A 56,545-nucleotide genomic window follows, 5' to 3' on the forward strand; every position below is an offset into this window, starting at 1 on the left:
GCGGGCCATCCGCAGTCGTTCCTGGTCGATGCGGCGCCGGGTCTCGTCCTCCTTCGCGCGGGCCGAGGCCAGCCGGCGCACGCGTAGCAGGGTGCCGAGGACTGTCGGGACGACCACCACGCACAGGACGCTGACAACGGCGGAGGCCAGGCCCCAGCCGCCGGAGACGTAGCCGCGGGCATACGCGACCACGGTGGCCAGGACCAGCAGGACAGCGCCCGCTTTGGCGGCGCCCGCCGCCCTGCACTCCGGGGCGCGCAGGCCGACCGTGAAGGCCACCACGATCAGCGCGGCCCCCGGCGGGCCGTGGGGGTAGCCGGTTGCGATGTAGGCGCCGAGGAGCAGGGCCTCGACGGCGAACAGCAGCAGGGAGAAGTGCCTGCGCAGCGGGAACAGGAACGTGGCGAGGCCGAGCAGCACGTAGGCCGTGCCGTCCAGCGGCCGGCTGGGTGGGACCTGCTCCCGCGCGGCGTGGCCTGACGCGCCGAGCATGATCGCGCCGACCGCCGCCGTCGGCACGATGTCGGCCACGACCACCACCGCCACCCGGCGCGCCCGCGCTGACGGGATGCGGTCGATCAGCATGGTCACCGCGGACCGCCGTGGCGCGGCGACCGCCGCGACCCCGTCGACGCCGCTCCACCGGCCGTGCGCACCGACGAGCCGGCCCAGCAGACCACTGATCCTGGCGCCGAAGCTGGCCGGCCAGGTCCCCTTCACCGCCTTCACGGTAGACGTCGGGAACGGCGAAACCATCCGTCGAGGCGCGTATCCGTTACTACTCGCTCTGACGTATCGCTCTGACCGGTCGCTGTGAGGTGGTCCCGTTGGCGCGTGGCCGGCGCGCCGGGCGGGCTAACGGCCTGCCGGGGCGCACCGTTCGAACCGCAGTCGCAGCCCCTCGGGGGTTGCGACCGCGTCGGCGAGGCGGGTCCCGCGGGGGAAGGCCGGCAGGATGACCACCGGCTCGGCGAAGACCGCGGTGTCCGCGGGCGTCATCAGCTCCCCGGGCAGGCGCTGGTTCCCCAGGACGATCTCGTCGGGCAGCAGGGCGAGCCGGCCGTCCCGCACCAGGGGGATGCCGATGATCCGGATCGGCAACGACCGGTTCCCCAGACCGATCTCCGTCCCGACGGACAGCCGCTCACCTCCGCCGTAGGTGATCTCCGTCCACCGGGTCCGGGGCGAGGGCGCGGTGTCCGAACCGGTTCCGAAGACCGGGCCGCAGGAGTCTCCGAACACCCCGGCATAGCCTCCGAACAGCGACATCAGCGCGTAGGCGGGGTCGTCCCAGGTGTTGCCCAGTGCGTCGCAGCCGCGCCGGAGCCGGCACAGCTCGCCGTAGGACGCGGTGGCACTGACGTCCAGCGGTGCCTGCCGCCCGGTCGCCGCGTGCAGCAGCGAGGGGAAGCCCGGCGGACGGACCCGCAGGGTTGTGCGCAGGGTTCCGAGCGGTCCGCTCACCGGGCGGCTCGTGCGGGCGGCGGTGAGGTTGGCGGTGAGGTTGGCGGCAAGCCGGTCCACCGCGGTGCCGGCGAGTGCGCCGCCGATCACGGCGAGCGCCGCGGCCGGTGACCTGCGGCCAGCCGGCCGTTCCGCCGTCCACCGACGGGTGGCCGCCCTGAGCCGGCCGACCGGTCCGAGCGGGCCGACCGGTCCGCGGGGGGTGTCCGGGTCACGGCCGATCTCTGGTGCGGGAAGGACAGTGGACGGGCGCGGTGGCCTGCTGGCTGGCGGCGGCATGGCAGCTCCTCGAGGTTCCGTGGCGGCAGCCAGGCGCTCGCGTCCGTCTGATCGTGCCCATCCCGGCGGTACCGGCGGCGGCCACCACTGCTGACCGCATGCCATCCGCCTGTGAGCTGGATACGAGACGACGATGAGCTACCTGTGTACCCCTGGTACGTCGCGGAACCGTGCGAAACCTCACGCCGACAGGTGCTCCCCCGGGCATCCTCCGCCTGGCATCCCCCGAAGGGACACCGCCGCGTGGTGGGGCGCTCCAGCGCCCGGAGGTCAGCGGCAGCCGACGATGCAGGTGGGCACCGGCACGTGCGGCAGCCGCAGGTCCAGAACGGGCTCCTGGCTGCCGCGCGGGCGGGTGGGCCGGGTCTGCGGGTGCGTCCCGCCCGGCCGCCCGTCCCTCGATCCGGTTGTGCCGGGTCCGCTGCCACCCGAGCCGCTGCCGGCCGTCCCGGTGACGCCGAGGGCGGCGGTGCCGGTCTCGCCGGCAGTGGACGGCCGCGGGGTGGTGCGCTTGCCGCTGGGCTCGGTGCTGGCGGTCGGCGTGGCGCCCCCGCCGGTCGCCGGGGTGGACGATGTCGCGGACGGGCGGCAGTCCGCCTCGGCTCCGCTGCCGCCTGGCCCGCAGACCTCGGCGACCGGTGATGCCCCGCCGGAGCCCTTCTGCCCGAGCAGAACCGCTACCAGTAGCACGATCACGGCCAGAGCGCCGAGTGCGAGCTGAACTCTGGGGACTGGTCGCGCGGAGCCGCGATGTGTGCTCAATCCGCTCCGTCCGTTCCGTGCGTGGCGGGCCTGGGTGCCGGCTGTTCCCGGTGCTCACACCGGGAACCCGACCGACGTACCACGGACACTACGGACATCGCGCAACAGTTACGACACCAGCCCTGGCGGCCCTCGGTCTCCGTCGCGCCTGCCGCCGCGCATCTCCGGCGAAACGCCGGGCGGGGCGTGGGGTCGGGAGTGGCTCCGCGCGGGGTGTGTCAGCCGACGGGCACGGTGGCGGCCTGCTCCGGCCGGTTCGCTTCCCTGCGGGCCGCCCGGCGGGCCTCGGCAGCCTGCTGCTTCTCCTCCTGGCGGGTGGCGAGCGCGTCGAGCCCCGCCACGAACGAGATGATCTCCCCCTGGGCCTTGGCGGCCTCGCCGGTCAGGCCTTCCAGTTCGGCGATCTTCCAGTGCCGGAGGATCGGGGCTACGACGTCGTCATGGTGGGTCCGCAGGTTGTAGATGCCGGCCTGCGCGATGTAGCGGGCCTTGCGGCCGAAGTCGCGGATGCCGGTACCGGGCATCTCGAACGTGACCAGCTCGTCCCGGATGACCGGGACCAGGCGGTCCGGAGCCAGTTCCAGCGCCGCCGCGACCAGGTTCCGGTAGAAGATCATGTGCAGGTTCTCGTCGGCAGCCACCCGGGCGAGCAGCTTCTCGGCGAACGGCTCGCCGGTGAAGCGGCCGGTGTTGCGGTGGCTGATCCGGGTCGCCAGTTCCTGGAACGACACATAGGTCATCGCCTCGAGCGGTGTCTTCGCCCCGGAGTCGTAGCCGCGCTGCATCTGGAGCATCCGGTCACGCTCGAGTGTCACCGGGTCGACCGCGCGGGTGACCAGGAGGTAGTCGCGCATCGCCATCGCGTGGCGGCCCTCCTCGGCGGTCCACCGGCCGACCCAGGTGCCCCATGCGCCGTCACGGCCGAAGGCGACGGCGATCTCTCGGTGGTAGCTGGGCAGGTTGTCCTCGGTGAGCAGGTTGACCTCGAAAGCCATCTGGGCCACTTCGGACAGCGCTGACTGCTCCGGTTCCCAGGGAGTCGCGTCGAAGTCGCGTCCCTGGCTCCATGGGACGTACTCGTGCGGCATCCACTCCGCGGCAATGCTGAGGTGCCGGTTCACGTTCGCCTCGGCGACGGGTTCAAGCTCGCGCAACAGGTCGATGTCCGTAGGTGATCCCATGGGTGAACTCTTGCATCGCACCCTGATGGGTGGCCATGGCCGTGCGGTGTGGAATCCTAGGACAATACTGTTCCGAGGGAACAGTTCTGCTCCGGATCCAGTGCTCGGCCAGGGAGCATCCCAGCGCTACGGGACAACTCCCGCGGCCGGGGTGCGTCTCAGCCGGCCACCGCGGGCCAGGCGGCGGCGTGAGGAACGCACAGCCCCAGTGGCGCCTCCGCCGGGCCGGGTGCATCCGGAGCGCCCGGTGTCTCCGGAGCGCCCGGCGCCTCCGGCGGGAGCCCGGCGCGCAGGTCACGCAGCGCTCCCAGGACCGCCGCCGGGCCGGCCGTACGGTCGACGACCAGCCACGGGGCCACCCAGCCTGACCGCGCGAGCGTCCGGTACACCTCGGCGCAGCGTTCCTGCAGGCCGTCGTCGCTTTCGAAGGTGTCCAGCGCGCGGGACGTGTCGGCCGCGGCCCGGGTACGCGCGCCGGCCCGCGCCGTCTCCACCGGGACGTCCAGGAGAACCTGCAGGTCCGGTCGGGGCAGCCGCAGGTCGGCGAGTTCCAGCTCGGCGATCCAGGACAGGAACCCGGCCCGCTCGTCGGGGGGGAGCCGGGCCGCTCCGTACGCGGCGTTCGAGGCCAGGTACCGGTCGACGATGAGGATGTCGTGCCCGGCGGCGCGGGCGGCCAGCTCGGGCAGCGCGTTCGCCCGGTCGAGTGCGAACAGCAGCGCGGTGGCGCGGGCCGAGCCGGCCAGCCCGGCGAGCCGCTCGTCGCCGTCGAGCATCGCGCGGACGGCGGTGCCCAGCGGCCCGGACGCATAGCGCGGGAACGAGAACGTGCCCACCGACCGGCCCTGGGCGGTGAGGTCCTGGACGAGGCGCGACGTCAGGGTGTGCTTTCCGGCGCCGTCGACGCCTTCGATGGCCACGAGCATCGCGCTGTGCTGCTGTTGGTTGTTTCTGGCGGCGGCTGGCACGGCAGCAGCCTAGTGCCGGGCACCGCGCTCAGTGGAGGGAATCCCGGGCGCGCGAGGTGGTGACGGCTGTCGTCTCGCGGCCCGGCTCGCTCAGGCGGTAGATCCGCCGGGCATTGCCGGCGCCGATGAGGTCGGCGACCCGGGCGGCGTCGGTCTCCGTCCAGTCGCCGTCCGCGATGCCCTCGCCGAGCACGGCGGACAGCGCGCGCCGGAACAGCAGCGCGCCGAGCAGGTACAGCTCGCCGAGCCCGAACGCGTCGGACGAGAAGAGGAACCTGCTGAACGGGACCAGTTCCAGCGCCTCGCCGAGCACCGCCGTGGCCCGCCGGCCGACGTTCTGCACCGCCAGCCCGACATCCATGTGCACGGTGGGGAGGAGCTGCGCGAGGTAGCCGGCCTCCCGGTGGTAGGGGTAGCAGTGCAGAAGCAGGATGGGCACGCCGGTCGGCGCCAGGGTGCGCAGCAGGCCGGTGAGCAGCAGTGGATTGCACCGCTGGAGGTCGAGGTCCGCGTCGCCGTAGCCGACGTGGATCTGGATGGGCAGGCCGGCGTCTGCGCCGGTCCAGATGAGGAAGGCGTGCAGCAGCGGGCTCGCCAGCCGGATGGGCGCGCCGCGGCGGATCATGGCGAGCCATTCGCGGGCCGCGGCGGTGACCTCGCGGTCGGTCGGCCGGGTGGCGGGCAGCGCGAGGCCGACGCGATAGGCGGCGACGGACTTGAGGCCCACGGTCGTCGGGCCCGCTCCGGCCAGCCGCTCGCGGATGGTGTCCGCGAAGTGGGTGACCCCGAGCTGGCCGGTCACGATGTCGACGGCGAGGGACTCGGCGAGCCGTTCGAGGCGCAGGATGTCGTGACCCGTCCCGCCGCCGGTGGTGCCGAGTTCGCTCGCGGACATGAGCGGTTCGGGCAGGTAGCCGGCGTCGACGCAGAACGCGCTGATGCCGGCGGCGCGCAGGAACCGTCGGTTGACCTCGTCGACGCCGAGCTCGCGGCGACGGGCGAGGTACTCCTCGGGTCCGCTCAGCGGTGGCAGGTCGAGGACGGGAGCGCACCAGCGCCGCACCGCGAACCCGATGTTGCTGTCGAACAGGGTCGTCCCCGCCGGTGTCGGCGCGTCGGACTCGGTGAGCATCCGCTCGAAGCCCGCCCGGTCGAGGTCGCGGGTGAGCAGCCCGTGGCAGTGATGGTCCACGAGGCGGAGGCTCTCCACACAGGGCAGCACCACATGATCGTGCCCGCTCCACGGCGTCGGCATGCCTGTCGTCGCACCTCCATCACTTTCCGTGACCAGGGTTGGGCGTCCGCCGCGCGCCGCGCCGCACGCCCAACCTGTGGATAACTTGTGGATGGTGGGGGCATTCCTGGGGACAACGGTCGCCGGGATCCCGATATGACCCTGCTCATAGCGGCTTTGCGGCACATCCCCCTGTGGATGAACGTGCCGTGTTTTTGGACGGCTCGCGCGAAAGGGCGGCGCTCGGAGTCTCGGCGTCGGCAGCGGGGAATCCCGCCGGCCTCGGCTTTCTGTGACAGACAGGTGACGGAAGGTGCTGTCATGATCGAAGGCATGCTGACCGAGGACGCCGGGGCCGAGCACGCCGGGGCCGGGGATGCCGGGGCCGGACTGGCGGCGCGCGGAGTCGTCGCGGTCGCCCTCACCTGGGTCGACAACGCCGGGCTGACCCGGGTGAAAGGCGTGCCACCGGGACGTCTGTCTCGCGCGGCGACCCACGGGGTCGGCGCCTCGCCCTCGTTCGACACGTTCCTGGTCGACGACAGCTCGATCATGGCCCGGTACGCGGGTGGACCCGTCGGGGACCTGCGCCTGCGGCCCGACCTGACCCGCCTCACCCGGCTGCACGCCCAGCCGGGCTGGGCCTGGGCCCCGGCCGACCGCTACGCGCTCACCGGCCGCCCGCATCCCCAGGACGCCCGCGCCTTCGCCCGTGCCCAGGTCGAGCGGCTGGGGCGCCGTGGCCTGCACGCCCTCGCCGGGTTCGAGATCGAGTGGACGGTGTCGTCGGCCGGGAGTGACGACTTCACCGCGGCCTGCTCGGGGCCCGCATACGGGATGGTCAGGGTCGTCGAACTGTCCGACTACCTGCGTGACCTGGTGGAGGCGCTGACCGCCCAGGGAGTCGAGCTGCTGCAGATCCATCCCGAGTACGCGGCCGGGCAGTTCGAGGTGTCGGTCGCGCCGGAGGACCCGGTCGGTGCGGCGGACACGTCCGTCCTGGTCCGGCAGACGGTGCGCGGTGTCGCGGCGCGGCACGGGCTGCGGGTCTCGTTCGCGCCCCAGGTCCTCGCCGGCAGTGTGGGCAACGGCGGCCACCTGCACCTCAGCCTGCACGGCGGCGTGCCCGGCGGTGGGTCTGGCAGTGCGCCCGGCGGCGGGCCGCTGATGGCGGGCGGGTCGGGGCCGTGCGGCCTGACGGCCGAGGGGGAGGCCTTCGTCGGCGGGGTGCTGCGGCACCTCCCGGCGCTGATGGCGCTCGGCGCGCCGAGTGTCACCTCCTACCTGCGGCTCGTGCCCTCGAACTGGGCCGGGGCATACGCCTGCTGGGGGCTCGAGAACCGGGAGGCGGCGATCCGGATGATCACAGGTGCGGCGGGTGAGTCCGGTGCGGCGAACGTCGAGGTGAAGTGCTTCGATCTCGCCGCCAATCCGTACCTGCTGGTCGGCGGGGTGCTTGCCGCCGGTATCGACGGCCTCACCGCGGCGGCGACACTGCCGGAGCCGTTCGACGGTGATCCGGCCTCCTGCACCGAAGCGGAGCTGGCTCGCCTGGGCGTCCGCCGTCTTCCGGTCGACCTCGGGGAGGCCGTGGCCGCCTTCGAGGCTGACGAGGTCCTGCGCGCCGCCCTCGGCGCCGAACTGCACGACACGATCGGCGCGGTACGCCGGGGCGAGATCGAGCTGTTCGCCGGCCTGGACCCGGGTGTGGTCGTCGACCGGGTCAGGTGGCTCTACTGACCGGTGTTACTGGACTGACCGGTGTTACTGGCCGGGTACGGAGCGTGTTACAGGTCGGGTACGGAGCGCCGTGCGGACGCGGCACCGTCGTTGTTGTTGGGTTGTGGCGTCTTCGTGCTTGCGCGGGGTAACACACCGGGACCGGGAGTGGGGGCATCCCGGGCACCGCAACGCAATATGTGTCACCAATCTTGGCGCACGGCGACGAAACCGTCGAAACTTGGCGGACTCCCTGGTCCGTGCGGGACGTTCCGGGGCCACTGGCGTGAGGAGCTGCGCGTGCGCAAGGTGCTTGTGGCAAACCGCAGTGAGATAGCGGTCCGGGTGTTCCGGGCCGCCCAGGAGCTGGGACTGCGCACGGTCGCCGTCTACACCCCCGAGGACGTGTCCGCGCTGCACCGGACGAAGGCATCCGAGGCCTACGAACTGTGCGAGCCGGGCCATCCGGTGCGCGGCTATCTCGACATCGAGGCGCTGCTGCGGGTCGCGAAGATCGCGGATGCGGACACGCTGCACCCCGGGTACGGCTTCCTGTCGGAGTCGGCGGTGCTGGCGGAGTCATGCGCGGCGGCTGGCGTGACGTTCGTCGGCCCGCCGCCTGCTGTTCTCCGTCTCACCGGGGACAAGGTCGCGGCACGCAACGCGGCGATCGCGGCGGGGCTGCCGGTGCTGCGGGCGTCCGACCCGCTGCCGGACGGCGAGGGATTCATCGAGGCGGCCGCGGAGGTCGGGTTCCCCCTGTTTGTCAAGGCGTCTGGCGGCGGCGGCGGGCGCGGGCTGCGTCGCGTGCTACGCCCGGAGGACCTGGCGGACGCCGTCGCGAGCGCGTCGCGCGAGGCGGCGGCGGCGTTCGGCGACGGCACGGTGTTCCTGGAGCAGGCGGTGGACCGGCCGCGGCACGTCGAGGTGCAGGTCCTCGCCGATGCCTACGGCAACGTGATCCACCTGTACGAGCGGGACTGCTCGGTGCAGCGTCGCCACCAGAAGGTCGTCGAGATCGCGCCCGCCCCCGCCCTGGCGGAGAGCGTCCGCGACGCGCTGTGCGCCGCGGCGGTGCGGTTCGCCCGCCATGTCGGGTACGTCAACGCCGGCACCGTCGAGTTCCTCGTCGGCCCGGACGGGGCGTTCACCTTCATGGAGATGAACCCGCGCATCCAGGTGGAGCACACGGTGACCGAGGAGGTCACCGGCGTCGACATCGTCGGCGCGCAGCTGCGGATCGCCGCCGGCGAGAGCCTTGACGACCTGAACCTCACCCAGGACGCCGTCTCCCTGCGGGGCACCGCGATCCAGTGCCGGGTGACGACCGAGGACCCGTCGGACGGTTTCCGCCCCGACACCGGGACGATCACCTTCTACCAGTCGCCCGGCGGGCCGGGCGTGCGGCTGGACGGCGCGACGTACCCGGGCGCGGAGGTCAGCCCCTACTTCGACTCGCTGCTGGTGAAGCTGACCGCGCGCGGCGCCACCCTGGAGAAGGCGTCGCGGCGGGCCCGCCGCGCGCTCAGGGAGTTCCGGGTGCGCGGGGTGCGCACCAACATCGAGTTCCTGACGAAACTGCTGGCCGATCCGGCCTTCCTCGCCGGCGGGGTGACGACGTCCTTCATCGACGAGCGCCCCGGCCTGCTGAGCGCCGTCGATGACGGGGACGCGACCAGCCGCATGCTGGCCCGCCTCGCCGAGAGCACCGTCAACGGGCACGCCCGTCCCACCGGGGTCGCCCTGACCGAGCCGCGCACCATGCTCCCGCCGCTGAACCTGACGGCCGGGGAGCCGGCCGCCGGATCACGGCAGCGCCTGCTCGAACTCGGTCCGGCCGGCTGGGCCGCCGACCTGCGGGGACGCACCGCGCTGGCGGTCACCGACACCACCCTGCGCGACGCGCACCAGTCGCTGCTGGCGACCCGGCTGCGCAGCTTCGACATCCTCGCCGCGGCGCCGGCGTTCGCCGCGCTCACCCCGAACCTGCTGAGCCTCGAGTGCTGGGGCGGCGCGACCTACGACGTGGCGCTGCGGTTCCTCGCCGAGGACCCGTGGGAGCGCCTCGCCGCGGTCCGCGCGGCCGTGCCGAACATCTGCCTGCAGATGCTGCTGCGCGGCCGCAACGCCGTCGGCTACACCCCCTACCCGGACGACGTCGTGCGCGCGTTCGTCTCCGAGGCGGCGGCGAACGGCCTGGACATCTTCCGGATCTTCGACGCGCTCAACGACATGGAGCAGATGCGCCCGGCGATTGACGCCGTCCTGGAGACCGGGACGGCGATCGCCGAGGGCACCCTGTGCTACACCGGCGACCTCACCGATCCCGGCGAGCAGATCTACACCCTCGACTACTACCTGCGCCTCGCCGACCAGCTCGTCGACGCCGGCGTCCACGTGCTGGCCATCAAGGACATGGCCGGCCTGCTGCGCCCGGCCGCCGCGAGCCGGCTGGTCACCGCGCTGCGGGAGCGCTTCGACCTGCCCGTCCACCTGCACACCCATGACACCGCCGGGGGCCAGCTCGCCACCCTCATCGCGGCGAACGAGGCCGGGGTCGACGCCGTCGACGCCGCCGCCGCGCCGATGTCCGGCGGAACCAGCCAGCCAAACCTGTCCGCTCTCGTCGCCGCCACCGACCACACCGAGCGCGCCACCGGCATCCCGCTGGCCGCCCTGTCGTCGATGGAGGCGTACTGGGAGGCAGTCCGCGACCTCTACTCGCCGTTCGAGGCCGGGCTGCGCGCCCCCACCGGGGCCGTCTACCGGCACGAGATCCCCGGCGGTCAGCTCACCAACCTGCGCCAGCAGGCCATCTCCCTCGGCCTCGGTGACCGCTGGACCCAGGTCACCGAGTGCTACGCCGTCGCCAACGACCTGCTCGGCAAGCCGATCAAGGTCACGCCGACCAGCAAGGTCGTCGGCGACCTCGCGCTGTTCATCGCCGGCGGCTCGGTGGACGTCGACCGGCTGCGCGACCATCCCGAGGAGTACGACCTGCCCGCCAGCGTGCTGGGCTACCTCGCCGGGGAACTCGGCACGCCGCCCGCCGGCTTCGCCGAGCCGTTCCGGGAGCGGGCCCTCGCCGGGCGCCGCCCCGAGCCCCCGGCGGCCACCCTCGCCCCTGACGACGCCGCCGCACTCGCCGCACCGGGCGCCGACCGTCGCGCGGCCCTGTCGCGGCTGCTGTTCCCCGGCCCCTGGAAGGACTACCAGCAGGCTGTCGCCACCTACGGCAACTCGTCGGTGATCCCCACCGAGGCGTTCCTGTTCGGTCTGCAGCCAGGACGTCCCGTCAGCGTCTTCCTCGAACCGGGCGTCGAGATCATCGTCACCCTGGAGACCATCGGCGAGGCCGACGACGCCGGCATGCGCACCCTCTACCTCCGCGTCAACGGCCAGCCGCGGCCGGTGCGGGTCCGCGACACCTCCATCAAGGCGACGACCACCGCCGCCCGCCGGGCCGACCCCACCGACCCGGCGCAGGTCGGTGCCGGCCTGCCCGGCATCGTCACCCTCACCGTCGCCGTCGGCGACACCGTCGAGAAGGGCCAGAAGCTGGCCGTGATCGAGGCGATGAAGATGGAGGCGGCGGTCACCAGCCCCGCCGCCGGGACGGTCGCCGAGATCGTGCGCGCGAACGGCGAGTCGGTGGAGGTCGGCGACCTGCTCCTCATCCTGCGCCCCTGACCGCGGCCGCGCCCCTGACCGCGGCCGCACTCCTGACCGTGGCCGCACTCCTGACCGTGGACGGCGGCTGCCGGCCAGGCTGACCAGCTGGTCAGCCTGGCCGGCAGCCGCCCTCGGGCTCAGCGGCCGGCGGTGTGCCTGACACCGGCGTCCCGCCCGTACCGGCCCAGCCGGGACGGGTGGAACACCCAGGCGCGCAGCAGCAGGAAGCGGACGACGGTCGAGGCGAGGTTCGCCAGGACGAGCACGCTGACCTCCGGCAGGCGACCAGGGTGCTGGCTCGCCGCGTGCAGGGCGGCCAGCGAGCCGCTGGTCAGCGCCAGGCCGATCGCGAAGACGAACAGGCCCTGCAGGTGGTGCCGGCCGGCGTCGTCACGGCCGCTGACCCCGAACGTGAGCCGCCGGTTCGCGGCGGTGTTCGCCACCGCGGTCACCAGCAGCGCGACGAGGTTCGCCGCCTGCGCACCGGCCACCCCGCGGAGCAGGACGAACAGCACCAGGTACGCCAGCGTGCTGGCGACACCCACCCCGGCGAAGCGCAGCAGCTGCCTGGTCAGCCCCGCGGGCACCCCGAGGACCCCTGCCGCCGCCGCCCCGTTCCCTTTCCCGTTCACAGTCCTGTCCCCACGGTCCGTCCCCTCGCTCATGCTGGTCCCGGGCAGGGGAGCGCGGCCGAACTCGCGGCGCAGCTGGTTGAGGGGCAGCGCGCCCGTGCCGAGCGCGCGGGCGAGGCGCGCGACACCTTGGAGATCGGCCATCGCGGTCGCGAGGACGTCCACCCTGCTGTCGGGGTCGTCGATCCAGTCCACCGGCACCTCGTGGATGCGCAGACCGCTGCGCTGGGCGATGACCAGCATCTCGGTGTCGAAGAACCATGCGCCGTCCTGGACGAGTGGCAGCAGGCTGGCGGCGACATCGGCCCGGATGGCCTTGAAGCCGCACTGCGCGTCGGTGAACCGGACGGCCAGCGTGCCGCGCAGCAGCAGGTTGTAGCAGCGGGAGATCACCTCGCGCCGGGGGCCCCGCACGACCCGGGAGGAGCGGGACAGCCGGGTTCCGATCGCCAGATCCGAATGCCCGGAGATCAGCGGCGCGACCAGGGGAAGCAACGCGGCCAGGTCGGTCGAGAGGTCGACGTCCATATAGGCCAGGACGGGTGCGGTCGAGACGCCCCAGGCCGCGCGCAGCGCCCGGCCGCGGCCCTTGGCCTCGAGATGGATGACCGAGACCTCGGCGATCTCCCGCACCAGCTCCTGCGCGACCGCCAGCGTCGTGTCGGTGCTGGCATTGTCCGCGACGGTGATCTGGAAAGGGTAGGGAAACGTGGCCCGCAGATGGGCGTGCAGTCCGCGGATGCACGGTGCCAGGTCTTTTTCCTCGTTGTACACCGGAATGACGACGTCGAGCACCGGGTGATCCATGCAGGTCTGTTCGTTTCGGGGCCTGGAAAGCGGGTCGGTGGTGGTCGTCGACACGATTCTCCTCGCCGGGTCCGTGGTGCGTGTGGGAGTCTCGCCGTTCCCGCCGTTCCCGCCGTTCCCGCTGCTCCGGCTGCTCCGGCCGGGTGGTGCTGTCGGGGTGGTCGTGGCGGTCAGGCCGGTCGTTCCGGCGCCGCTGGTCCAGGCGTCCGTGGTCATGTACTTCACCATTCGGCCGCGGACTGTGCCGGCAGTGTGCCGGCGCTGTGCCTTTGCTGTGAGCTTCACGTCGCCGCCTCGCGCAGGAAGAAACGAAAAGGGGAGGGCAGGAGCACGTGCGGTGCGCGCCGAATCAGGTGCTCGAGGTGCCTGCCGATGTCCCTGTCGAGGTCGTGGACGTCGCCGCGGTCAGGTCGTAGAGGGTGACGTTGTCGACGGTGGTCGCGGTGAAGTTCTCCTGAACCCAGGCAGCGATCTCTCCGGACGCGGAGCTTCCGCCGTTCTGCCCGCCGAAACCGCCGCCACCGATGAAGTAGTGGATGCGGCCGTCCACCACGTACTGCTGGAACTGCTCCAGGGCCGGGGACGGGTCGCTGCCGTTGAAGCCACCGATCGCCATCACCGGATCGCCGGTGGCGAGCTGGTAGCCGGCCGCGTTGTTCGACCCGACCGAGGCAGCCACCCAGGTGTACGACGAGGCGTTCTCCTCGAGCATGGCGACGACCTCGTCGCTGGGATCGCCGGCCCCGAGCAGACCGCCCATCCCACCACCACCACCGCCACCGCCCGGCCCGGTGCCACCCGGAGCCGCCGTGCCGCCCGGAACCGCCGTGCCGCCCGGCTGGCCCGGGACCTGCTGGCCTCCTGCGCCGACCCCGCCGCCCTGACCCGTGGTGCCAGGGCTGGTGGTGCCGCCCGGGCCGCCGAAGATCATCAGTCGGCCGCCGGGCCCGCCTCCGCCCGGCCCACCGAGACCGCCGCCGTCCGGTCCTGCCGACGGGATGGAGCCGGTGTGCGGGACGGCAGCCGTCGCCACCGAGTAGCCCAGCGGTCCGAGCAGGGCCGCGACCAGCGCCGCGGCCGTGACCACCAGCCGCGCCGGCCGGGGGAGCCAGGCGAGGACGATGAACAGCAGCGCCGCGGCGAAGCCGGCGATCAGAACCGTCCACCGGATCCAGGGGTGCCAGTCGGACGTCCGGTTCAGCAGGATGAAGGACCAGATCGTGGTCAGGGCCAGGGCACCGGCCAGGGTGGCCGCGGCGGCGGGGTGTGCCCGTCGGCGCCACAGCGCGGCGCTGCCCATTCCGACGAGCGCGCCGATGGCCGGCGCGAGGGCCACCGTGTAGTAGGGGTGGAAGATCCCCTTCATCTGGCTGAAGACGATGCCGGTGACCAGAAGCCAGCCACCCCAGAGCGCGAACGCGGCCCGACCCGGATCGGTGCGCGGCACCCGCCTCGTCACCCACAGGCCGGCGACCAGCAGCACCAGCGCGGTCGGAATCAGCCAGGAGACCTGCGTGCCCACCTCGGATCCGAACATCCGGCCCCAGCCGGTGGAGCCCCACATGCCGCCGCCACCGCCCGGTCCGCCGGCACCGCCACCACCGCCGACACTCCCGGTCTCGTTGCCGGTCAGCCTCCCCAGCCCGTTGTAGCCCAGGGTGAGCTCGAGGAGGCTGTTGTGCTGCGACCCGCCGATGTACGGGCGGGACGACTCCGGAACGAGCTCGACGATCGCGATGAAGATCCCGGCCGGGACGACCAGGCCGAGCGTGCCGGCGCCGACCTGCCACAGCCGCCGGGTGAAACGGGTGGGCGCGACGGCCAGGTAGACCAGCGCCAGCACCGGAACGATCAGCAGAGCCTGCAGCATCTTGGTCAGGAAGCCGAAGCTGATGAACACACCGGCCCACAGCAGCCAGCGGGTGCTCGCGGTCTCGAGAGCCCGCAGCGCCGCGTAGGCGGCGGAGACCATCAGCAGGACGAGCAGCGCATCCGGATTGTTGAACCGGAACATCAGGGTGGCGACCGGGGTCAGTGCGAGGACCGCGCCAGCGAGCAGCGCCGCGCCCGCGGGGAACGCCCGGCGCACGGTCAGATAGAGCATCCCGACCGAGGCGACGCCCATCAGCGCCTCCGGGACGAGGATGCTCCATGAGTTCACCCCGAAGATGCGCGCCGACAGCGCCATCACCCACATCGCGGCCGGGGGCTTGTCGACGGTGATGGAGTTCCCCGCGTCCGACGACGCGTAGAACATCGCCTTCCAGCTCACCGAGCCGGCCTGTGCCGATGCCGAGTAGAAGGCGTTCGCCCAGCCCGAGGCACCGAGATCCCACAGGTAGAGCACGGCCGTCGCGACAAGCAGCCCGACCAGCGCTGGCCGTACCCAGCGAGGGTCCTCCGGCCGCCCCCGGACCAGCCGGGCCGGCCGGGCCAGCGGCCCCCCGCGCTCCGCCCGCCGATCACCGCGGGACGGCGTATCCGCCACGCCGTGCCGCCGCCCCGGCCCCGGCACCGGCCCGTCGAGGCCCCTGGTAGCTGAGGGAGGCCGCCGGTCGGGCTGACGGACATCCGGCATGGTGGCCTGGCTCGCCCACAGGTAGGGGGGGCGGCCGGTCGGAGGCGGCTGCGTCGGTGAGGTCGGCATACGGATCAGCCTTGGATCCGGAGCTGTCCCGGTCGTGTGCCCGGCCTGTGCCTCAGCTGTGAGAGTGCGGGCCCCCGCGCGGAACGGGGATGTCGCCGGCGGCATCTCCCACCGCTCCGGCCCTTCCGGCGTGGCAGGCCGTCGTGGAGCCGTCGCCGAGGGCGATCACCGGCTCCGGCTCCGCCCGGTGGCGCGGGCCGTCCGCCGCGGCCATCGGGAGGATCACCGTGAACACCGTCTGACCAGGCCTGCTGGCGACGTCCACCCGACCGCCGTGCGCCTCCACCACCGCCGCCACGATGGACAGGCCCAGTCCGGTGCTGCCAGCGGCCCGGGAACGGGAGCTGTCGCCCCGGGCGAACCGTTCGAACACCCGGGGGAGCAGGTCAGGGGGGATGCCGGGGCCGTCGTCGATCACCTGCAGCACGGCGCGGCAGCCGAGCGGGGCGAGCATGCCCGGGGAGCCGGCCACCACCCGGGCGGCGGGGAGTACCTGAGTCGTCAGCCGGGCCGTGACCGCGGTACCCGACGGGGTGTGGGCGCGGGCGTTGGCCAGCAGGTTCGCGAGCACCTGGTGCAGGCGTGCCGGATCTCCGACGGTCGTCACCGGCTCGTCGGGCAGGTCGAGCTGGAACCGGTGGGTGGGCGCGGCGACATGGGCGTCGCTGACGGCGTCCACCACGAGCCGTGACAGGTCGACGGCCTCGCGGTCCAGCGGCCGGCCGGAGTCGAGGCGGGCGAGCAGCAGCAGGTCGGAGACGAGTGTCGTCATTCGTGCGCTCTCGGACTCGACGCGTGCCATGGCGTACACGACGTCGGGTGGGACGGCGTCGCGGGTGCGGCGGGTGAGCTGTGCGTACCCGCTGATCGCGGCGAGCGGCGTCCGCAGCTCGTGGCTGGCGTCCGCGAGGAACTGGCGCATCCTCGTCTCGGTGGCGTGCCGCGCGGCGAAGGCCGCTCCGATATGGCCGAGCATCTGGTCGAGGGCCGCGCCAACCTGCCCGACCTCGGTGCGCGGGTCGGTGTCGACGTCCGGTTCGAGCGCGGGGAGGTCGACGGCCCCACGGTGGAGCGGGAGTTTCGCCACCCGCGCCGCGGCGGCCGCCACCCGGCTGAGGGGACGCAGCGTCACTCGGATGATCGCCGCGCCGGCGACTGCCGCGGCGAGCACACCCAGCGCCGCGACACCGGCGCCGATCCCGGCCGTCCTGGTCAGGGTCGAGCTGAGCTCGTTCATCGGCAGGCCGGTGACGAGGATGGCCCGCCCGTCCGGCTCGGGCCGGGCGATCAGGCGGTAGTCGCCGTGACCGTCGATCGCGTAGGTGTGCGGCTGACCGTCGAGCGGGACCCGCGCCACCGTGGCGAGAACCTCGCCGGAGAGCGTGGTCAGCGACGATCCGTCACCGATGATCGCGGCGGTGACCCCGCTGATCAGGACGGCGACGTCCTGATCGACGGCGGCGGGTGGGGCCTCGGGCCCGGTGGCCGGCACGGGTATGGGATGCCGCAGCTCCAGGATCGCGCCGAGGGTCCCGGGCGACTGGCCGCGGCCGAGGGCCAGGTCGAGGCGCTGGCTCGCCGTCAGCGTGGACGGATCGAGTTCCGGCCTGAGCACGTCGGCGCTGCTCCCGGGGCCGCCGACGTAGCCCGGCCGCATTCCCGCCGGGGGCAGCAGCAGCACCCCGACCTGGCGCCCACTCGCGCCCCTCAACCGGTCGTCGAGCTGCTCGACGAGCACACCGCGCAGCGCGACCACCGTCACGAGGACGATCACCGCGGACATGACGGCGAGCAGCGCGAGGAGCAGCGCGAGGAGCCTGGTCCGCAGCGACCACCCGGCCGGGCCGCGCCACCGCTCCGCCATGGTGGGGCGACTCAGACCGCCGGGCGCAGCACGTAGCCGGCCCCGCGCATGGTGTGGATCATGGGAGGGTGGCCGGTGTCGATCTTCCGGCGCAGGTAGGAGACATACAGCTCGACGACGTTCACCTGGCCGCCGAAGTCGTAGTTCCAGACGCGGTCGAGGATCTGCGCCTTGCTCAGTACCCTCCGCGGGTTGCGCATGAAGAAACGCAGCAGCTCGAACTCGGTCGCCGTCAGCCGCACCTCGTGCCCGCCCCGGGTGACCTCCCGGCTGTCCTCGTTCATGACGAGGTCGCCGACGACGAGGACCGCCTCCTCCGGCGCCGTGGCGCGATGCAGCCTGCGGAGGAGGCCACGCAGCCGGGCGACCAGCTCCTCCAGGCTGAACGGCTTGGTGACGTAGTCGTCGCCGCCGGCGGTCAGGCCGGCCACCCTGTCCTCGACGGCGTCACGGGCGGTGAGGAACAGCACCGGGACGTCGGGGCGCTCCGCGCGCAGCCTGCGCAGGACGTCCAGGCCGTCCATGTCCGGCAGCATCATGTCGAGGACGACCGCGTCCGGGCGGAACCCACGGGCGACCTGCAGTGCTTCGCGCCCGTCCGGTGCCGTGCGGACCTCCCAGCCCTCGTAGCGCAGGGCCATCGACAGCAGCTCCGACAGCGTGTTCTCGTCATCGACGACAAGGATGCGGGGGCTCGTCGGCTGCATGGAGTCAGGATGAGACCGTTTCCTGTGGGTTCTCTGAAGATCTCCTGTGTGCTCGCTGTGTCCTGGACGCCGCCGGGCGGCATCACGGACATTTCTGTCACCAGCGGTGATCACACATGGGATACCCAGCGCCGGCACAGGTTGCGCACAGCTTCGCGGTGAACGCTCCTCCCCGACGGCGCGGCGACCGACCAGCCGGGACGAGGAGAACGGACATGAGTCACGTCGGGCCCACCGACCCGCCCACGTCCCCGCCATCGAGCGGCGCAGCCCCCGGCGGCCCGCCGCCGCCGTCGCCAGCCTGGCCCGGCCTGGCAGCCCCTCCCGGCCTGACACCCCCGCCCGGCCCGGAGCCAACCCCGACCCTGGTCCCGCCCGCGGCCGCTCCGGCGGCCGCTGCCGGCGGGGCCCGGCACTGGGGTCTGGGCCGGACGGCCGTGGTCGGTACCGCCGCGCTCGCCCTGGCTGTCGGCGCGGCAGCCGCGGTCAACGCGAGCAGCCTCGGTGACGGGCAGGGCGGCGGCGGTCCGGGTGGCCTGCGCGGCATAGGAGGGCCGCTCCAGGCCGGCTCCCCCCTGAGTACCGGGACGGGCGCCGGCGTCTCCGGCGCGCTGCACGGGGAGTTCGTCACCAGTGACGGTTCCGGCGGCTATCAGACCGTCCGCACCCAGTCCGGCGAGGTCTCGGCGGTGAACGCCGCGTCCGTGACGGTGCGCAGCCCGGACGACTTCACCGCCACCTACACCGTCACCGGTGACACCGTCGTCGGCGCTGGCTCCAGCTTGGCGGCCGGGGGGATCGACGACATCGATGTCGGCGACACCGTCAGCGTGACCGCGAACGTGGCAGACGGAGCATCCGCCAGCTCGACCGCGACCGCCACCGTGATCATCGAGGGTGCCGCCGACGGCCAGGCGGCGGCCGGCGGCGGCACCGGCCAGGGCCGGTTCGGCGGCCAGGGTCAGCCGGGTGGCGCCCCGACCGGTGGCTTCCCGGGGCGGTTCAGCCGGCGTTCCGAGAGGGACGTCGACTTCACAGTGCGTGCCGTCCGGTCGGGCTCCGCCACGATCGGCGCCCGAGTCCGCTCGGCCGCGTCGCCGTCATCGCATTGACTCGGCCCACCGCACCCTCGTTTGCCGGACCCCGGCGGCTGGGGTCGTCCCTCATTCCTCTACTCGTCGTTCCCGCCCGCGGGGTCGTGGCGAGGACGGTGCGGCCGGTGGCCCGGAGACGAAGTCGAACGCTTTGGCGAGCAGGCTGGTCCAGTCGTCGAGCATTCCGGCTGGCACGGCCGCCCATTCTCGGAAGGTCCGCCCGGCGGGGGCGAAGGGTTCGGCGGTGCCGTCGGCGAAGAGTTCCTGGACCTTGCTGGCGGGCAGTTTGACGAGCAGCCGGCCGGTCCGGGTGTCGTAGGAGGCGAAGAAGGCTCCGTCGGTCCGTAGCAGGGCAGGCCCGTCATCGTCGACCTGCTGACCCCGGGGCGTGCCAGCAGCGGTTCGGTGAGGCGCTGGTAGTTGTCGCTACCTAGTGTCGTGTCTGGGGGGCCGGATTGGATTCACCGTCCGGCCAGTTCGGCTGGGGTGGGTACGCGCTGGTCGATGTATGGGTCGGGTCCGGGGTCGCTACCGATGGCGGTGGTGGCGAGCCGAGCGAGGTAGTGGGTCCAACCGCCACTGTGGGCGTCGGCCATGGGACCTGCGAGGCCGTGGTGGACCAGGCGCAGCCGGGTCCCGCCGGGGGCGGCGGCGAGGTCTATCTCGACGGTCGTCGACCGAGGCGGGACGTGGACCTCGGCGCGTTCCCAGCCGTAGGTGAACACCAGCCGCCGGGGTGGGACGGCTTCGATGACCTGTCCGGTGCACACGTCGCCGTTGGCGTGCCGCCAGCGCACGACCCCGCCGGGCCGGGGGTCGATCTCGGCTTCGTCGGCGAGCCAGCGGACCAGTAGCGCCGGGTCGGTGAGCAGCTCGTAGACGAGGGCGACGGGCGCGTCGATCGTGATCTCCTTGACGACGAGTTTCACGCCGTGTCCCGCTGCGGGGTCCGCTCGGCGGCCATGGTCTCGGCGGTGGCTTTCAGCGCGGCGAGGCGGCCGTCCCAGAACTCGTCGAGGACGGCGCGGACCTCGCGCAAACGGGCGTGGTCGAGTTGGTAGAGGCGGGTGGTTTTCTCGGCTCGGACTGTGAGCAGGCCGGCTTCGCGTAGGACCTTGAGGTGGCGGCTGGCGTCGGGTCCGGATGTCCCGGCGGCCTCTGCAAGTTCGGTGGCCGTGCGTTCGCCGTCGAGCACGAGCCGGAGCATCGCCCGGCGGCGGGTGTGAGCCAGGGCGCGTAGCGCGGCGTCGACGTGGCCCGCCTCGGTCACCGGGTCGGCCGGGCTGGTTGCGGTCACGGCTGGCGGCCCATCGCGCCGAGCAGCTGGTCCTGCAACGGGGCCTCGCTCGGCACCGCGACCGGCGGGCCGATCAGACCGGCCCGCCGGCCGCGTTCGGGCATCTCGGGGATGAACATGTCCCAGCAGGCTCGGACCAGGTCGGGGTCGAGGTGGGTATCCTGCCCCGTGGCGGTGGCGAGGTCCCAGCTGTGGACCAGGACGTCCATGAACGTGCCGGCCAGCGCCTCGCCGACGCTCCACTCGAACCCCAGCGGCGACATGCAGCGGCGCTCCGTCACGCCCGGCTGCGCCACCGCGTCGAGCACTGCGGCGACACCCGTGGCGAACCGGTCCGTGCCGGCCCGGACGGGCGGCTCGCCAGGCTGGCTGCCGGTGGCAGCGGCCAGTAGGTAGCCGGTGCCGCCGACGAGGTGGTCGACCACGTCCTGCACGGTCCACTTTGCGCACGGCGTCGGCCCGGTCAGGTGTTCCGGCCGCACTCCCGTCATGATCTTCGCGGCGTGGATGCCGGCCTGGCGGTACAGGTCTACAGCGGCGGTCGTCGTCACACCCATCTCCTTCACATAATTGTTATATAACAAATATCGCAATCATGGCGGGTGTGCAAGCGTCATCCCGCAACTGGCACGGTGAGGTTCGGCGCGACCACCGGGCGGTGCGGTCGCGCCGCCTGCGGCGGCCCCGCGCAGCGCCTGTCCGGTCAGTCCGCGGCGTCGGTGGGTGAGCTCGGCTGGCCAAGGCAAGCGGCCCGCAGTGCGAGATAGCGCTGCTCGGGCAGGCTCGCGGTCTTCCGCGCCGCCCGCAGGTAGTACTCGCGCGCCGCAGCCCGGTCGCCGGCACGTTCGAGCAGGTGCGCCCGTACCGCGTCCACGCGGTGGGTGTTCGCCGTCCGCTGGTCGCTGTCGAGGGTGCCGAGCAGCGCGAGCCCGGCCCTCGGGCCGTGCGCCATGGCCAGCGCGACCGCGCGACTGAGGGTGACCAGCGGTCCGGGTGCCACCTGGGTGAGTACGTCGTAGAGCGCGAGGATCTGCGGCCAGTCGGTCTCCTCGGCGGTCAGGGCCTCGTCGTGGACCGCTGCGACCGCGGCCTGGAGCTGATAGGGCCCGACCGGGCCCCTGCCCAGGGTCCGGGTGAGCAACGCCTGGCCTTCGGCGATCGCGGCGGTGTCCCACAGCTCTCGGCGCTGGTCGGCGAGTGGCACGATCGAGCCGTCCGCGTCGGTCCTGGCCGCCCGCCGAGCGTCGGTGAGCAGCATGAGCGCGAGCAGCCCGGCTACCTCGCCCTCCCCGGGCAGCAGCCGGTGCAGCAGGCGCGTCAGCCGAACGGCCTCGGCGGTCAGATCAGCCCGGTTCAGCTCCGGTCCCGAGCTGGCGGTGTACCCCTCGTTGAACACCAAGTACAGCACGTGCAGCACCACGCCGAGCCGCTCAGACCAGGCCGGCTGCGGCGGCAGCTCGAACCGGGCCCCAGCGCTCCTGATCCGCTGCTTAGCCCGCGTGACACGCTTGGCCATCGCCGCCTCGGGGACCAGGAACGCCGAAGCGACCTGCGCGGTCGTCAGGCCGCCGACCGCCCGCAAGGTGAGCGCGAGCTGCGACGGCGGCGACAGCGCGGGATGGCAGCACAGGAACAGCAGCACCAGCGTGTCGTCATGCTCAGCGGCTTCAGCGTGGGCGGGCTGACGCCCCGCCGGGTCCAGCGCCACCGCGCTCGCCTCGCGGCGGCGACGGGCGCTCTCACCCCGCCACCCGTCGACCAGCGACCGGACCGCCACGGTCAGCAACCAGGCGCGGGGCCGGTCGGGCACTCCCTCGGCCGGCCACCGCACCGCCGCCGCGAGCAGTGCCTCCTGCACGGCGTCCTCGCACGCGTCGAACTGGCCGTGCCGGCGCACCAGCGTGCCGAGGACCCGCGGCGCGAGGTCGCGCAGCAGGTCCTCGATCCGCCGGTCCGCACTCACCGCGCCGACGACCACCCCAGTCCGACCGGATTCCTCACAACTCTGACGACATGTCCATAACCCGCCGGACCTCCATCGGGTACTCGGTGTACGCAACCACCTGGGACGCGATCTCCAACGCCCGCTCCTCGCTCACCTCGGCAAGCCAGTAGCCCGCCAGCGACTCCTTCACCTCGGCGAACGGCCCGTCCGTCGGCAGCGGCGCACCGTCACGAAAGCGCACCGTCGTGGCCAGGCTCGGGTCCAACAGCCTTTCACTGGCCACCAGCTCACCAGCCTCCCGCAACTCGCCGTCGAGCTTCATCAACAGCTCGTGCATGCCCGCGATCCACTCCGGAGTCCGCGTCTCGGTCGCAGCGCCCAGACCCGCAAACATCATGATCATGTATTTCATCTTTCGGTCCTTTCGTCCGGCGCCCGGCCGGGCGCCTACCCCTTTGGTCGGAGCAGGACACCGGATCTGGACGTGCCCGGGTGCTTCCCCTGTTCGGCCACCCCCCGGGCCTGGCCGCCGTCTACGCCTGGGGGCCGGCGGCCGGACTCGACGTCGGCGTGGACGCCCATGTTGACGTGCTCGCCGCCGCCGCCGCCGCCACCACCGCCGCGCTGGCGCTGCTCGCCCGAGCACGGACCAGGCCGACCGACCGACAGGGCGGGAGCCCCCGCCGTGGCCGGTCCCCCGGCGGGCGGCGTCGGCGCGGGCGACCGGGAACGAGACGACGCGCGGACGTTCCGGTCACATCCGCCGCGGCGGGCCGCGGTCGCGGTCGGGACACTGCTGGGAGCCGCCTGGCGGTCAAGCTCTACCCCGCGCCCCTGCTGCCCGCCGCCGCGCGGCGCCGCCCCGTCGTCCTCGACGTGGCAGCCGCGGTCATCGGCCTGTCCTACCTGCCGCATGTCGCCGTGGTCGGCACCGACGTGCTGGGATTCCTGCCCCAGTACCTGTCGGTCGAGGGCTACGGGGAAGGACACCGTTTCCTGCCGCTCGGCCTGGTGGGCCTGACCGGGACGGCGACGAAGACGGCCGCCGCACTGATGATCGCCGCGGCGGCCCTCGCGGTGTGGCGCACCGACCCGACCCGGATACCCGTGGAACGCGCAACCCTGCGGCTGGTCGGGACGGCCTTAGGAAGATCCGCACGTATGCCGATGTGGCGCGGTCCGCCGTCCAGGTCGTCGAGCCTGTGCAAAGGTGACCAGCATCTCCTCGTCCTCACGCTCCAGCCCTCAATGGTTCAGCCGCCTTCGCGTACAGATGCGAGAACTCGGCGCAGGTCGACTGCGAACGGGGGTAGTTGCTCTCTGGCCGCGGTGTGCAGTATCTCGAGGTCGACGGACCCGTAGCCGTGGACGATCCGGTTACCTAGCCGGACAGGCTGCTTCCAGGCGATGTCGGGAAAGCTCTTGGTGATCCCGTCGGTGAGTTTCTGCGCCTGATCGGCCGCTTCGATCATCTCGCTGAGAAGGAGGACGTCACGCCGCATAGACGGGCCGTGCCTCAGCCAGGACGGACGAGCGGAGCAGCGGGTGGAGCCCGCGGACGGAGACCAGGTCGACGGGCCGTCCGAACAGGTCGGTGAGGTCATCGGCGAGCTGTTCGATGTTCCAGCCCAGACGCCGGCCCGGCGCAAGGGTGTACAGGATGTCGATGTCGCTGTCTGCGGTCGCGGTGCCGCGCCCTTGTGAGCCGAACAACTGGAGTTCCACGATCCCGTAATGAGCGCAGATCTCGGCCAGGCGCGCCCCGTCGATCTCTACTCCTGCGATGGACCCCACTGGTCAAGGGTAGCCGCGGGGAGCTCGACGTCCAGGACGTGATAACTCCGAGTGGAGGCGCCCACGGGGCGACTCGAGCTCTGGTTTGCCTGGCGCCAGCAGCGGACCCGGCCAGCGGCGTGCGGGACCGGGCCGCACCCGGCATCCCGAGGCATGCTGATCATTCGGCAGCCGTAGCCGATGCTTCGGTCGCGGACGTACGGCGGCGCGGGCGCGCGGTTCCGCTAATAGACGCCCTGTTCGTACGATGGGGGATGATGATCACGGGTCCGGGGGTGGTGGGGTGGTGGTTCGGGTTGTGCTCGGTTCTGTCCACGGGGCACTATCCTCAAGCCGCCCAAGGTCGCCGAGAAGATCGTCCCGGTCCTCGCCGAGGAGGAGCTGAACCTCCTGTCGAAGACCTGCAAGGGCAAGACTTTCGTCGACCGCCGCGACGAGGGCGAGCGGTCGCGAGCAGGCTGTCGTGGTGGGGCGGACCACGGACCCGGTCATATCCTCGTCCGGCAGGACGAGAGCCGGCGAGGATTGTCCGTCCATCGCGTCGGTAGGCTGCCGACCATGGCGGAGCTGAGTGACGTCGAGCTGGACGCCCTGGTCGAGCGTGCCGTCGTCGACGCCTACGGTGAGGACGAACAGCTCGCGGCGTTTCATACAGTGATAGGGGACAATCTCGCTGTTCCCTTCCGGACCACCGTCCTGGGCGTGGAAGTGACGGTGATGGGGATCGATCTGCTGCCTGGGAGCGCTATCGTCGCGGTCTGCGCCCGTGGGAGGTACCGCCAGGAGATCGGGATTCTGGACCTGCCACTGCCCGGCCCTCCTCCAGACGGGGCGGAATGGATCGAGGCCTACCGGCGCTGGGCAGCCTGACGGCGAAGTGACAAAATAAGGCAGAAGATGTCCACGTACCAGTACTACGAGTTCCTGGCCGTCGACCGGCCTCTGAATGCACGGCAGCAGGACGAGGTCCGTGCGCTGTCCACCCGGGCCAGGATTACCGCCACCAGTTTCACCAACGAATACCACTTGGGTGACTTCGGTGGTGATCCTCGGAAGATGGCGGCCGTCGACCTTCGTGGGGATCTGCGGGCGCTGGCCTCGCGTTCCGGTACCACGGTGGAGTTTGCCCGGCGGTTCACGCGCCTGCGCGAAGAACATCTCCGGAAGCCCAGCCTGATCGCACGTTTCGACCGTGCTGGCCTCGGTGCGGTCACGATCGGGCAGTAGTGACGACCCGCAGTAGTGATAATCCGGCGTTCAACGGTCAGATCGGCTCGATGAGGATGTCGGCGTGGTCGAGGGTGGCGGTGTAGGCGGTCAGGTCGTCCGGGTCGCTGGTGAGGATCTGGGCGGGGGCGTGCAGTGCGGCGGTGATGACGCCAGGGTGTCGATGACGTCCGGCCGCTTCTTCGTGGGAAGACTGGCATTGGCGAGCATGGCCCCTGCCCGTTTGTACGAGTCGAGGGTGAAGGTTCTCGCGCAGGCGACGATGCCGGCGGGGATGTTGGCCGTGCTGCGGATGAGTGGCGTGCTTTCCCGGGTTTGTGGCACGGTGCAGTCCTTCAGATACTGGCTGAAGGCGTGTATTACTTTCGGGTCCGGTCGCCACGCCTGGGCGAGGACCGCGCCGATGGGAACCGGCCGGTGTGGCGCCGCGCGTAGGCCGTGATGCAGCAGTCGCGCCGTGGGGTTGTCGCGCAGGAGCGCTACGAGCATTCCCGTGTCGTAGACGACGGTACGGGTGGTCACGCGACGCTCGCGGCATCCGTTCCGAGCGCGCTGGCCAGGACCCGGTGGACGAGGGCCTGCTCGTCCGCGGCCAGGGCGTCGAACGAGGGCAGGTCCGTCTCGGGGAGGTCGGCGGCCTGCTCCAGTGCGGCCTGGTTGCGGGAGTCCAGTGCCGCGAAGGCCGCCGTGGCGGCGTCGTCGCGTGCCATCTGAGCGACGGCCGCCGCGATCATGTAGGCGGACACGTCCATACCTGCCGCCATCGTAACACGGCGTATTACGCCGGCATCCGCACGTACGTCGCGGCGGCGCAGTGGTTCGCCGCCTAGCACCTGCGTGCACGCCGACTGGGTGGACAGCACCGCTGGCGGTTTCCTTTTATTCGACGAGGCGGATCGCACAGTGGCGGGTGGCGGCGCGGGCGAGCCGGGCGTCGGAGGTGACGAGGGTGATGGCTCGGAACTCCGCGAGCGCGACGTAGGCGGCGTCGTAGCCGCTGATGCCGGCGCGGAGCTGCCACATGCGGGGGAGGAACGGTTCGACGGGAACGTGGTCGACGCCGAGCCGGGGGATCCGGTTGATCGCGGCGTGCGCCTGGTCATCGCTGATCCTGCCGCCGAGAGCGAGCCCGCGCATGACCGAGAACAGCTCGATCTTCCAGTGCTCGGGAGCCGCCCACTCGGGGTCGGCGCTCAGGATCGAACGGGCTCTCCGTCCTCGGTCGTCGGCGTAGACGAGGGCGTTGGCGAGCACGGAGGCGTCCACGACGATCATCCGGAACCACGCGTGCCTGGCTCGCCTGTCGACGTCGGCTCGACGCGCATGGCGCGGGCGGCTGCCAGCACGTCGGCGGCGGCTGGAGCATCCGTGCCGGCGCCGCCGCCCGCCGCGAGTTCGTCCTCCACGGTGACGAGGACCTGCTGGTTGAGGGCGTACCGAGACTGCCGGGTGAGTACTCCGAGCAGGAACGCCTGCAGTGACTGGCCTTGCTGGCGGGCGTACTGCGCGAGCGCGTCCCGTACGTCTTCCGGTACATCGCGTATGGTGACTGCAACTGTCATGCCTGCATTGTGGCTGCATAATGCAGGCTAGTCAAAGTAGAGTCACGGTCGAGGCCACCCCTTCCCGCAGGATCAGGGCCGAGGTCGCAACGTCACCGCCGCGTCCGTCCGACGTCCTGATTGCGTCCTGATCCGGACATCAGACGGAATCGTTGCGCCGGTTGGGCGAGTTCGGACGGGCCTAGAGTGGACGAATGGCCGTTCGTGTCGTCCTTGCTGAGGACAATGCACTGCTCCGGCATGGTCTTGCGACGCTGATCGAGCGGGCGGACGGGCTCGACCTGGTCGGCACGGCCACCGACCGGCCGTCGCTGGAACAGGCCGTCCGCGATCACGACCCGGATGTCGTGGTCACCGACATCCGGATGCCGCCGTCCCGTTCCGACGAGGGCATCAAGGTCGCCGGGTGGCTGCGCCGCGAGCGGCCTCAGGTCGGAGTGGTCGTGCTGAGCCAGCACGCCGAGGCGACGTACGCGCTGGCGCTGCTCGAGGGCGGCTCGTCGGGCCGTGCCTATCTGCTCAAGGAGCGGGTGGCGGGTGTGGATGATCTGCTCCGTGCGATCCGCGCCGTCGCGGCCGGGGAGTCGGTGATCGACCCGGCCGTGGTGGAGGGCCTCGTCGCCGCGAACGCCCGCCGGCAGCACAGCGAGCTGGAACGGCTGACCCCGCGGGAGCTGGAGGTGCTGAGCCACATGGCCCAGGGCTGGAGCAACGCGGCGATCGCCGCGGCGCTCGTCCTGTCCGAACGGGCGGTGGAGAAGCACTCCAACTCGATCTTCGCGAAGCTCGGCCTCACCGACGAGCCGGACCTGAACCGGCGGGTGAAGGCCGTCCTGCTGTATCTGCACTCCGGGCACCGCCCGGCCAGCGGGCCGACGGGGAAGGTAGCCACACCGGGGTGATGGCATGGCTGCACCCTTGGGTGCCGGGCCGGGTCCGGCCAGACTGATGTCATGAGCTCCTCCCCGGCGGTCTCCGTGCTGGTCGTCGATGACCAGCGCCCCTTCCGGCTCGCTGTGCGGGCCGTGCTGCGCCGCGCCGCCGGCTTCGTTCTCGCCGGTGAGGCGGAGACGGGCGAGGCCGCCCTGACCGCCGCCGCCGAACTGCGCCCTGACCTGGTGCTGATGGACGTGAACCTGCCGGGCATCAACGGGGTCGTCGCCGGCTCCCGGATCCGGCAGGACGCCCCGGGCACGGTCGTCGTCCTCTGCTCCACCTACGGCCGGACGGACCTGCCGGCCGCCGTCGCCGACAGCGGGCTGGACTACCTGTGCAAGGAGGACCTGGCCCCGAACGTGCTGCGCGACATCTGGCACCGGCACACCCCGCCTCCCGGCTCCGCGCAGGATCTGTAGACGGCCCGCCGTCGACCCGGCCCGCTGCCGGCGCCGGGCTTCGCGGCGCCGGTCCGACGAAGCGGGCTATTCGCCCCGCAGGACGGTGCCGGGCAACAGCCGCCCTGCCCGCGCGGCCGGCAGGGTGGCGATGACCAGGGCGGTCAGCACCGCGGCCGGGGGCAGGGCGACCAGCAGTCCGACCGGCACCGCCAGGTCGGTGGACACACCGGTGGCCATGGCGATCTCCCACCAGGCCAGCCGGCCGATCAGCAGCCCGAGCGGAATCCCGATGCCGACCGCCAGCACGGCGGTCACACAGGACGTCACCAGCGGGATCCGCGCGGTCTGCCCGGGTGTGAACCCGAGGGTGCGCAGGATGGCGAGCTCGCCCTGCGAGGAACGCCAGGTGGTCCCGACGGCGTGGCCGGCGGCGGCGATGGCGAGCGCCGCCAGGACGGTCTGCAGCATCGTCGGCAGCCGCCCCATGCCGCCGAGGTTCGCGACCTCGGTCGGCACGAACCCGGTGTCGATCTCGTACTCGGTGCCGAGGGCGGCGGCGAGGTTGACCGGGTCGACCTGCGGGATGGCCCGCACGAGGGCGCTGCGCAGCGGCTGGGTGCGCTGGACGCGGGCGAGCATGTCGGGCTCCACCAGCATGCTCTCGCCGAGACGCTCGCCGCTGAGGACGGGGCCGATCCCGATGCCGGTGACCCGCAGCTGGGCGTGGCCGCCGTTGTTCGTGGAGACGCTGAGGTGGTCGCCGACATCCAGGTCGAGCTGGCGGGCGGTCCGCGGGCCGATCGCCACCTCGTTCGTGCGCCGCGGTGCCAACCCTTCGAAGAGGGTCCAGCCGACGTCGGGCCCGGCCGCCCCCGGTTTGGGGGAGAGCGCGTAGACGGCGACATCAACCCCGGGGTCGACGTCACCGCGGCCGATCGCGCCCGGCCCGGCGTCACCGGGCCCGATGCCCACCAGCGTGTCCGGAGCGGGCAGCGCATGCCCGTGCTCGTCGATCTCGACGGTCGCGGTCGAGGCGTCCAGCATGCTGACCGCGGCGACCCGCGGGTCCGCCGCCAGCCGGTTGACGATGTCCGGGCGGGCGTCGGTGATCTCCAGGTCGGCGTTCCAGCCGTACCGGTGCGGATCGTCGGCGAGCCGGCTCATCCCGCCCGCGATCGTCGCCGCGGCGATGAGCCCGGTCACCCCGATGGCCGTCCCGGTGATGGCGGGCCGGCGGGCAGCCGCCGCCCGGTCCCGCCCGCGGTCGAGCGCGAACGAGGCGCCGATCCACAGCCAGACGGGGCCCCGTCTGGCCACCGCGTTACCGGGGCGCCCGGCCCGGCGGGACACCGGTGCCCCACCTGGCAGGGACCCGCGCGGCGGGCGGGGCTGGCCGGGCGCCGCGGACCATCCTGCCGTCGCGGACCATCCGGGCGCCGCCGCGCCGGGCCGCCCGGTGAGCACCCGGCCGAGTTCGCCCGGGCGCTGGCCCGCCCGGATGGCGGTGATGCCCGAGATCAGGGCTGTCGCCACCAGGCCGGCCCCGGCGGCGATGCAGGCCAGGGCGGTGTTCCCGGCGTAGCCGGGGTGCGGCTCCATCCCGGCGAGCGGCCCGAGCGGTTCGAACCGGCCCGCGAGCAGGGGACCGGCCGCGGCGACAGCGGCGCCCGCCGCGGCGGCCGGAGCGGCGGCGAGCACCCGGGCACCGGCCCGCCCCAGCGCGGGCAGGCCGAGCACCGCCTCGATCTGCTGGGTACGCGCGCCGGCGGCGTGATGGCGGAAGAAGGCCTGGCTCGCCGCGGCCATCCCCGCCACCCCGACCACGGCGGCAAAGACGATCAGCCCCGTGACCAGGACCCGCTGCGTCGCGGCGATGCGGGCGTCGCCGTCGGTGGCCGGCCGGGACACCTGCAGCGCGGGGAACTCGCTGGCGAGCGGGTCGGTGCGCAGGCCCAGCCCGATGCGCCGCAGCGCCGAGGAAGCCGTCGTCATGGCCTCCGGGCCCGGCTTCAGCCGCAGCATGACCAGGGTCGTCACGGCGTCGAGCCGCGCGGCGAGCGCCGGGGAGACCGTGAGGGGCGTCTGGCGGACGTTCTCGCCCGCCATCCGGGTCAGGCCGGTCACCACCAGCTTCAGGACCGGCCCGCCCGGCGTGCCGAAACCGGTGTCGAAGTTCAGGAAGTCGGAGGTCGTGAGCAGGCGCAGCGTGATGGTGTCGCCGACGTCGAACCCCCACCAGCCCGCCGCCCGCTCGTCCAGCAGCACCTCGTCGGGCGCGCGCGGGTCGTGGTCGCGGCCCTTGACGACCACGGGCGCGTACAGGTCACGCGGGCCGCCGGTGTCCCCGAGGATGCCGATGTAGGAGACGGACGCTCTGTCCTCGATCCGCCCGACCGCGCCGACTGCCGTCCTGGAGCCGACGACGCCCGGCACCGTGGCGATCTGGCGGGCCACCTCCGGATCCCGGCCGAGGTAGTTGACCTGCAGGTCGGGCACGGCGGAGGCGCGTTCGAGACGGTCGTGGGCGGTGGCGGTGCGCCGGATCAGCGCCGCCGTCCCGGCGACGACCCCGACGACCACGCCGATCAGGACGCCGAGCGCGGTGAGGGCCACCCAGCGGCGCCGCAGCTCGGCCCGCGCGATCATGCCGACCGCGCCCAGGACGCCTCTCATCGTGCCGCCGGGACGATCCCGAGCACCCGCGTTCCCGTTCCCACCGCGGACTCCCAGCGCAGCGTTCCGCCGATGGCGCCGATCCGGTCCGCCATGTTGGTCATGCCATGGCCGCGTTCGGATCGCTGCGGGTCGAAGCCGGGCCCGTTGTCACGCACAGTGAACGTGAGGGCGCTTTCCTCCTCGACGAGCAGGATGTCCACGGAGCAGCCGGCCGCGTGCTTCGCCGCGTTCTGGAGGGCCTCCAGGCAGCAGAAGTAGACGGCGGCCTCGATGTCGGGCGGGTAGCGGCCGACCCCGTCGGCACCGACCGTGACGCCGACAGCCGACCGCTGCCCCGCGGCGCGAAGCGCCTCGGCCAGGCCGGAGGAGCGCAGCAGCGGTGGGTAGATGCCATGGGCGAGGTTGCGGACCTCGGCGATCGTCTCGGTCACCTGCTCGGCCATGGCGGCGAGCAGCTCGTCGGCGGCCGCGGCGTCTTCGTTCCGAGCGGCCGCGGCGTCCTCGTTCCGAGCGGCGGTGGCCTCTTCGCCCATGCTGTCCGCGACGAGGTCACGGACCAGCCGCAGCCCGACGGCGAGCGAGACGAGCTGCTGCTGGGCCCCGTCGTGCAGGTCCCGTTCGATCCGCCGCCGCTCGGCGTCGGCCGTGGCCACCAGACGCGCCCGGGAGACCCGCAGCTCGTCGTTGGCGTGACGCAGGTCGGCGAGGGCGTCCCGCAGGTTGGCGTCCAACTGGCGGTTGTGCAGGACGGTGCCGAGCCGGGTCCCGAGCTCGGCCAGCATGCGGTCCTCCTGCTCGGAGAAGCGTGGCGCCTCCGGTGGGCGGCTCACCACGAGCATGCCGAGCAGCGCGCCGCCGGCGCGGGCCGGGATCACCCGAACCTGCAGGTCACCGTGCCTGCGGGCGAGGTTCGGCACCCACAGGGCGAGCCAGCCGGGCCCCGCCACCCGGGTCCGGGCGAGCGCGACCAGATCGGCCACGCTGAGGTTCATCGCCGACCCCACCTGCACCCCACCGCCCAGGCCGTCGCCGTCGCCGTCGGAATCGGAATCGGCGTCGGAATCGCTGTCGCTGTCGCTGTCGCCGATGGTGACACCGGCGCCCGCGGGCGGGGTGCCCTCGATGTCGGGAAGGACGACGGCGGCGGTCAGGCGGCCGGCGGCTCCGGTCCAGATCTCCACCCGCTGCAGCGTCAGGCCGCGCCGCAGCGCCTCGCCGAGCCCGCGGAGGGTCTCGTCCAGACCGACGCCACGGCTGGCGTCCTCGCCGAACGTCCGCAGGACGTCGTCCGGCGCGTACCGGGCACCTCGTACCACGCCGAGGACCACATTCAGCGTGCGGGCCCGGGCGGCCGCCGCGGTGGCCGCGGCGAGTGCGGTGGCGACCAGCACCGGTCCGGTGAAGTCCTCACCGCCGTCGAGCGGACGGTGCCCCAGCACGGCCAGCGCGGCCGTCAGGCCCAGCGCGGCGACTCCGGCCAGGCAGGCCAGGTCCGCCGCGATCATCAGGGCCTGCTCGGACCGCAGCCGTGCCCAGGGAACCCAGCCGGCGCCCAGCCCGACCACGAGCAGCACGACGTCCACCGTCAGCGGGACCGACCAGCCGGGGCTGTGCCCGCCGAGCAGGCGGGGGGCCGCGCACATCGCGGTCACGGCCACGGCGGTCAGTAGTGCGGCCGACGCCAGCTGGCGGCGCGGATGCGTCATGCCACCACCTCGGATGCCCCGGCCACCTCGGACGCCCGGGCCTGGTCGGGTGATGCTGACGCCTCGGGCGGGGCGGAGACCCGGCCGTCGCGCATGGTCACGATCCGCTCGGCGCCGGCGGCGACCTGGCGATCGTGGGTGACCATGAGGATGGTCTGGCCGCGGCGGTGCAGCCGGGTGAACAGGTCGAGGACCTCGGCGGCCCCGGCGGAGTCCAGCGCGCCGGTCGGTTCGTCCGCCAGCAGGACCGTCGGCTCGTTGGCCAGCGCCCGCGCGATGGCCAGCCGCTGGCGCTGCCCGCCGGAGAGCGTGCCGGGCAGCGCGTCGGCCCGCTCCAGCAGACCGAGCAGGTCCAGCAGGTCGTGCCCGCGCCGGACGGAGGCCCGCCGGCCGGCCCCGGACAGCCGCGCCGCCAGGACCACGTTGTCCGCGACCGTCATCGTCTCCAGCAGGTGGAAGAACTGGAACACCATGCCGACGTGGCGGCGGCGCATCCGCGCCAGGTCGGCCTCCGAACGGGCGACCAGGGACATGCCGGCGACCGTCACGGCCCCCTCGTCCACCCGCTCCAAGCCGGCGACGACGTTCAGCAGGGTCGACTTCCCGCTCCCGGACGGTCCCATCACCGCGACGAACTCGCCGCGCGCGACCGTCAGCCCCGCACCGCGCAGCGCGTGCACCGGCGCGGTGTCGGCGGCGAACGTCCGGTAGACCGAACGCAGCACGACCACGGGGCTCTCCGCATCCCCTGGCACCGCGACCGCCCCCTTACGTCCGCGCCTGGGCACGGCCCCCGTCCCCGTCTGTCCGTCGGCCGGCCGCCTGACGGCCCTGGGCCGGCCTGTTCTCCGGCGGCCCGTCCACCAGTCGGATCGGACTGCTCATTTCACCCGATCGCGGCCTGTCGGGGAACACCCGCGGCGCGGCGGGCGTCCGGCCCGGTCCGGGCGCGGGCCGGAATCTGGCCCCCTGTGGCTTCTGGGTGGGACGGAAGTCGTTGCGCCACAATGGATGTGGTTCGTGTGCTGTGGGTCGGATGTGGTCTGTCGCCAGCCTGACCGCGAAACTCGCTCGATTTGGGGGGTTCACCTGCGCAGACTGGGTACGTGCAGCCAATGGCCCGTCACCGTCGTCCCGTCTCGCCCAGCCGGACCTCACGCCCGGGCAGCCGTGGTCGTGTCGCGCGTCCCGCGGTCGCCGTGGCGGCCACTGTCGTGGCGGCTGGCGCCGTCACCGTCGGCACGGCGTTCGCCGTGTCCACGGGTCCGGCGCCCGCGAGCCAGATTCCCGTGCCGAGGGCTGACGTCATGACCGCCTCGATCGACCGCCCCGGCGCCGTGCCGCCCTCACCGAGCGAGTCCGCGGTGATCGCGGAGGCGGTGCGGAGCAGCTCGCTCACCTCCGCCGTGCCGGCGCGCAGCTACCACGTGACGGGGACGGTGCTGGCCGCCTCCGACCAGACCTGGGCCTGGGTCGAGCTCGTGCCCGTGGTCGACGACGTCGACCGCGCCGAGGCCGTGCTGCACCGCGGCGAGGGTGGCTGGGAGCTGGTGCAGCTCGGCAGCTACGAGGTCGGCTGTGGCCTCGTGCCCGACAGCGTCGCCACTGATCTCGACCTGGAGTGCCCGGACGACACGCCCCGGTACGACGCCTGATCAGCTCGTCCGGCTCAGGCGATCGCCGGGGCCGTCCCCCAGCGGGGCCGTCCTCAGCGGGGCCGTCCTCCGCTCAGCGCTGCTGAGGCGGAGCCATGCCGGTGGGCCGGCCGGTGGCGAGCAGGTCCCGGATCTCGATGAGCAGCCGGGCCTCGTCGCTGATCACCGGCTCCTCCTCGACCGGCTGCGGCTCGCCGCGCCGCCGCAGCTCGTTCGCCTTCGCGATCGGGAGGACGACCAGGAAGTAGATCGTGGCGGCGACGATCACGAAGGCGAGCACGTCGTTAATGAAGGTGCCGTAGCGGAACACGCTGCCGTTGATCGTGAACGTCAGGCCGTCGAAGTTCGGCTCCCCGCCGATGGCGGCGATCAGCGGGGTGAAAAGGTTCTTCACCAGTGAGGTGACGACGGCGGTGAACGCGGTGCCGATGACCACCGCGATGGCCAGGTCGACGATGTTGCCCCGCATCAGGAACTGCTTGAAGCCCCGCAGCCCCGGCCCGATCAGGCGGGTGGGTGTCTCGACGACCCCGCGCCCCCTGCCGGCGGCCCTCTCCCATCCGGACATTCCCGCACCTCCGCACTCTGGACGTCCCGCCCACGGCGGCGGCCCGGTGGCCGGCCGCGCGGGAAGCACATGACCGGCTGGTTCGCCGCCGGCGGACGGAGCGCTGGGCCCGGGATGCGAGTGGACCCGCCCGGTTCCCCCGTATGTCTGCCGTTGGCAGGGTAATGGGGGGTTGCTCCGGGGTGGTCAGCGGATGGTGCTGTCGGGGACGTAGGTGATGTCCCAGAGACGGGCGGTCATGTCCGTGCTCGTCGTGGCGAGCAGCAGGCCGTAGGGGGCGAACGCGCACGCCATCACCGTGCTGGTGTGGCCGGTCAGCGTCGCCACCGCGGTGCCCGTCGCGACATCCCACAGCCGGGCGGTGTCGTCGGTGCTCGCGGTCGCCAGCACCAGCCCGTCGGGGGAGAACGCGCAGCTCTGCGCGGAGCCCGGCAGGGTGAGGGTCGCCGTACCGGTCGGGACGTCGGTCAGCCGGGTGCCGTCGTTGCTGGTCGTGGCCAGCAACAGTCCGTCGGGCGAGAACGAGCAGCCGTTCGCGAAGTTGGTGTGGCCGTCGAGGTCACGGATCCTCTCACCGCGTGCCGCGTCCCACAGCAGGGTCTGGTCGGCGCCGGCGGTGACAAGCAGGTGGCCGTCCGGGGAGAACGCGCAGCCGTAGACAGCGCCGCGGTGGCCGGCGAGTGTGGCGAGACAGGAACCGGTCGACACCCCCCACAACCGGACGGTGCGGTCGGTGCTGACGGTGGCCAGCATGGTCCCGTCGGGGGAGAACGCGCAGCCGTAGACGGGACCTTTGTGGCCGGCGAGGCTCAGCACGGCCCGTTCGGTCGCGATCTCCCAGATCCGTGCGGTCTTGTCGGCGCCGGTCGTGGCGAGCAGCCGCCCGTCGGGGGAGAACGCGCAGCCGTGCAGGCCGGCGATCCGCCGCCCGGCCAACCGGCCGGCGGTGCGGCCGGTGGCGACGTCCCACAGCCGGGCCCCGTCCCGGCTGGTGGTGGCCAACAGAGTGCCGTCGGGGGAGAAGGCCGCGCAGGTGACGTCGCGCTCGTGGCCGCTGAGCGTGCGCCGCGCCGTCACCTCGACGTTGCGGGACGGGCGGCTGGTGCGCTCGAAGCCGCGCAGGTCGGCGGGCAGGGCGGTGCCGCCGGCCGGGGCCGGGCCGGAGGGCAGCGTGGTGGCGAGCCAGTCGACGTCCCGCACCGGCGCCCCGGGCTCGGCGTGGGTCTCGACGAGGCTGCCGGGGGCCTCCGCGGCCAGGTCGAACAGGGCGCCGTCGCTGAGCCGGACCCGGGCGAGCACCGACCCGGCGTCGAAACGCGCGCCGGGCTCGACGAGCCAGCGCACCATGGTCGCCCGCCCACCTGGAATGTCCCAGCGGGCGGGCTGCACCACCGGATTGGGCCGGGCGGCGACGATCCGCCGTGTCGACACCGTCGCCGCCCAGAAGGCCGCGCCGAGCACGACGGCCTGGTCCGGATCGGGGAGGGCGAACACGTGCTGCGCGGGCCAGTCGGTGCCCACCCCCAGCCGCCCGGCGAGGATCTCGGTGACGACCGGCATCCGGGACGCGCCGCCGACGGGCAGCGCCCCGGCGAGCTTCTCCGGCGTGATCCCGGTGGTCTCCAGCAGGTGCTGGCAGCAGGCCATCGTCCGGGCCAGGGTGGGTGAGGCCAGCTTGGTGAACCGGTCCCGGTCCAGGCTGACGAGCAGGCCGGCGGGGCTGAACACGTCCTCGACGAAGGCGACGTCGGTGAGCTGGTGTTTCACCGCGCGGGCGAAGTCGAGCAGCTCGTGGCGGGTGCGGCTGGCGGCGGTCTGGAACATCTCCCCGACACCGGACGGGTTGAGCAGCGGCTCCAGCCCGGGCCCGTAGTGCCCGAGGATCTCGTCGTAGAGGAGCTGGTCGAAATCCCGCCCGCCGCAGTCGTGCAGCGTGCTGTGACCGAGCAGCTCGTGCCGCCCGCCCTCCCCGAACAGAACGAGGGACGCCTCGAAGGTGCCGCCGCCGAGGTCGTAGACCAGCACGAGATCACCCGGCCGGGGGCTGGCGGGTCCGGGCGGTGCCCAGGCGACCGCGACCGGCTCGGCGAGCAGATCGACGTCGACGAACCCGGCCTCCTCGGCCGCGTTGATCATCGTGCGGCGCAGGGGCCCGGCCGGGTCATAGCTCGCCGGGACGGTGACCACGGCCCGGCGCAGCGCCACCCCGTCCACCTGGGCCTCCGCCTCGGTACGCAGCGCCGCGAGCACCGCGGTCACCAGCCCGGCCGGGGGATGGCTGCGGCCGTCCAGCACGATGCCGGCGTTGCGGGTCAGCGCCCGCTTCACCCCACCGTGGTAGGCAGCCGGCCAGATGCGCTTGCGGCGCTCGGCAAGGGTGCCGACGACCAGCAGGTCGCCGTCCACCAGAACCGAGGAGGGCCAGGCCACAGCGCCGCTCGCCGGCTCCCGGACCAACGCGACCTGACCGTCGACGACCAGCGCCGCGGATGCCTGGTAGGTGCCGTAGTCGATCGCGAGGATCGGCTCCCCCACCGGCACCCCTCCGTTGACCGTCGCGGCCTGAGCCCTTCGGCCGGTGGTGACATCCCACCGTCTGGACATCCCACCGTCTGGACGTCCTGCCGCCTGGACCTCGGCCGGACGTTCGACCGCAGGTCACGGCGTTGTCCGGAGATGGCCGACGTTGTCCGGGCATCGTAGCGGCGGTCCACGCACCGTGGTTCGGCGGGCCGGGTGTGCGACGGGATGGGAGGGGTAGGCGACCAGAGGAGATCACCCGGCGCGGGCCGCGCGGTCACCCGCGGCGGGGGTGAGCAACACCGCTCGGGCCTGGCCCGAGTGGGCCCCTGTGACCGGCTCACAGCTGGAGGTTCCGGTTATGCGCATCGCCATCCCGCGACGAGCGGATCCGCAGCACGCCGTCACGCCTCCGGGCCCAGGGCCCGACCCCGTCCCGCCGGGGCCGGGGCCCGATCCGGTGCCGCCGGGCCCTGGTCCGGACCCGGTACCGCCGGGGCCGGGGCCCGATCCGATGCCGCCGAGCCCTGATCCGGACCCGGTGCCCCCGAATCCGCTGCCGGACCCGGTTCCCCCGCCGCCCGGCCCCGATCTGCTTCCCGGAGTCGCCGGCGCGGCGCCCGTGGCGGTTCCGGGTAGTCGGGTTACGGGTAGTTGTCTGACATGAGCCATCGCCCCGAGGGAATCCCCGCCCCTGAACTGTCCGATGCCGACCTCGTGCGGGAGGTACGTCATCTGCACCTGACCAGGCACGACACGTTCCTCACCGGGAGCGAGGATGCATTCGAGACGCACACCCAGCGCATGCTCGAACTCGAGCGTGAGTACCTGCGCCGCTTTCCGGACTCGGCCAGCCCCGACCCGCGCCGGACCAGGGCCGGCCGCCGCCGCGCGGCCGGCCTTCTGCCTGGCTGAGGCCGGTGGGGCGGGCCCGCCGCCCCGCTGACGTCGCCGATCAGGTCCGGACGGCCTGCCCTGGCCTGATCGGGCCGGGTCGGGTTGGAAAAGACAGCGGCCGCCACCTCGTGACCGTCGGGCGGTCAGGAGGTGGCGGCCGGCCGCGGTGAGGCGCGGGCGATCACGAGATCGCCGCGGTTCCGAGGCGCCCGAGAATCAGGTGGTGGGTGCCGGCTTCTCCGGCCGCCAGGCGCCGCCGAGCAGGCCGGCCGAGCCGACGACTCCCAGCCCGACGGCGATGAGACCGCCGGCCCACCCGTCGAGGTCGATCCCGATCGCGTGGTCCAGGGACGCCTTGCCCGGCCCGAGGATCGCGATGCCGGCCGCGACGACCGCGATCATGAGCACGTATTCGTATCCCTGGCCCGGCTTGAAGATGAAGAAGCCGTTCTTGCGGTGGGCGGTGATCCCCGCCACCACCATGGTCCCGATGATCGCGCCCGCGCTGAACGGGGTCAGGAACCCGAAGGCGAGGCCGAAACCGGCCGCGAGTTCCGTCAGGCCGGACATCCAGGCGTGCACGATGCCGGGCTTCAGGCCCATGCTCGAGAACCAGCCCGCGGTGCCCTGCACGCCGCCGGGCCCGAAAATGTGGTTGTAGCCGTGGGCGACGATGGTCAGGCCCACGACGATTCTGAGCACGAGCGCCGCGGTGTCGGGCGAGGTCACGGGTACTGCCTCCAGGGGAGGGGACCGGCCGTACGGACGGTTGGGATCCATGGGTATGAGTGGCGCGAGGTTGTTCACCGGGTCAGAGGGGTCTGCCGCACCGCAGACGCTAGCGGTACTTCGTCGCAGATTCGACAGCTTGCGCTCCGAAAGCCGGCCCGGTGGCTTTCTGTTCAGCCGGTGGTCCCGTTCGTGGTCCCGTCCCCAGGGGGCGCAGCCGGCGCCGGGCCGGTGTCGAAGTGGCGGGGCGCGCGGTCGGGGCGGGCTCCGTCCACTGGTCCGAGCCCGGTCACGGCGGCGACCGTTCGCAGCCAGGAGGCGGTCAGCTCCGACCGGACGGTGAGAGCGGTGCCCGGGTCGTCGAGGGCGTCGGCAACGGGAAGAACGGCGCCGTCATCCCTGGTCCAGGTGGGGCTGTAGGTGAGGCCGGCGATCACCCAGCCGAGCCCGGTGTTGCGTACCAGCACATGCAGCAGCAGGCCGTCCCGACTCCGGGCGCTGCCGGGGGCGCTCCCCGGGGCGTCGCCGCGGGTACCCCCGGCGGAGGCCGTGGCGGCGCTCATGCCGTAGGCGACGTACTTTCCGTTGACTGCCTCGAACGGCTGCACCGCGCCGCTGCCCGAACCCACCACCAGATCGATCAACGGCGAGCCCAGCAGCTCGCGGGCGGCGAAACGCTGCCGTTCGGTCGGTGGGGTCGGTGGGGTCGGTGGGGTCGAGGTGGGCGATGCGGGCGATGCGGCCGGTGCCAGGGAGCGGGGGCCACGCCAGTCCAGGGAGGCGATGACCAGGTCGGCTCCGGCGTCCCGGGCGCGGGCCGCGTCCTGCAGGATCCGCACGGGGTCGAGGCGATCGACTCCGCCGTCGGTGTCACCGCCCGTCGCGGCGGAGGGGGCCGCGGACTGATCCGCGTCGGTGGCCGAAAGCAGCGCGATCTGGGCGCCGTGGACCGGCAGCAGGGTGAGTGTCCCGGCCTCGGCGCGGTCGCGCGCCGCTCCGCTGTGGTTGATCGAGGCGCCGTCGAGCGCGTCCAGCAGGCTGCGTCTGTCCGCATCCCCCAGCTGGGCGGTGTGACTGGTCGCGGTGGCACAGGCGTCGAAACCGGCCCGGCGCAGTGCCTCGGCGGCTGGCTCGGGCGCTCCCGTGAGGGCGGGGCCCTGACAGACCGCGAGGTCGGCGGAGGAGAGCAGACTGTCGAGCGGCGCCAGTGTCGCTTCGGCCGCGGCACCGGTCAGGAGAAGCTCGCCGCTGAAGATCAGCGTCAGTTCCGTGGCCTCCCGGTCCGGGCCGCGGCCGCGGCCGCCTGACGGACCTCCCGTCGACGGTGGCCAGGCCGACCGGGCGGTGGTGTCCGGGGGGATGCGGACGCCGGCGGGATCACTGCTGACAGTCAGCAGATGCCGGCTCAGGACGTCCGGATACAGCCCGAAACCGACAGCCGCGGCCGCCAGGACGAGAGCTCCCGCGATCAGGAGCCGCCCGGACGGAGGGTCGTGCCGACCATCCGTCGGCACTGCGGGGCGCGGGCTGGTCACTTCGGGCGGGTGCGACGAACGTGGGCGATGCGCGGAACGTGGGCGGTGCGCGGAAAGCGGCCGGTGCCAGGAAAGCGGCCGGTGCCACGAGCGCCTGCGACGCCAGGGACGCAGCTGGTGCCGGGAGCGTCTGCGCGGCATCGTCCCCATCGCTCGGGCTGGTCGGACGGGTGGACCCCTCCAACCTAGGCGACGGGTGTCGGCCTCACTACTCTTGGTAGTTCGATCTTTCTGAGAGGTGAGGCCGATCCCGCGTCAGACCGCGGCGGTCCCTTCCGCCGCTGAGATCGCCGGCACGGACTCGATGATCCGCGTCAGCATGGAGCGCAGCGCTGTGCGCTCGTCGGTGGACAGGGGGGAGAGCAGCAGGTCGTTCATGCGTTCCACCCGGCTCGCGACATGGCTGTGGGTCGCCTCGCCGCGCTGCGTCAGCCGCAGGACGTTGCGGCGGCCGTCGCGAGGATCGCGGACACGGCGGATCAGGCCGCGCTGCACGAGGCGGGCCACGACGTCGGCGACGGTGGAGCGGTCGAGCGACGCCCGTTCGCCCAGCGTGCGCTGGTCGATGTCGGGGTCGGCGAGCAGGCTGTTGAGAACGACGAACTGCGGCGGAGTCGTCTCGGTGGAGACGACTGCCGTCCAGAGTTGATATGTGACCTGCTGCAGACGGCGGGCGAGCTGTCCGGGGTGTGTCGACAGGTCTGCGACGGGCCGCGCACGGCCGGGGTCGGTCTCCTCGGCCGGCCGTCTCGGTCCCGGGTATCGCTGGTTCACGGCGTCCTCACGGGTCTGGATGGTCACATGCTCGGATCGTGTGGGCGGGGTCAGGGCTTCGTTCCATTCCGGGCGGTAGGGCGGGGACGTTCGTGCGCCCGACGGCAGGGCTTCGCGTTGGTCATCATCTCGCATCTGTACGCCCGTTGCCGGCAAGCCGGAGGAATCGAACGAGGGCGACCCCCCGGAACGGGTAACTCATCCGGCATGTTCCAAAACATCACTGGTTACTGAAAGATATGGATCGTGCGGTGCCGGACCTCCGCTGCCGATCTCCGATGATGTTCATCGTGCTCAGCGAGTGTGCCTGACATGGCGCCGTCCGGGGGCGGACCGGTGCCAGGGGGATCGATTCAGGCTGCTCGTCGGTGTGGCCGTGCCGTGTTTGGCGTAGCCCGAGCGGGCCCTTGCCAGGCCGCAGGACCTGGGCCTTCGTATCGGCCCGGGCAACCTCCCGGGAACAGGTTGCAACCCTGGGACCAGATATGTCAGCGAGACCTATGTCAGGAAATATCGCCTGACGAGCGTCCTGTGCCGCATACAGTCGTCCAGGATCGGGATGCGTACGTCACGTCTGTCACGCCCGGGAACAAGAAGGTGGACTTCTTCGTACCGGGCCGGCCGGGCCCCTTGGTGGTGCGACCCGCACGGCCTACCTGCCGTGTCCGGGAGGGCACCTGCCGGCGGGAAACGGCGCCATGCCCGTGCAGATGCAGCCGGTGGAAGACCGTGTGCTTACGTGTCGTGAACCCGACCATAGGGTCGTCTGTGTCACCGTGGTGCGGCACCGAGGTTGTGTCCGAATTGGCGGTGATGTGCCCGCTCGCGGCCCGATGCGGGGCCGCCCGACACGGATGTGGCGTTCGGGGAGTCAGAACGATCGGCGTGGGTACCCGACCGTCATGGATGACGCACCCCGCGGTCTGCGGGAAAGCCTGAAACGGGTCGCCGTCACGCTCAAGGAGGCACAGATCCCCTTCGCGCTCGGCGGCAGCTACGCCTGCTGGGCACGCGGCGGGCCCGAGCCGGTGCACGACGTCGACTTCATGCTCCGCGAGACGGACGTCCCGCGGGCGGTGGACGTCCTGTGTGACGCCGGGCTGCGCCCGGTGGACCCGCCGGAGGACTGGCTGACCAAGGTCTACGACGGCGACGTCCTGGTGGACCTGATCCACCACCCGGTCGGGCGGGCGGTGACGGACGAGATGCTGGCCCGGTCCCGGGACATGTCGGTCGACTCCGTCCGGATGCCGGTGCTGGACGCCACCGACTGGTTCGAGATGACCCTGCTTGCTCTGGACGAGCGCTACTGCGATCTGGGCCGGGTCATCCCGATGATCCGGGCGATGCGGGAGCAGGTGGACTGGACGCAGGTGCGCCGGGCCACCGCGGAGTCGCCGTTCGCCGAGGCCGCCCTGCTCGTGGCGACCCGGTTGCAGCTCATTCCCGCGCCCGCCGGCCTGTCTCCTGCCGGTCCGCCCGGTCCACCGTTCACCGGTCCACCGTTCGCTGGTCCACCGTCCGCCGGTCCGTCGCCCGTCGGCCTGCCGTCCTCCGGCCGGGGGTCTGCGGGCGAGGCGGTGACCACCCCGCCGGCTGACAGCGGGGCGGTGACCGGCGCGCCCGAGAGCGTCTCAGCCCCGGCCTTCGGCTCGGACTCAGCTCTCGTCTCGGACTCCGGCCTGGCCGCGGCCGGGCAGCTGGACGTCACCGAACCGGCCGAGTACCTCGCAGGTGAGCTGCGTGAACGCCTGGCGGAGGACCCGCGGGTCGCCGAGCTGGGCCTGGAGGTCGCCGTGGCGTCGGACGCCGTGACCGTGCGGGGCGAGGTGGCCCTGGAGACCCGCCGGACCGCCGTCGACATCGTGCTCGCCGAGATCGTTCCCGACCGGCCGATCCGTAACCAGGTCACTGTGTCGCAGCAGGAGTCCCCGCCGACGGTGGAGAGCGTGTCGTGATCAGAATTGCCGCCGTCGGTGACATCCACCTGGGTACCGACTCGCCGGGGTCGTTCGCGCCCTGCCTGGCCGGGATCGGTGACCTCGCCGACGTCCTCCTGATCGCCGGCGATCTCACCCAGCACGGCAGTGTGGCGGAGGCCGAGGTGGTGGCCGGCGAGCTTGCCGGGGCCGAGATCCCGGTGATCGCCGTGCTCGGCAACCACGACCACCACGGCGACCAGCCCGACCAGGTGGTCAAGGTGCTGGCCCAGGCAGGCGTCCGCACGCTGGAGGGTGAGGGGATGGTGCTGCGGGTCGGCGACACCTGCCTCGGGGTCGCCGGTGCGAAGGGTTTCGGCGGCGGGTTCGCCGGGGCCAGCGGCAGCGACTTCGGTGAACCGCTGATGAAGGCGTTCGTCCGTCACTCGAAGGAGGTGAGTGCCGCGCTGCGCGGCGCCCTCGACGCCCTGGAATGCGACATCCGGGTCGCGCTCACGCACTACTCGCCCGTCCCGGACACGCTCGCCGGTGAGCGCCCGGAGATCTTCCCGTTCCTCGGCAGCTACCACCTCGCGGAGGCCGTCGACGGCGGCCGCGCCCAGCTCGCGCTGCACGGGCACGCCCATGGCGGATCGGAGAAGGGCCGTACCGCCGGCGGGGTGCCGGTGCGCAACGTCGCCCGGCCGGTGATCGGCCGGGCCTTCGCCCTGTACGAGGTCAGCGCCCACGACACCTGCTCTTCGTGACATCTCCGTCACGGTGAGGGTTCTGTTGTCGCGGTCAGGGAAGGCATCGCCCGCGAGGGCGGCGGATGGCCCACCGCCCCTGGACGGAAGAGGCCTGACATGCGCGAGCCAGACGTCGTCGATGTGCTGACCGCCGACCACACCAGGATCGAGCAGTGGTTCCGCGACTACGAGCGGACCCCGTCCGCGGTCGAGCGCCGGCGCCTGATCACCAACATCATCATCGAGCTCGTGCGGCACGCCGAGGCCGAGGAGATGTACGTCTACCCGCGGGCGCGCCTCGTGCTCCCGAACGGCCACACCATCGTCGACCGGGAGATCGCCGAGCACGCCGAAGCCGAGCGGATCATGAGCCGGCTGGACCGGATGAAGCCGATGGACGCCGGTTTCGACCCGCTGGCCCGCGAGCTGATGCGCGTGGTGCGCGGGCATGTGCGCGAGGAGGAGAAGGGCTGGTTCCCGGTGCTGCGGCGGCTCATGCCCGTCCAGGACCGCCGTCGCCTCGCCGAACTGGTGGAGGGCGCCAAAGTGGTCGCGCCGACCCGCCCGCACCCGGGCGCCCCCGACCGGCCGCCGCTCAACGTCCTCGTCGGGGTGGGAACGGGAGTGGCCGACCGGGCCCGCGACCTTCTCTCCGGCCGCCGCCAGCGCTAGCCGGGCACCCGCACCGGGCTGCCGGGCGGTTGCCCGAACGTGCCAACGGGTCGGGAAACGTCCGGTCCGAGGTGGGGCTGACCGCCTGCTGCGGGTAGGGCCCAGAACACGCCGGTGGCGTCGCCGGTCACGAACCGGCGACGCCACCGGGTCGCGGGGCATCCGAACGGAGAGGACGTCACATGTCGATGGATCGGGGCAGTGCCAAGCACGGACCTGTGCGCGACGAGGTGATGGCTCACGAGGTCCGGGGCATGGTCCGTGCACGCCGGGACACCCGCGCCGAGGAATGGAAATCCCCCGAGCCGCCGGCCGAGGAGGCCTCGGCGCTCGCCGCCCGTCCGGACGGTGCGGGACTGCTCGGCAGCACGCCGCCGGGAATGACGCCGGCGGACGTCGAGGAGCGCTCGGAGCTGGGCCGCTGGCTGGGCCGGGCGGTCTTCCCCGCCGAGCGGGACGAGGTCGTCGACCACCTGCGCCACCACCATGCGCCCGACCGGGTGGTGGACGAGGTCCGCGGGGCGCCGGAAGGCGTCCAGTTCACCTCGCTGGGCCAGCTCTGGCGGGCATTGCGTTCCGACGCCCACGTCGAGTCGCGGCGTTACTGAACCACTCCGCACAACCCCTGGGCGGTCCGGTGCGAGTGGTGGGCGGCTCGCGGCCCGTAAACCTGCTGACCTGGGTGAGAAATGTTGTGGGTGAATAAGGATGTCGATGGCGGGCGGACCGGTACGAGGAGCGAACGCCGGGCAGAAGCCTGGCATGGATGGTCCTGTCCTGGAACGACGAACGAACCGACGCACCCGGTCCACCGCGCGAGCAGAGGTGCCCAGCCCGCTCGCGGTGCGGCCCGAACCTCTGGACGGGGCCGACGGCCCCCCCGCCACCGGTCCGGAGGGATCCGGACGGGGAAGGCCGGACGGCAGAACACGCCCCGCGGCGAGCGGGCAGCCGACCGGGCAACGTGGTCCGGCCACCGGGCAACGTGGTCCGGCCACCGGGCAGCGGCGGCCAGCCGCCCGGCCGCGGCGACCGGCGGCCGGTCGGCGGCGGCCGGTCAGTGGAGACCACCGGGTGTCCCGGTGGGTGTCCGCGCACCCGATCGCCTTCGCACTGATCGGGGCGGCGATGCTGCTCGTCGGATCAGCGCTGGTCGGCGCCCTGGACCTGTTCGCGGTAGGCGCCGTGCTGGGTTTCTGGACCCTGATCGTCGCTACCGGCCTGGTGCTGGGGCGTCCCGGCATCGACTGGGCGGTGCCGACCGACGAGCTCCGGCGGGCAGCGCGGCAGGCGTTTGCCGACTACCGGCGTGAGGCGAGCGGCGCGATGCGCAGACTGGTGCGGAGCGGCGGCGCCTCGCTGCCGAGGGGGAGCCGGTCCGCGCCGACGCCCGCGACCGCGCCGACAGCCGCCCCCTCAGACGGGTCGGCGGAGCGTGCCAACCGCTGAACCTGGGTAGGGGACAGCCATGGCTGGGACCTTGGGTGTGGGTGGAGCAGGATCCTCCGACCTGCTGGTGACGCTTGCCGGTGGTCTCGACGAGCAGGAGCGTGTCGAGACCATGCGGATCATCACGCGCCGGCTGATCGCCGAGCGTGCTGCCGCGGCCGGCGGCCAGCGTGAGCGGCAGGTGGACGTCGGCACCCGCAGCAGGGCGTCGCGCGGGCGACGCCCGGTCACGCCTGCGGCGACCCGCTCTCAGGACAGTGACACCAGACGCCCGGAGAGCGGAAACGGCCAGCCGCTGAAGAACAGCCAGGCCCTGAAGCCCTGAGGCACTGGCCGGGTGACGTCAGCCGCAGGTCAACCGCAGCAGCCGCCCCCGCAACAGGCCCCGCCACCGCCGACGGCGGGCGCGGCGGCCATCGCGGGCGCCGACGCACCACGGCTCACCGCCACCGCGGAGAAGACCCGCGAGGTCTCCAGGTGACCTGCGGGGCACGGGGCCGCGGTGGTCGTGTCACTGTGGATCCCGCGACGCACCTCGAAGGACGCGTCGCACACACGGCATCGGTACTCGTAGGCAGGCACGAGCCAAGGATAGGCCGGCATCGCGACACGATGCCGGCCTGTCGCCCGGCCGGGTACCGGCTCCCGGGCGTCAGCTCCCGGGGGTCGGCGGGCCACCGCCGATGGCGGCGTGGCCCGACGGCGTCAGAGCCGCTCGATGATCGTCGCGTTGGCGAGGCCGCCGGCCTCGCACATCGTCTGCAGGCCGAACCGTCCACCGGTCTGTTCCAGCGCGTGCACCAGGGTCGTCATGATCCGCGCACCGCTGGCTCCGAGCGGGTGACCGAGAGCGATCGCCCCGCCCCGGGCGTTCACCTTCTCCGCCGGGGCACCGATCTCGGCGCGCCAGTCGAGGACCACCGCGGCGAACGCCTCGTTCACCTCGAACAGGTCGATGTCGTCGAGCCGTAGTCCGGAGCGCTCCAGGACGCGGCGGGTCGCGGGGATCACGCCGCGCAGCATCAGGAACGGGTCGTCACCGACGACCGCGAAGCTGTGCAGCCGCGCCCGCGGGCGCAGACCCAGCTCCCGGGCACGCTCGGAGGTCGTGATCAGCAGGGCGGCCGACCCGTCGCTGATCTGCGAGGCGTTGCCCGCCGTCACACTCCAGCCGATCTCCGGGAAGCGGGCCGCGCTCGCCTCGTCGTAGAACGCGGGACGCAGGCCGGCGAGCGCCGCCAGGCTCGACGTCGGGCGGATGCCCTCGTCCGCGGCCACCTCGACCACGGACCCGTCCGGGCGGGTGACCTTCACCGGTGCGATCTCGGGGGTGAACAGGCCGTCCTGCGCGGCCGCGGCAGCGCGCAGATGGCTGGCGAGTGCGAACTCGTCCATCTCGGCACGACTGATGCCTCGGCGGGCGCCGATCAGCTCGGCGCTGATCCCCTGCGGGACGAGGCCGGCCGGGTACCGCTCGTTGAGGCGGATCCCGCGGCTGTCGCCGGGGAGCGCCGCGGAGCCCATCGGCACGCGGCCCATCGACTCGACGCCGGCGGCGAGCACCATGTCGTACGCGCCGGAGATCACCCCCTGGGCGGCGAAGTGCACAGCCTGCTGGGACGAGCCGCACTGCCGGTCGATGGTGGTCGCCGGCACGGACTCGGGCAGGCCGGCCGCGAGCCCCGCCCAGCGGGCGATGTTCGCGGACTGCTCCCCGGTCTGGGTGACACAGCCGGCGATCACGTCATCGATCAGGGCGGGGTCGACCCCGGACCGCTCGACGACCGAGGCGAGGCTGTGGGCAAGCAGGTCGACGGGGTGGACCGGGGCGAGGCTCCCGCTGGCCCGCCCGCGCCCGATCGGGGTCCGTACCGCTTCGACGACGACGGCGTCACGCATCGGATGCTCCTCCGTCCCGAGTGAGTCCGAAAACCAGACTCACCGTGCTGCTTCAGTGTGGACCACTAGGTTGGAAAAGGCAACTCACCGCATGGGTCTCGCTGTGGGGGTGGTGTGGCGCGGCCCACGGGGTGTCACTCCGCGTCGACCAAGGGGGCGCCACCCCTCCCCGCGGGAGGCCGCCTGTCGAGGCGACCGGCGGCCGGAGCCCACGTAGCCTGAGGTCATGGCGGCTCCGCGATCATGAACGGGACCGGGTGTGCGGCGGGGGTGCCGCCGGTCGTCGCCGAGGTGCTGCGCGGTCGGGCGTCCGAGGCGGATGTCCTGGTCGAAAGCCGGATCCGAGGCACCGTCGTGGGGCTCGGCCCGGACGGCACCGTAGAGCTGTCCGCCGGCGATCCGGGTGCCGTGATCTCCCCGCGGTCCACGGTGAAGCCGATGCAGGCCGTCGGCATGCTGGCAGCCGGGCTCGACCGCGCGTTCGGTCCGGGCGGGCGAGGTATTCCACCCGAGCTGCTCGCGATCGTGTGCTCGTCGCACAGCGGCGAGCACACGCAGCTGGCGGCGGTCCGGGCAGTGCTCGCGGCGGTCGGGCGGACTCCGGCCGACCTGGCCTGCCCGCCGGACCTCCCGCTCGGGCGGCTCGCCTGCGAGCGGCACCTCGCCGCCGGTGGCGGACCCGAGCCGTTGTTGATGAACTGCTCAGGCAAACACGCCGGGATGATCGCCAGCTGTGTGGCCTCCGGCTGGCCGGTGGACGGCTACCAGGACCCGGATCATCCGCTGCAGCTCCGGATCCGGGCGTCAATCGAGGAGCTGGTCGGCGGCCCGGTGGCGGGCACCGCGGTGGACGGGTGCGGCGCGCCCCTGTTCGGGATCCCGCTGGTCGGCCTTGCCCGCGGGATGCGGAGGATCGCCCAGGCCGCTTCGGGGCCGCGGTCGCCCCGGCAGCGGGTCGCAGCGGCGATGCGGGCCTTCCCCGACCGCGTCGGCGGCCCGGGCCGGCCGGACACGGAGCTGATGCTCGCGGTGCCGTGGATCATCGCCAAGGACGGCGCCGAGGGCGTCTCGGTGGCCGCGACGGCGAGTGGCCTCGCGGCCGCGGTGAAGATCGAGGACGGGTCCCAGCGGGCGGCCATGCCGGTGCTGGTCGCCGCGCTGCGCCGCCTCGGTGCCTTCGACGGCCCGGATGCGGTGGACGAGGTGGACGAGGTGCGGCTCGCGGCGATCGGCGTCCCGAAGGTGCTCGGGGGTGGCGTCGAGGTGGGCAGGCTGCGGGCGTTTCTGGCGCCCTGAGAGTCGGCGACGTGCCCGGAAACGGTGTTGCGTGCGCGGGATAGCGGGTGTGTGCAATGCTGTCCGTCACATAAGCCTCACTCTGGGACATGGTCTGGGGGAGGGGGTAACGCGCGCGGTCCGGCCGATCACTCATCAGGCGGCGTGCTGATCCGCTTCACGGGATGGGGAGATGGCCGACAACGCGATGATCACCGACCAGGTCGCGATGCTCATGGGCGACCCGGGGATCACGGACCGGCTCACGGTGACCGGTCCTCCCGACGTCCTGCCGAGTCTGTATCGGGTGACGACCGTGGCGACGTCCAGCGTGGCCGCGGCAGCTGTCGGGGCGGGGCGGTTACTCGGCGTGCGCAACACGGGGAGCCTGTCCGCGGGTGACCAGCCGGCGATCGCGGTGGACACCCGGCACGCCTGCGCGGCGTTCCGGAGCGAGCGCTATCTGCGGCTCGACGGGCGTCCCCTGCCAAGCCCCTGGGACCCGATCTCGGGCTACTACCGGACGGCGGACGACCGGTGGATCCAGCTGCACTGCAACTTCCCGCACCACCGCAACGGGATCCTGGACCTGCTGGACGTGCCGAACGACCGCGCCGCGGTCGAGCGGGCCGTCGGGCGCTTCGAGGCCGAGTCCCTCGAGCTCGAGCTCCAGGCGATGGGCATGTGCGCCACGATGGCCCGCGACGAGGAGGAATGGCGGGTCCACCGGCAGGCGCGGGCGGTCGCCGAGCTTCCGTTGCTGGAGACGGAGCGGGTCGGGCCGGGTGACGCCGTCCCGCTGCCGCCGGCCGACCTGCCCGCCGCCGGCATCCGCGTGCTGGACATGACCCGCGTCATCGCCGGCCCGGTCTGCGCCCGGGTACTGGCCGGTTACGGCGCCGAGGTGCTGCGGGTGGGTGCCGCACACCTGCCGGAGGTCCGATCGCTGCTGATCGACACCGGGTTCGGCAAGCGCAACACCTTCCTCAACCTGCGGGTCGCCGCCGACGCGCGCCGGCTGGCCGAGCTGGTCTCGACAGCGGACGTGGTGATCCAGTCCTACCGACCGCGTGCGCTCGACCGGCTGGGGTTCGGCCCGGAGGCCCTGGCCCGCATGCGGCCGGGGATCGTCGTCGGAACCATCAGCGCCTACGGCCGGACCGGCCCGTGGAGTGGCCTGCGCGGCTTCGACAGCCTGGTCCAGACCGCGTCGGGTATCTCGGTGAGCGCGGCGCGGGCCGGCGGATGCGACCACCCGCACTCGCTGCCCGCACCCGTCCTGGACCACGCGACCGCGTACCTGCTCGCCTCCGGCGTCCTGTCGGCGCTCGCCCGGCGCGCCGCCGAGGGCGGGAGCTGGCACGTACGGGCCTCGCTGGCCCGGACCGGCCGCTGGCTGCAGGAGCTGGGCCACCACGACACCCTCGCCGCGCCCGACCTGACCAGAGCGGACGTCGAGGAGTTCTGCCGGCGGCTGCGGAGCGAGTTCGGTGAGCTCTCCTATGTGGCACCTCCGGGAGCGGTGGACGGCCGCGCCCCCGCGTGGACCATGGCACCGGCCTCCCTCGGCACCAGCCCTCCCGGCTGGGAGTCCAGCGAGTAGCCCAGGCCCTGGTCCGGCGTCCAGCGGCGCGTCCGGCCCGAACGGGCCGGGCGCCCGCGTCCACCGCGTCGCCGTCGCGTAGGACTGGGTCCTGCGGCATCGCCGCGGCGCGTGGACGCAAGGGGGGCGCACAACATGATCAGGCGACCGGCCAGGGGCGCGATCGCCCTCGCCGCCGTGCTGGTGGCGGGCCTCACGGCCTGCGGGCTCGGCCGGAACGACACCCCCGGCGACGGTCGGCGGACCATCACCATCGGCTTCCAGGGCATGCTCTCCGGCGACGACCGCAAGCTCGGCCTCAATGCTCTCGCCGGCGTGCGGACGGCCGTCGAGGATGTCAACGCGGACGCCAGCGTGCCGTTCCGGCTCAGGCTCGTCCAGGTCGACGACGCCGGCTCGACCGGCCGGGCACCGGGCGCGGCCCGCAGCCTCACCGGGAACTCCGACGTCCTGGCGGTCATCGGGCCGCTGCGCACCGACACCACCGAGGTCAGCGAGCCGTTCTACAGCGAGGCCGGCCTGCTCTCGGTGACTCCGTCCGCCACCGGCCCGGCCCTGACGGATCTGGGCTTCACGACCTTCTTCCGCGCCATCGCCCCCGACTCGGTGCAGGGCCGGGCCGTCGCCGACTACATCTCCACCGTGCTCGAGGCGACGAAGGTCTACTCGATCGACGACCGCGGCGAGTACGGCATCGGCCTGTCGACCGCGCTCGAGGCGGAGCTGAACTCCGACGGGGTGGACGTCATCCATGACGGCATCGACCCGACCCGCGACTACACCGCCCAGGCCGCTCGGATCACCACCGAGGCACCGGACGTCGTCTACTACGCCGGGTACTACGCCGACTTCGCCCGGCTGGCCGCGGCGCTGCGCGACAAGGGCTTCGCCGGCACCCTGATGGCCGGTGACGGCTCGAGGGACCCCCGGTTCGTCACCCGGGCCGGCGCGGACGTCGCCGAGGGAACCTACTTCTCCTGCGCCTGTGCCGACATCGGCGAGATCGACGGCGGCGGTGGCGACGGCGGCGGGGACCGGCCGGGGGCGGAGGAGTTCGTCGCGTCCTACGGGCGGCTCAACGGTGGAACGCCGCCGGGGGTCTTCTCCGCCGAGGCCTATGACGCCACCAACGCCGTGGTGCGAGTGCTCCGGACCATCGGTGACAGCCCGGACCGCGCCGCGGTCGCCCGGGCCTTCGCGGACGTCGACTGGAAGGGCGTGACCAGGGACGTCGCGTTCGAGGACACCGGCGAGCTCCGGGCGCCGACGGTCTATCTCTACAAGGTGGAGGACGGAGAGATCGTGGGTCTGGGGCAGATCTCGGACCTGATCGACTCCTGACGGCGGGACATGGCACGGCACGGTCGACCAGTCCGTTCGGCTCCGCGGGTTTCGTCGTAGGGTTGGGGCACGTCAAACCTTCCATTAACGTTAGGGTTGTCTGTCTCTCATGGTGCGGTCGCTGATCGATGGTGATGACCCGCCCCCGGGCCGCCTCGCGGACCGGGCGGCGGTGGTGACCGGTGCCTCCAGCGGCATCGGCTACGCCGTGGCACTTGATCTCGCGGCGGCCGGTGCGGCCGTCCTGGCAACGGGGCGCGATGACGCGGCCCTGTCCCGGCTCGCCCACGCCGCCGACCGGCGCGGGCTCGACGTGCGGGTCTTCGCCACCGAGATCACCGACGCGCGCGGCCGGGAGAAGCTGGCGGAGACGGCGCGGGAGGCTCTCGGCGAGGTCTCCGTGCTGGTGCATTCGGCCGGCGTCTACCACAGCAGCCCCATGAGCATCGCGAGCCTGGCCGACCTCGACGATCAGTACGCCGTGAACCTGCGGGCACCGTACGCGTTGACCCAGCTTCTCCTGCCGGACCTCACGCGGTCGTTCGGCGACATCATCTTCGTGAACTCCACGCAGGGCCTGGCCGCCGGCCCGGCGGTCGGTCAGTACGCCGCCACCAAACACGCCCTGCGGGCCATCGCGGACAGCCTGCGCGCCGAACTCGGGCCCACGGGCCCGCGGGTCTGCACGATCCTTCCCGGCCGAACGGCGACGGCCATGCAGAAGAAGATCTTCGAGAGCGAGGGGCGGGACTGGGATCCCGAAGGCCTCATGCAGCCGGAGGACGTCGCGGCGATGGTGCTTTCCGTCGTGGAGCTCCCCCGCAGGGTCGAAGTGACCGACATCGTGATGCGGCCCGCGCGAAAGGTGTCCTGACCGCCGGATTTCGGTGCGCGCAATGGATGGTGAACACCACACGGATCCCGCGGTGTTTCCCCGGACGGGCTCGAGAATCATGTTCTGACCCCGACACCCGGAGCACCAGGAGTACCCGTGTTCGGAGTGGCCAGAATCCTCGCCGCCCTTGTCCTCGCCGGCGCCGCCGTACTGACCGCCGGCACCTCCGCCTCCGCCGCTGCACATGACCCGGTCGTTTTCGTCCACGGTTTCAACGGTTCGGCCTCCACCTGGACCGACATGGTCGCCGACTTCCAGGCCCACGGCTATTCCTCGTCCGAGGTGGTCGTCTTCGTCTACGACTCGCACCAGTCGAACGTGACCACCGCGAACCAGCTGGCCACCAGGGTGTCCGCCGTCCGGGCCGCGACCGGCGCGGCGAAGGTCGACCTGGTCACCCATTCCATGGGCGCGCTGTCCTCCCGTTACTTCCTGAAGTCCCTGGGCGGCACGTCGGTCGTCGACGACTGGGTCTCGCTGGGTGGACCGAACCACGGGACCAGCACCGCGGTTCTGTGCTCCTGGCTTTACACCGCCTGCTCCCAGATGAGCCCTGGTTCGTCCTTCCTCGCCACGCTGAACGCCGGTGACGAGACGCCCGGAGCGGTCAGCTACGGAACCTGGTGGTCGTCCTGCGACGACGTCATCAATCCCGATTCGAGCGTTCCGCTCGCGGGCGCCGCGAACAACGCCGCCGGCTGCCTCGGCCATTCCGCGCTGCATGACGACGACACCGTCGCCACGGCGGTGCGGGCGTTCATCGCCTGAGCGCCCGGGCCTGCCGGGGCCTGCCATGGCCGGCCCGAGCCGGCCCGAGCCGGCCCGCCGGAGGCGTGAGACCCGGGTGTCCGGGTGGCGACGAGGCCACCCGGGCACCCGTCAACAGGGCCGTGACCAGCGGGTTTGCCTGAACGGGTAGAACTGTGTCGGTCTCGGTGCTGATGGTCATGGCCGGCTGACATACCCCCCTGAGACTCCGGTACCTTGTGCTCTGCCGGAAGCGTTCCGATCTCTCTGGTTCGTGCCAGTCGTGCGGTTCTTGCCGTGCGAAGCCACCACCGGGCGCTCCGTCACGAACATGAGGAGCTGGGTGATCGTGAGCGATTTCCGGCGCCGGACAGCGCTGGTGACGGGTGCGTCCTCGGGCATTGGAGCCGCGCTGGCCGAGGCGCTCGCCGCACGTGGAGCCGATCTCGTTCTCACCGCGCCGGACGAGGAGCGGCTCGTGCGGGTGGCCGACCGGCTGCGAGCCCTGCACGGCGTCGCCGTCGAGACGATCGCGGTCGACCTGGCCTTCGAGGACAGTCCGGACCGGCTGGCGGAGAAGGTTCTCGCCGCCGGGCACGAGATCGACGTCCTCGTGAACTGCGCCGGTTTCGGAACCCGCGGCCGTTACGACGAGCTCGCCGCGGAACGGGACCACCACGAGGTGATGGTCAACGTCGTCGCCGTCGAGCGGCTGACCCACCTGTTCCTTCCCGCGATGGCCGAGCGCGGCCGTGGCACAGTGATCAATGTTTCCTCGACCTCGGGGTTCCAGGCCGTCCCCTACATGGCCGTCTACGGGGCGTCGAAGGCGTTCGTGCTCTCCTTCTCGATCGCGCTGTGGGCCGAGTACCGGTCGCGGGGCATCAAGGTGCTGGCACTCTGCCCGGGCCCGACCGACACGAACTTCTTCGACGCCCTCGGCTCGCGGATGAACGCCGGCGGGCGGCTGCGCACCACCGACGAGGTCGTCACCAGCGCGTTCAGGGCCCTCGACAACGGCCAGCCGTATGTGATCGACGGCCGGTTGAACTATCTGACCTCGAACGCCTCGCGGCTGCTGGGCCGCGGACTCGTCGCGGGGATCACCGCGCGGGTCCTCGGGGCGAACGGCCGCGGCTGACCCGGTGGCGAGGCTGCCGACCGGGCCGGCACGCGCGGGAGTCTCCGTGCCCTGGACAAGCCGTCGTGGGGCGCGACGATATCGACCATGGACGCATACCAGCGAGCGTATGAGGACTGGCTGACCGATCCGGAGGCCTTCTGGGGTGCCGCGGCGCGGTCCGTCACCTGGACCCGCCCGCCGCGCCGGATCCTGGACGGCGACCGGCCCCCTTTCTATCGCTGGTTCCCCGACGCGGAGCTGAACACCAGCGTCAACGCCCTCGACCGGCATGTGGAGGCCGGCCGCGGTGAGCAGACCGCCCTCGTCTACGACTCGCCGGTCACCGGGACGGCCCGCCGCTACACCTTCACGCAGCTCACCGAGGAGGTCGCCCGGGCCGCCGGCGCGCTCGCCTCGCTCGGAGTCGGCCGCGGTGACCGGGTGATCATCTACCTGCCCATGATCCCGGAGGCGGTGGTCGCGATGCTGGCGTGCGCGCGCCTCGGCGCCGTCCACTCGGTGGTCTTCGGGGGTTTCGCGGCACCCGAGCTCGCCGCCCGCATTGATGACGCCCGCCCGAAGGCCGTGGTCAGCGCGTCCTGCGGCATCGAGCCGACGCGCCTGGTGCCGTACAAGCCGATGCTGGACGAGGCCATCGACCTCGCGGCCCACAAACCGGTGGCGTGCCTCGTCGTCCAGCGCGAACAGCAGCGCTGTGCGCTCGTCGCCGGCCGCGACCACGACTGGGAGCACCTGGTCACGGCGGCTCCGCCGCACCCGCCGGTGCCCGTCGCGGCGACGGACCCGCTGTACATCCTGTACACGTCGGGAACCACCGGCCGCCCGAAGGGGATCGTTCGTGACAACGGGGGCCACGCCGTCGCGATGGCCTGGTCGATGCGCAACGTGTACGGCATCGGGCCCGGCGACGTCATGTGGGCCGCCTCCGACATCGGCTGGGCGGTCGGCCATTCGTACACCGTCTACGCGCCCCTGCTCGCCGGAGCCACGACCGTCCTCTACGAGGGGAAGCCGGTCGGCACACCCGATGCGGGGGCGTTCTGGCGGGTGATCGCCGATCACGGGGTGAACGTCCTGTTCACCGCGCCGACCGCGATCCGGGCGATCAAGAAGGAGGATCCGGGCGCGGAGCTGGTCGGCCGTTACGACCTCTCGTCACTGCGGGCGCTGTTCCTCGCCGGCGAGCGTCTCGACCCGGCCACCTTCGACTGGGCCACGGGTGCGCTCGGCGTGGCGGTGATCGACAACTGGTGGCAGACCGAGACGGGGTGGCCTGTCGCCAGCTCGCCGTTCGGCCTCGAACGCCTCCCGCTGCGGGCCGGCAGCGCGTCCGTGCCGATGCCCGGGTACGACATCCGGGTGCTGGACGCGGAGGGCGCCGAGGTTCCCCGCGGAACCGAGGGCGCCCTCTGCCTGCGGCTGCCCCTGCCACCCGGCGCGCTGCCCACCCTCTGGGAGGACGACGACCGCTACGTGGCGTCGTACCTGTCGGCCTTCGACGGCTACTACCTGACCGGCGACGGCGGCTTCCTCGACGAGGACGGCTATGTCTTCGTCCTGGGCCGCACCGACGACGTCATCAACGTGGCCGGTCACCGGC

General features: G+C 72.6%; 55 protein-coding genes and 1 pseudogene (1 of these 56 cut by a window edge). 23 read left to right on the forward strand and 33 right to left on the reverse strand.

Annotated elements, in window-relative coordinates:
- The 6 genes and pseudogenes from AB1460_RS13090 to AB1460_RS13115 all read right to left on the reverse strand — a co-directional run.
- Positions 1-720, reverse strand: a pseudogene (locus AB1460_RS13090) (two-component sensor histidine kinase); the annotation flags it as partial.
- 135 nt (positions 721-855) lie between these two features.
- Positions 856-1,743 (reverse strand): hypothetical protein, encoded by an 888-nt coding sequence (locus AB1460_RS13095; protein WP_368961403.1) that lies wholly within the window; start codon positions 1,741-1,743, stop codon positions 856-858.
- A 270-nt stretch (positions 1,744-2,013) separates the two neighbouring features.
- On the reverse strand, positions 2,014-2,505 hold the full coding sequence (locus tag AB1460_RS13100; protein ID WP_368961405.1) for a hypothetical protein: 492 nt from the start codon (positions 2,503-2,505) through the stop codon (positions 2,014-2,016).
- Between the two features lie 218 nt (positions 2,506-2,723).
- On the reverse strand, positions 2,724-3,686 hold the full coding sequence (locus tag AB1460_RS13105; RefSeq protein WP_368961406.1) for an acyl-ACP desaturase: 963 nt from the start codon (positions 3,684-3,686) through the stop codon (positions 2,724-2,726).
- A 158-nt stretch (positions 3,687-3,844) separates the two neighbouring features.
- Entirely contained in the window at positions 3,845-4,654 is an 810-nt protein-coding gene (locus tag AB1460_RS13110) for a dTMP kinase (protein WP_368961407.1), read from the reverse strand.
- A 28-nt stretch (positions 4,655-4,682) separates the two neighbouring features.
- Positions 4,683-5,909 carry an amidohydrolase family protein gene (locus AB1460_RS13115; RefSeq protein WP_368961409.1) on the reverse strand — a complete coding sequence of 409 codons (1,227 nt, stop codon included), beginning with the start codon at positions 5,907-5,909 and terminating at the stop codon, positions 4,683-4,685.
- A gap of 300 nt (positions 5,910-6,209) precedes the next feature.
- Here AB1460_RS13115 and AB1460_RS13120 point away from each other — a divergent pair, with 300 nt between their 5' ends.
- Both AB1460_RS13120 and AB1460_RS13125 read left to right on the forward strand, forming a co-directional pair.
- The gene (locus tag AB1460_RS13120; protein WP_368961410.1) at positions 6,210-7,628 is read left to right on the forward strand and encodes a glutamine synthetase family protein; all 1,419 of its coding nucleotides are present in this window, start codon (positions 6,210-6,212) and stop codon (positions 7,626-7,628) included.
- 279 nt (positions 7,629-7,907) lie between these two features.
- The gene (locus AB1460_RS13125; RefSeq protein WP_368961411.1) at positions 7,908-11,297 is read left to right on the forward strand and encodes a pyruvate carboxylase; all 3,390 of its coding nucleotides are present in this window, start codon (positions 7,908-7,910) and stop codon (positions 11,295-11,297) included.
- A 119-nt stretch (positions 11,298-11,416) separates the two neighbouring features.
- Here the strand turns inward: AB1460_RS13125 and AB1460_RS13130 are convergent, their stop codons facing one another.
- From AB1460_RS13130 to AB1460_RS13145, 4 genes are all read right to left on the reverse strand, one after another.
- A complete protein-coding gene (locus AB1460_RS13130; protein WP_368961488.1) occupies positions 11,417-12,718 on the reverse strand; it encodes a glycosyltransferase in 1,302 nt (433 codons plus the stop codon).
- A 349-nt stretch (positions 12,719-13,067) separates the two neighbouring features.
- Complete coding sequence (locus AB1460_RS13135) at positions 13,068-15,365, reverse strand: ArnT family glycosyltransferase (protein ID WP_368961412.1); 2,298 nt, start codon at positions 15,363-15,365, stop codon at positions 13,068-13,070.
- Between the two features lie 52 nt (positions 15,366-15,417).
- The gene (locus tag AB1460_RS13140; RefSeq protein ID WP_368961413.1) at positions 15,418-17,229 is read right to left on the reverse strand and encodes a sensor histidine kinase; all 1,812 of its coding nucleotides are present in this window, start codon (positions 17,227-17,229) and stop codon (positions 15,418-15,420) included.
- An 11-nt stretch (positions 17,230-17,240) separates the two neighbouring features.
- Positions 17,241-17,936 (reverse strand): response regulator transcription factor, encoded by a 696-nt coding sequence (locus tag AB1460_RS13145; protein ID WP_368961415.1) that lies wholly within the window; start codon positions 17,934-17,936, stop codon positions 17,241-17,243.
- Positions 17,937-18,151: 215 nt separating this feature from the next.
- On the opposite strand from AB1460_RS13145, the gene AB1460_RS13150 reads away from it, so the two are divergent.
- Positions 18,152-19,048, forward strand: coding sequence for a hypothetical protein (locus AB1460_RS13150; RefSeq protein ID WP_368961417.1), 897 nt, complete (start codon positions 18,152-18,154; stop codon positions 19,046-19,048).
- A 51-nt stretch (positions 19,049-19,099) separates the two neighbouring features.
- Here AB1460_RS13150 and AB1460_RS13155 read toward each other — a convergent pair whose 3' ends face one another.
- The 6 genes from AB1460_RS13155 to AB1460_RS13180 all read right to left on the reverse strand — a co-directional run bounded on the left by AB1460_RS13155 (position 19,100) and on the right by AB1460_RS13180 (position 22,675).
- Complete coding sequence (locus AB1460_RS13155; protein WP_368961419.1) at positions 19,100-19,225, reverse strand: hypothetical protein; 126 nt, start codon at positions 19,223-19,225, stop codon at positions 19,100-19,102.
- A gap of 266 nt (positions 19,226-19,491) precedes the next feature.
- On the reverse strand, positions 19,492-19,959 hold the full coding sequence (locus AB1460_RS13160) for an SRPBCC family protein (protein WP_368961420.1): 468 nt from the start codon (positions 19,957-19,959) through the stop codon (positions 19,492-19,494).
- Positions 19,956-20,327 carry an ArsR/SmtB family transcription factor gene (locus AB1460_RS13165; RefSeq protein ID WP_368961421.1) on the reverse strand — a complete coding sequence of 124 codons (372 nt, stop codon included), beginning with the start codon at positions 20,325-20,327 and terminating at the stop codon, positions 19,956-19,958. The genes AB1460_RS13160 and AB1460_RS13165 overlap by 4 nt, the downstream gene beginning before the upstream one ends.
- The gene (locus AB1460_RS13170) at positions 20,324-20,878 is read right to left on the reverse strand and encodes a TIGR03086 family metal-binding protein (protein WP_368961423.1); all 555 of its coding nucleotides are present in this window, start codon (positions 20,876-20,878) and stop codon (positions 20,324-20,326) included. Before AB1460_RS13170 ends, AB1460_RS13165 begins: the two co-directional genes overlap by 4 nt.
- Before the next feature lie 152 nt (positions 20,879-21,030).
- Positions 21,031-22,290: an RNA polymerase sigma factor gene (locus AB1460_RS13175; protein ID WP_368961424.1), complete on the reverse strand. Its 1,260-nt coding sequence runs from the start codon at positions 22,288-22,290 to the stop codon at positions 21,031-21,033.
- A gap of 34 nt (positions 22,291-22,324) precedes the next feature.
- Entirely contained in the window at positions 22,325-22,675 is a 351-nt protein-coding gene (locus AB1460_RS13180) for a YciI family protein (protein WP_368961425.1), read from the reverse strand.
- Between the two features lie 89 nt (positions 22,676-22,764).
- Between AB1460_RS13180 and AB1460_RS13185 the strand changes: the two genes are divergently transcribed.
- Positions 22,765-23,634 carry a hypothetical protein gene (locus tag AB1460_RS13185; RefSeq protein ID WP_368961426.1) on the forward strand — a complete coding sequence of 290 codons (870 nt, stop codon included), beginning with the start codon at positions 22,765-22,767 and terminating at the stop codon, positions 23,632-23,634.
- On the opposite strand, the gene AB1460_RS13190 is transcribed toward AB1460_RS13185, so the two are convergent.
- Entirely contained in the window at positions 23,526-23,876 is a 351-nt protein-coding gene (locus AB1460_RS13190; RefSeq protein WP_368961428.1) for a DUF86 domain-containing protein, read from the reverse strand. The genes AB1460_RS13185 and AB1460_RS13190 overlap by 109 nt on opposite strands.
- Complete coding sequence (locus AB1460_RS13195) at positions 23,764-24,066, reverse strand: nucleotidyltransferase family protein (protein WP_368961430.1); 303 nt, start codon at positions 24,064-24,066, stop codon at positions 23,764-23,766. The genes AB1460_RS13190 and AB1460_RS13195 overlap by 113 nt, the downstream gene beginning before the upstream one ends.
- A 558-nt stretch (positions 24,067-24,624) precedes the next feature.
- On the opposite strand from AB1460_RS13195, the gene AB1460_RS13200 reads away from it, so the two are divergent.
- Together AB1460_RS13200 and AB1460_RS13205 are read left to right on the forward strand one after the other, a co-directional pair.
- Positions 24,625-24,936: a hypothetical protein gene (locus tag AB1460_RS13200; RefSeq protein WP_368961431.1), complete on the forward strand. Its 312-nt coding sequence runs from the start codon at positions 24,625-24,627 to the stop codon at positions 24,934-24,936.
- 27 nt (positions 24,937-24,963) lie between these two features.
- Complete coding sequence (locus AB1460_RS13205) at positions 24,964-25,293, forward strand: hypothetical protein (protein WP_368961490.1); 330 nt, start codon at positions 24,964-24,966, stop codon at positions 25,291-25,293.
- A gap of 90 nt (positions 25,294-25,383) precedes the next feature.
- Here the strand turns inward: AB1460_RS13205 and AB1460_RS13210 are convergent, their stop codons facing one another.
- The 4 genes from AB1460_RS13210 to AB1460_RS13225 form a co-directional block, all read right to left on the reverse strand.
- A complete protein-coding gene (locus AB1460_RS13210) occupies positions 25,384-25,815 on the reverse strand; it encodes a hypothetical protein (RefSeq protein ID WP_368961432.1) in 432 nt (143 codons plus the stop codon).
- The gene (locus AB1460_RS13215; protein ID WP_368961434.1) at positions 25,812-26,045 is read right to left on the reverse strand and encodes a hypothetical protein; all 234 of its coding nucleotides are present in this window, start codon (positions 26,043-26,045) and stop codon (positions 25,812-25,814) included. Before AB1460_RS13215 ends, AB1460_RS13210 begins: the two co-directional genes overlap by 4 nt.
- Before the next feature lie 127 nt (positions 26,046-26,172).
- Positions 26,173-26,568 (reverse strand): type II toxin-antitoxin system VapC family toxin, encoded by a 396-nt coding sequence (locus tag AB1460_RS13220; protein ID WP_368961436.1) that lies wholly within the window; start codon positions 26,566-26,568, stop codon positions 26,173-26,175.
- A complete protein-coding gene (locus AB1460_RS13225; RefSeq protein WP_368961438.1) occupies positions 26,565-26,855 on the reverse strand; it encodes a FitA-like ribbon-helix-helix domain-containing protein in 291 nt (96 codons plus the stop codon). Before AB1460_RS13225 ends, AB1460_RS13220 begins: the two co-directional genes overlap by 4 nt.
- Before the next feature lie 194 nt (positions 26,856-27,049).
- Here AB1460_RS13225 and AB1460_RS13230 point away from each other — a divergent pair, with 194 nt between their 5' ends.
- Positions 27,050-27,757 (forward strand): response regulator, encoded by a 708-nt coding sequence (locus AB1460_RS13230; RefSeq protein WP_368961440.1) that lies wholly within the window; start codon positions 27,050-27,052, stop codon positions 27,755-27,757.
- 51 nt (positions 27,758-27,808) lie between these two features.
- Positions 27,809-28,210 carry a response regulator gene (locus AB1460_RS13235; RefSeq protein WP_368961441.1) on the forward strand — a complete coding sequence of 134 codons (402 nt, stop codon included), beginning with the start codon at positions 27,809-27,811 and terminating at the stop codon, positions 28,208-28,210.
- Between the two features lie 66 nt (positions 28,211-28,276).
- Here AB1460_RS13235 and AB1460_RS13240 read toward each other — a convergent pair whose 3' ends face one another.
- The 4 genes from AB1460_RS13240 to AB1460_RS13255 form a co-directional block, all read right to left on the reverse strand.
- Positions 28,277-30,865, reverse strand: coding sequence for an ABC transporter permease (locus AB1460_RS13240; protein WP_368961443.1), 2,589 nt, complete (start codon positions 30,863-30,865; stop codon positions 28,277-28,279).
- Positions 30,862-32,574, reverse strand: coding sequence for a sensor histidine kinase (locus tag AB1460_RS13245; protein ID WP_368961444.1), 1,713 nt, complete (start codon positions 32,572-32,574; stop codon positions 30,862-30,864). The genes AB1460_RS13240 and AB1460_RS13245 overlap by 4 nt, the downstream gene beginning before the upstream one ends.
- Complete coding sequence (locus AB1460_RS13250; RefSeq protein WP_368961446.1) at positions 32,571-33,329, reverse strand: ABC transporter ATP-binding protein; 759 nt, start codon at positions 33,327-33,329, stop codon at positions 32,571-32,573. Before AB1460_RS13250 ends, AB1460_RS13245 begins: the two co-directional genes overlap by 4 nt.
- Positions 33,330-33,697: 368 nt before the next feature.
- On the reverse strand, positions 33,698-33,883 hold the full coding sequence (locus AB1460_RS13255) for a hypothetical protein (protein ID WP_368961447.1): 186 nt from the start codon (positions 33,881-33,883) through the stop codon (positions 33,698-33,700).
- Between AB1460_RS13255 and AB1460_RS13260 the strand changes: the two genes are divergently transcribed.
- On the forward strand, positions 33,882-34,229 hold the full coding sequence (locus AB1460_RS13260) for a hypothetical protein (RefSeq protein ID WP_368961448.1): 348 nt from the start codon (positions 33,882-33,884) through the stop codon (positions 34,227-34,229). The two genes, AB1460_RS13255 and AB1460_RS13260, sit on opposite strands and share 2 nt — an antisense overlap.
- Before the next feature lie 73 nt (positions 34,230-34,302).
- Here the strand turns inward: AB1460_RS13260 and mscL are convergent, their stop codons facing one another.
- The gene (gene mscL / locus AB1460_RS13265) at positions 34,303-34,797 is read right to left on the reverse strand and encodes a large conductance mechanosensitive channel protein MscL (protein ID WP_368961449.1); all 495 of its coding nucleotides are present in this window, start codon (positions 34,795-34,797) and stop codon (positions 34,303-34,305) included.
- A 186-nt stretch (positions 34,798-34,983) separates the two neighbouring features.
- Complete coding sequence (locus tag AB1460_RS13270; RefSeq protein ID WP_368961450.1) at positions 34,984-37,332, reverse strand: Hsp70 family protein; 2,349 nt, start codon at positions 37,330-37,332, stop codon at positions 34,984-34,986.
- Between the two features lie 648 nt (positions 37,333-37,980).
- On the opposite strand from AB1460_RS13270, the gene AB1460_RS13275 reads away from it, so the two are divergent.
- Positions 37,981-38,232 (forward strand): DUF6158 family protein, encoded by a 252-nt coding sequence (locus AB1460_RS13275; protein ID WP_368961452.1) that lies wholly within the window; start codon positions 37,981-37,983, stop codon positions 38,230-38,232.
- 198 nt (positions 38,233-38,430) lie between these two features.
- Here AB1460_RS13275 and AB1460_RS13280 read toward each other — a convergent pair whose 3' ends face one another.
- The 3 genes from AB1460_RS13280 to AB1460_RS13290 form a co-directional block, all read right to left on the reverse strand.
- Positions 38,431-38,943, reverse strand: a complete 513-nt coding sequence (locus AB1460_RS13280; RefSeq protein ID WP_368961453.1) for a DoxX family protein — start codon at positions 38,941-38,943, stop codon at positions 38,431-38,433.
- A 173-nt stretch (positions 38,944-39,116) separates the two neighbouring features.
- Positions 39,117-40,457, reverse strand: coding sequence for a CapA family protein (locus AB1460_RS13285; protein WP_368961454.1), 1,341 nt, complete (start codon positions 40,455-40,457; stop codon positions 39,117-39,119).
- A 276-nt stretch (positions 40,458-40,733) separates the two neighbouring features.
- A complete protein-coding gene (locus AB1460_RS13290) occupies positions 40,734-41,279 on the reverse strand; it encodes a MarR family winged helix-turn-helix transcriptional regulator (RefSeq protein ID WP_018639131.1) in 546 nt (181 codons plus the stop codon).
- Positions 41,280-42,154: 875 nt separating this feature from the next.
- Between AB1460_RS13290 and AB1460_RS13295 the strand changes: the two genes are divergently transcribed.
- The 6 genes from AB1460_RS13295 (at position 42,155) to AB1460_RS13320 (ending at position 46,366) form a co-directional block, all read left to right on the forward strand.
- Positions 42,155-43,210 carry a phospholipid-binding protein gene (locus AB1460_RS13295; protein WP_368961456.1) on the forward strand — a complete coding sequence of 352 codons (1,056 nt, stop codon included), beginning with the start codon at positions 42,155-42,157 and terminating at the stop codon, positions 43,208-43,210.
- On the forward strand, positions 43,207-43,938 hold the full coding sequence (locus AB1460_RS13300) for a metallophosphoesterase family protein (protein ID WP_368961458.1): 732 nt from the start codon (positions 43,207-43,209) through the stop codon (positions 43,936-43,938). Before AB1460_RS13295 ends, AB1460_RS13300 begins: the two co-directional genes overlap by 4 nt.
- Before the next feature lie 99 nt (positions 43,939-44,037).
- Positions 44,038-44,592 carry a hemerythrin domain-containing protein gene (locus AB1460_RS13305; protein ID WP_368961460.1) on the forward strand — a complete coding sequence of 185 codons (555 nt, stop codon included), beginning with the start codon at positions 44,038-44,040 and terminating at the stop codon, positions 44,590-44,592.
- 182 nt (positions 44,593-44,774) lie between these two features.
- Positions 44,775-45,200, forward strand: a complete 426-nt coding sequence (locus AB1460_RS13310; protein ID WP_368961461.1) for a DUF2795 domain-containing protein — start codon at positions 44,775-44,777, stop codon at positions 45,198-45,200.
- Positions 45,201-45,678: 478 nt separating this feature from the next.
- Positions 45,679-46,041, forward strand: coding sequence for a hypothetical protein (locus AB1460_RS13315; RefSeq protein ID WP_368961462.1), 363 nt, complete (start codon positions 45,679-45,681; stop codon positions 46,039-46,041).
- A gap of 19 nt (positions 46,042-46,060) precedes the next feature.
- On the forward strand, positions 46,061-46,366 hold the full coding sequence (locus tag AB1460_RS13320; RefSeq protein ID WP_368961464.1) for a hypothetical protein: 306 nt from the start codon (positions 46,061-46,063) through the stop codon (positions 46,364-46,366).
- A gap of 29 nt (positions 46,367-46,395) precedes the next feature.
- On the opposite strand, the gene AB1460_RS13325 is transcribed toward AB1460_RS13320, so the two are convergent.
- Both AB1460_RS13325 and AB1460_RS13330 read right to left on the reverse strand, forming a co-directional pair.
- Positions 46,396-46,623 carry an FmdB family zinc ribbon protein gene (locus AB1460_RS13325; RefSeq protein WP_084131392.1) on the reverse strand — a complete coding sequence of 76 codons (228 nt, stop codon included), beginning with the start codon at positions 46,621-46,623 and terminating at the stop codon, positions 46,396-46,398.
- A gap of 123 nt (positions 46,624-46,746) precedes the next feature.
- Positions 46,747-47,940, reverse strand: a complete 1,194-nt coding sequence (locus AB1460_RS13330) for a thiolase family protein (RefSeq protein WP_368961465.1) — start codon at positions 47,938-47,940, stop codon at positions 46,747-46,749.
- A gap of 243 nt (positions 47,941-48,183) precedes the next feature.
- Between AB1460_RS13330 and AB1460_RS13335 the strand changes: the two genes are divergently transcribed.
- The 7 genes from AB1460_RS13335 to AB1460_RS13365 all read left to right on the forward strand — a co-directional run.
- Complete coding sequence (locus AB1460_RS13335; protein ID WP_368961466.1) at positions 48,184-49,236, forward strand: asparaginase; 1,053 nt, start codon at positions 48,184-48,186, stop codon at positions 49,234-49,236.
- 172 nt (positions 49,237-49,408) lie between these two features.
- A complete protein-coding gene (locus tag AB1460_RS13340; RefSeq protein WP_368961468.1) occupies positions 49,409-50,818 on the forward strand; it encodes a CoA transferase in 1,410 nt (469 codons plus the stop codon).
- Positions 50,819-50,953: 135 nt separating this feature from the next.
- A complete protein-coding gene (locus AB1460_RS13345; protein ID WP_368961469.1) occupies positions 50,954-52,159 on the forward strand; it encodes a branched-chain amino acid ABC transporter substrate-binding protein in 1,206 nt (401 codons plus the stop codon).
- Positions 52,160-52,268: 109 nt separating this feature from the next.
- Positions 52,269-53,033, forward strand: a complete 765-nt coding sequence (locus AB1460_RS13350) for an SDR family oxidoreductase (protein ID WP_368961471.1) — start codon at positions 52,269-52,271, stop codon at positions 53,031-53,033.
- Positions 53,034-53,150: 117 nt separating this feature from the next.
- A complete protein-coding gene (locus AB1460_RS13355; RefSeq protein WP_368961472.1) occupies positions 53,151-53,822 on the forward strand; it encodes an esterase/lipase family protein in 672 nt (223 codons plus the stop codon).
- A gap of 328 nt (positions 53,823-54,150) precedes the next feature.
- Positions 54,151-54,942, forward strand: a complete 792-nt coding sequence (locus tag AB1460_RS13360; protein ID WP_368961473.1) for an SDR family NAD(P)-dependent oxidoreductase — start codon at positions 54,151-54,153, stop codon at positions 54,940-54,942.
- Between the two features lie 87 nt (positions 54,943-55,029).
- Positions 55,030-56,545 carry the 5' portion of an acetate--CoA ligase gene (locus tag AB1460_RS13365; protein ID WP_368961474.1) on the forward strand. 404 nt of this gene lie beyond the right edge of the window, so only the first 1,516 of its 1,920 coding nucleotides appear in the window; it begins with the start codon at positions 55,030-55,032; its stop codon lies off the right edge, out of view.

The sequence above is a fragment of the Parafrankia sp. FMc2 genome, assembly GCF_041008525.1.
Taxonomy (GTDB): Bacteria; Actinomycetota; Actinomycetes; order Frankiales; family Frankiaceae; genus Parafrankia.

Bases quoted from the DNA above. Each gene is read 5' to 3' on its own strand.
- AB1460_RS13095 (WP_368961403.1), bottom strand. From the start codon at position 1,743: ATGCCGCCGCCAGCCAGCAGGCCACCGCGCCCGTCCACTGTCCTTCCC.
- AB1460_RS13105 (WP_368961406.1), bottom strand. From the start codon at position 3,686: ATGGGATCACCTACGGACATCGACCTGTTGCGCGAGCTTGAACCCGTC.
- AB1460_RS13115 (WP_368961409.1), bottom strand. From the start codon at position 5,909: ATGCCGACGCCGTGGAGCGGGCACGATCATGTGGTGCTGCCCTGTGTG.
- AB1460_RS13120 (WP_368961410.1), top strand. From the start codon at position 6,210: ATGATCGAAGGCATGCTGACCGAGGACGCCGGGGCCGAGCACGCCGGG.
- AB1460_RS13130 (WP_368961488.1), bottom strand. From the start codon at position 12,718: ATGGATCACCCGGTGCTCGACGTCGTCATTCCGGTGTACAACGAGGAA.
- AB1460_RS13135 (WP_368961412.1), bottom strand. From the start codon at position 15,365: ATGCCGACCTCACCGACGCAGCCGCCTCCGACCGGCCGCCCCCCCTAC.
- AB1460_RS13140 (WP_368961413.1), bottom strand. From the start codon at position 17,229: ATGGCGGAGCGGTGGCGCGGCCCGGCCGGGTGGTCGCTGCGGACCAGG.
- AB1460_RS13145 (WP_368961415.1), bottom strand. From the start codon at position 17,936: ATGCAGCCGACGAGCCCCCGCATCCTTGTCGTCGATGACGAGAACACG.
- AB1460_RS13150 (WP_368961417.1), top strand. From the start codon at position 18,152: ATGAGTCACGTCGGGCCCACCGACCCGCCCACGTCCCCGCCATCGAGC.
- AB1460_RS13180 (WP_368961425.1), bottom strand. From the start codon at position 22,675: ATGATCATGATGTTTGCGGGTCTGGGCGCTGCGACCGAGACGCGGACT.
- AB1460_RS13190 (WP_368961428.1), bottom strand. From the start codon at position 23,876: ATGACCTCACCGACCTGTTCGGACGGCCCGTCGACCTGGTCTCCGTCC.
- AB1460_RS13200 (WP_368961431.1), top strand. From the start codon at position 24,625: ATGGCGGAGCTGAGTGACGTCGAGCTGGACGCCCTGGTCGAGCGTGCC.
- AB1460_RS13205 (WP_368961490.1), top strand. From the start codon at position 24,964: ATGTCCACGTACCAGTACTACGAGTTCCTGGCCGTCGACCGGCCTCTG.
- AB1460_RS13215 (WP_368961434.1), bottom strand. From the start codon at position 26,045: ATGGACGTGTCCGCCTACATGATCGCGGCGGCCGTCGCTCAGATGGCA.
- AB1460_RS13220 (WP_368961436.1), bottom strand. From the start codon at position 26,568: ATGATCGTCGTGGACGCCTCCGTGCTCGCCAACGCCCTCGTCTACGCC.
- AB1460_RS13225 (WP_368961438.1), bottom strand. From the start codon at position 26,855: ATGACAGTTGCAGTCACCATACGCGATGTACCGGAAGACGTACGGGAC.
- AB1460_RS13230 (WP_368961440.1), top strand. From the start codon at position 27,050: ATGGCCGTTCGTGTCGTCCTTGCTGAGGACAATGCACTGCTCCGGCAT.
- AB1460_RS13235 (WP_368961441.1), top strand. From the start codon at position 27,809: ATGAGCTCCTCCCCGGCGGTCTCCGTGCTGGTCGTCGATGACCAGCGC.
- AB1460_RS13240 (WP_368961443.1), bottom strand. From the start codon at position 30,865: ATGAGAGGCGTCCTGGGCGCGGTCGGCATGATCGCGCGGGCCGAGCTG.
- AB1460_RS13245 (WP_368961444.1), bottom strand. From the start codon at position 32,574: ATGACGCATCCGCGCCGCCAGCTGGCGTCGGCCGCACTACTGACCGCC.
- AB1460_RS13260 (WP_368961448.1), top strand. From the start codon at position 33,882: ATGACCGCCTCGATCGACCGCCCCGGCGCCGTGCCGCCCTCACCGAGC.
- AB1460_RS13255 (WP_368961447.1), bottom strand. From the start codon at position 33,883: ATGACGTCAGCCCTCGGCACGGGAATCTGGCTCGCGGGCGCCGGACCC.
- mscL (WP_368961449.1), bottom strand. From the start codon at position 34,797: ATGTCCGGATGGGAGAGGGCCGCCGGCAGGGGGCGCGGGGTCGTCGAG.
- AB1460_RS13275 (WP_368961452.1), top strand. From the start codon at position 37,981: ATGAGCCATCGCCCCGAGGGAATCCCCGCCCCTGAACTGTCCGATGCC.
- AB1460_RS13295 (WP_368961456.1), top strand. From the start codon at position 42,155: ATGGATGACGCACCCCGCGGTCTGCGGGAAAGCCTGAAACGGGTCGCC.
- AB1460_RS13305 (WP_368961460.1), top strand. From the start codon at position 44,038: ATGCGCGAGCCAGACGTCGTCGATGTGCTGACCGCCGACCACACCAGG.
- AB1460_RS13310 (WP_368961461.1), top strand. From the start codon at position 44,775: ATGTCGATGGATCGGGGCAGTGCCAAGCACGGACCTGTGCGCGACGAG.
- AB1460_RS13320 (WP_368961464.1), top strand. From the start codon at position 46,061: ATGGCTGGGACCTTGGGTGTGGGTGGAGCAGGATCCTCCGACCTGCTG.
- AB1460_RS13330 (WP_368961465.1), bottom strand. From the start codon at position 47,940: ATGCGTGACGCCGTCGTCGTCGAAGCGGTACGGACCCCGATCGGGCGC.
- AB1460_RS13335 (WP_368961466.1), top strand. From the start codon at position 48,184: ATGAACGGGACCGGGTGTGCGGCGGGGGTGCCGCCGGTCGTCGCCGAG.
- AB1460_RS13340 (WP_368961468.1), top strand. From the start codon at position 49,409: ATGGCCGACAACGCGATGATCACCGACCAGGTCGCGATGCTCATGGGC.
- AB1460_RS13345 (WP_368961469.1), top strand. From the start codon at position 50,954: ATGATCAGGCGACCGGCCAGGGGCGCGATCGCCCTCGCCGCCGTGCTG.
- AB1460_RS13350 (WP_368961471.1), top strand. From the start codon at position 52,269: ATGGTGCGGTCGCTGATCGATGGTGATGACCCGCCCCCGGGCCGCCTC.